Genomic DNA, 56,387 nt, shown 5'->3' with positions numbered 1-56,387 from the left:
TGTTTGCTAGCTGCAGCAGAAGCAGAGCACTTCGCTGCTGACCGGCAGAGCCAAATTTTCTAATATCGTGGCCGTCGAATTTAAGCTCCATATCGTCGCGGTGTGTGCCTATGAGGGCGTGTCCGGCAACGACTTCGGCCTGAACACGCAGCGACAAACGCTCGGAGATCAGGTTTTGGTAATCTGTGATGTCGCCTTTTCCTTCGAGTGATGACTGATAGCGTACAGAAAGCTCTTCGCGGCCAAATAGCTTCTTTTCGAGCACTTCATTGATCCGCTCGATAAAACGGACACGGGCACGGTGTATTTTAGTTGCCAATGGAGCAAGCTGGCTGTTCCACGGATCGATCTTTTCGGCTGTCTTTTCGAATGACTCTTCGTTGTCTCTCGCAGATTGAAGCAAGGCGTTCTTTTGCTTTAGGACACGGTTATAGTCCGCAAAAACCTGAACGAACGGTGGATGGAGCGAAACAATTCCAACATCCAAAAACCGTCTTCTAGCATCGGGCAAGCCGCGAACGATCTCAAGCTCGTCCGAATTGAAAACGACCGCGTGAAGTTGACCCAGATACCCTGAAACCGTTTCTTTTTTTGCATTTACGCTTACTGTTTTTGTATTTCCCGTGATAACGATACGCAGATCGCGTACAATTTCAGGCGACTCGCGCACACTACCGCCGATCATGGCCGTTTGGGCTCCAAAACTTACGGCTTCCTGAAGCCTAGTGGTCCTAAACGACCGCGTAGAGGCAAGCACAGCGATTGCTTCGAGCCAGTTAGTCTTGCCCATGCCGTTTTCACCGCTCAGGATATTAAGGCTATCGCCAAACGTGATCGAACCCTCTAAATTGCGGAAGTTCTTGGCTTCGATGGATTCCAAAAGCATTGCGGCGATTTTATCATAAAGGGCTGAAGCCTCAGGGTTTACGAACTGTTGACAATGTTAGTCATTCAATTGACAATTAAGGCTGGCAGGTTTGTTGGAAACCGTTCCCGATTGGTAATGTGTTTTAAATAGACCGCAACCCGCATTTCTCCTCTCCTCTTTATCACCGATGAAAATTATCCGCATATTTGTACTATCGATATTTGCCCTTTCTTTTTCTGTCGCTGTTTCGGCGCAGGTGGGAAGAAAAGCGGAAAATTTCACGGCAGTTACAATGGACGGCAAGACTGTGGAACTCGCTTCCCTAAAAGGTAAGGTCGTTCTGCTCGTATTCTGGTCGTCTCGCTGCTCTATATGTCAGGCCGAGATCCCGCAATTGAATGAAATTGCCGCCGGATACCGTAAGAAGAACATAGTGTTTCTGGCGGCTACGATGGAAAGCGAAAGTATCGCTGAAAATTTTCTGAGACGCAACCGGTTTGATTTTCAGATACTTCCCGACAGCTTTGGCCTTTTGCTCAAATACGCCGACCGCGACAGGGAAGGCCGCGTCAATATCGGGTTTCCGGCATACTACCTAATTGATCGGTCGGGTTACATTCAGTTCAAGGATAGCGGTTGGGACAAAACGAAACCGCTTGCTGATGCAATAGATAAAACTCTTTCTAACCGCTGATCGGTTTCAATTCTTGACAACCACACTTTTTGTATCTACAAAGGGTTTATGAAGTATCTACTGGTTTGTGCTCTGACCTTGCTGCTTGCCGCATCACTTTCTGCTCAAATACAGAAACCGAACTTTGCCGCGATCACGATGGACGGGAGCAGGATCGATACAGCTAGTCTTAAGGGTAAGGTGATCGTTCTCAATTTGTGGTTTATCAATTGCCCCAATTGCCGAGACGAGATCAAGCAGCTAAATCAGATAGTGGATCAATATAAAGACAACAAAGATGTGGTGTTTGTAGCTCTCGCAGCCAGCAAAAAAGCGGACTTGGAAAAGTTTCTCGTAAAAAATCCATTCAAATACCAAGTTGTACCGAGTGCTGAAATGATAATATTCAGCAAATTCGGCACCGCTAATAAAAACGGCGAGATCGACATGCCGTTCCCGATGCATTATGTGCTGGACCGCTCGGGCAATGTCGTGATGAAGATGCAAGGCACAAAAGGTGTGGATGCAGTAAGGGCTGAGCTTGCGAGACAGTTTGGATCTAGAACCACTGAGCTCAAATAAACTTTTGAGTTGTTTATCGGCTGGGTTTTATTTATAGTTTTAGTTCGCCCGCTCGGTGCGGAGAGGTAGCCTAATTGGTAAGGCAGTAGTCTTGAAAACTACCGCGCGTAAGCGCTTGCAGGTTCGAGTCCTGTCCTCTCCGCCATTTATATTTTGGATCTTTGATTTGCAACTCCAGATACCAGATTCCCTGCCTTCCAACCTCTCTAATTTTTCTTGATTTGAAATTCGCATCTGTTATAGTCTAAAGGCATACTGAATGAAGATTCATTCATAAGTGTTTTTATGCCTAAAGAAGCCACAAAAAATGTCGCAGCCAAGAGTGTTCCCGATAAACGCGAAGCGATTCTTCGTGCCGCGATCAAGGTGTTTGCCCACAACGGTTATTTCAATTCCAAGGTTTCTGATATTGCCGGCCAGGCTGGTATAGCGGACGGCACTGTATATCTATATTTCAAGAGCAAGGACGAGATCCTGCATTCGATCTTTGACCGGGCGATGGCGGAGTTTATTGCTGAAGGGAAAAAGGAATTGGCTGTGATCGATGAGCCAAAGGCAAAGCTGACGCGAATTGCAGAGCTTCATTTGGAAAAGCTCGGAGCTGACCGCGACCTTGCAGTTGTCTTTCAGGTTGAGCTTCGCGGATCGACGAAATTTATGCAAGAGTTTTCGGCCGCTGGTTTTGCCGAATATCTGGACATTATCCGCCAGACAATTGAAAGCGGCCAGCGGTCAGGCGATTTCCGCAGCGACATCAAGCCTATCGTGGCGGCCAAAATATTTTACGGTGGTCTCGATGAGATGGTTACGAATTGGATCCTTTCAAAAAAATCATATCCGCTTGTGTCGATGGCCGATGAGGTCTTGAAACTCTTCTTCGGAGGTGTGCTGGTAAAATGATCGAAGCTCGGGAGCAAAATGACGTGACCAGCGCCGCTACGCGGACGTCTGTTGAGCATCATGCAGAGCCCAAAACTTTGCCCGAACTTTTTCTTCGCTCTGCTTCCGAGTTTGATCTTCCAAACGCCCTCAATTACAAAAAAAGCGGCGAATGGCAAGCAATTTCGTCTGCTGAAATAATCGAGCGAGCTGAAAATATTGCCCTCGGGTTGTATTCACTTGGTTTGCGAAAAGGAGATCGCGTTGCGATTCTTGCCCCAAATTCGCCTGACTGGACGCTTGTCGATGCGGGCTGCCAGTTTGCGGGCGTTATTGATGTTCCGATCTACACAACACTTGCACCAGACTCGGTCCAATTCATCCTTAATGATTCCGAAGCACGGATAATATTCCTACAGGACGAGGAAAGCTGTTCGCGGTTGATGCCGGCGATCCAAAGCTGCAAATCGATCGAGAAAATAGTCCTTTTCACCGAAAATGAAACTGACGATGAGTGTGTTATTTTTTTGGAAAAACTCGAATCAGCTGGCCAACATTTGAGAGTGGAAACCGCAACTCTAGTGAAAGAACTGCGTGATGATGTCGAACCGACAGACATCGCAACGCTTATATATACAAGCGGCACGACCGGCGAGCCAAAAGGCGTGATGCTTACGCACGCGAATCTGATCTCAAATGTTTTAGATGCGAGCGAGAAATATGCCTTTGACGGGCGTGACATTTCGCTTTCGGTTTTACCGTTGTCGCATGTTTTCGAGCGTACCGGAATGTACGTTTACATACGATACGGGATGTGTGTGCATTTTGCAGAATCGATAGAAAAAGTTCCCGACAACCTAAAAGAGGTTCGGCCGACGATCTTTATCGGAGTGCCGCGCATTTTTGAAAAGGTTTTTGAACGCGCCCGTCTAAAAGCTGCTCAGGCAGGCCGTGTCCACGAGATGATCTTCGATTGGGCGATAGAGGTCGCGAAGGAATATGCGACGTTAAAAGAACGTGGCGAACCTATCCCAATGACACTCATGGCCCAGCATGCAGTCGCCGATAAAGTTGTTTACCAAAAACTGCGCGATTTTTTTGGCGGACGTGTGCGGTTTTGCATTACCGGCGGCGCGGCCTTGCCGGATGAGATATTTTTAATATTCACAGGTGCTGGTATTTTGATAATGCAGGGATATGGACTGACCGAGACTTCACCTGTAATTTCATCGAATAATCCAACAGCGGTGCGTGTCGGAACGGTCGGAAAACCGATCCGCAATGTCAAAGTGCGAATTGCCGCCGACGGAGAGATCGAGGTTACGGGACCTGGCGTTATGCTCGGCTATTACCACAGAGACGAAGCTACGAAAGAGGCTTTTACGGACGATGGCTGGTTTCGCACGGGCGACATTGGAAATATCGACGGAGACGGTTATCTGTGTATCACCGATCGTAAAAAAGAGTTGTTCAAAACCTCAGGCGGCAAATATATTGCGCCGTCACACATAGAGCAGATGCTTCGATCGTCGCGGTTTGTGAATCAAGCGGTGCTGGTTGGCAACGAACGAAAATTCCCTGCTGCTCTCATCGTGCCGAATTTTGAAATGCTCGAGAGTTACGCAAAACTAAAGGAACTCGACATAAAGACTCCAAGAGAATTTTGCCAACATCCGCGAATTCTCGATCTTTTTACCCGCCAGATCGAATCTTACACGCCTGGATTGTCGCAGTTTGAAAGGGTAAAAAAATTCGCCCTCCTCGAACACGAATTAACAGTCGAGAACGGCGAATTAACACCAACACTAAAAATAAAACGAAGAGTTATAGATACAAAATATCAATCGATAATTGATGAACTTTACAAGTCTGCAATGGCCGATCAATAAATAACCCTATAGGGTGTAGCATTTGCAAATCCCCCAACGAGCGTTTTTCCGGCATTAGTCGCAACATCTAACAGAATTTTTCCAATTGAGTCTTTTGCCTTATCAACTACAACGACATCGTATGGTTGCAGCATTACGTCAGTTTGTTTTCCTTCACGGATGAGTTTGAGGTTTGCGGAAATAAGGTCACGATTTTGAGATTCCGGGCCAGCTCCCGGTTTTAGCCTATAGATCGCAATATTTTTTATGTTCGCGCCCGGACGGCTTCCGCCGACCATGCCTAAGGCTCCTGCAAGGGAAAGTCCATTTTCCTTAAGAAAGACTGCCTGGCTTCCAACGACCTCTCCGTTTACATACACCGGAGCCGCCCGCTTAACTAAGATCCGGTCGCCTGGATAGATCGTTGGATTAGAATCTTCTTTGCCAAGCAATACTTTAGCGTAGCTATATGTGCGCGAAGGAACGTCCGTTGTGTCGCTTGAAATTGCCTTCCAGTTATCGAGATCGTTTTCCGCCATGCACAGCGGTGTTTTAGGGCGAGAGACCTGGATCTCACCGCTGGCCTCTTCTTTCGGTCCGCCAGCCACCGACAAGATCTCCAACAACGTCGCTTTTCGCGTCAGAATGATCTCAGACGGTTTCATTATTTCGCCGGATATCGATACCGGCGAACGGCTGTGTTTTTCTGTGACGCGGAAATTGAAACTCGGATCGCGAAGGTATTTTTTGACCTCGGTTTCGATCTCGGCCTTGATCTCTCTTTCAGTCCGGCACTGAGCAGCCACCAGCTTCTTCATAAATGGAACCGCGAGCATTCCATCCTCATCGATCGTGCCGACAAAATCGTAGCCGAGTTCGCCATGCACAGTTCCCGCGACCTGATCACCCGGGCCTAATGTATAGCCTCGAGTGACTGTATTTTCCTGAGAGGCCCCGTCTTGCGCATAGACAAAACCAGAAAAAGCGAGAATAGTAAACAGAATTAATGACTTAAATTTCATACACGAACCTCGAAACTATGTGGAATGGCTAAGTTTAACGCACCTCAACCCGCGAAACAATCTTTTTAGTGTTTGCGGCAGTAGCGAAGTTATGATGTGAAGCAAGGAATGAAGGTTGGTTATTCAACAATAAAAACGGCCAAAGAGTGATTTCATTAAAGCAAAATCGTGGTAAAGTAGATGCCCAGATGACTCAAACTAAGATCTCAAAAAAACGAATCTCCCGAAAAGCCGGCTCTTTTACGGAATCGGTCATTCGAGAGATGACGCGCGAAGCCATTAAGTACGGAGCGGTCAATCTCGGCCAGGGCTTTCCTGATTTTGCTGCGCCGGAGGATATAAAACAAAAGGCAATGGAGGCCATAGCGGCCGACCACAATCAATATGCGATCACATGGGGCGTAAAGAGTTTTCGTGATGCGATAGCAAAGAAAACGATGTGGTTTCTGGGGCTCGACCTCGACCCGGAAGCAGAGATCACGGTAACCTGCGGCTCGACCGAGGGAATGATCGCGGCGATGATGGCAACCGTTGATCCGACAGAAGAAGTAATAGTTTTTGAGCCTTTTTATGAGAATTACGCTCCCGACGCGATACTTTCTGACGCTACACCGAGGCATGTTCCGTTATACAGGACCGATAACGGCTTTGTATTTGACCGCGAAGAGCTTCGGGCCGCTTTTAACGAGAAAACAAAAGCGATAATCATCTGCAACCCGAATAATCCAACGGGCAAGGTATTTTCTAAGGACGAACTCGAATTTATCGCTGATCTTTGCAAGGAATTTGACGCTCTTTGCTTCACGGACGAGATTTACGAACACATCATTTACAAAGGAAACGCCGATGATGACCCGTTGACGCATATTTCGATGGCGACGATTCCAGGTATGCGCGAGCGAACGGTGGTTGTTAATTCTTTGTCAAAAACCTACTCGGTCACAGGCTGGCGTGTCGGTTACTGCATCGCTCCGCCCGATATCACGTCGGCGATCCGGAAGGTGCACGACTTTCTGACAGTCGGCGCGGCAAATCCGCTGCAGCACGCAGGTGCCTACGCTCTCAGCCTGCCGCCGAGCTATTACGACGAACTTCATCACGAATACTTGAGAAAACGCGATTTTATTGTGCCTGCACTGCAAAACGCCGGTTTCAAATGCGACTTTCCTGAAGGCGCATACTATGTGATGTGCGATATTTCGGCGTTCGGCTTTGCGAACGACATTGAATTTACAAAACATCTCATTCGCGAGATCGGCGTCGCCGTCGTGCCAGGCTCTTCGTTCTATCACGACCCGCAAATGGGCTCGCAAATGGTGCGCTTCTGCTTCTGCAAGAAGGACGAAACATTGGAAGCGGCAGCGGAAAGACTCGCAAAATTGTCCCGTGGTTAAAGCAACCTTTTCCCAACTTCAACGCAACAAAACCAATATCTTGCGCGTTATACGCTTAGAGACAACTCCCATTTTTTATCGATTTCAACGCAAATATTGGAGGTTATTCTATGCTTATTAGGTCATTTATTTCTGTTTTGATCGTTACTTCTAGCTTTGTCCTCGCTTTTGGCCAGGACGCTCCCGACGCCAAAAAAGACAAGGAAAATGCAAGAACGCCGCGAGCATTCGCATTCTCATTTAGCGGTGACGGCGGCTATCTCGGCGTCAGAACTGAGGAAGTTAACAGAGAGAACTTTGCTACTTTTGGTTTGAAAGAAGTTCGCGGTGTTGCGGTGGAAAAAGTGATGGAAAATTCACCTGCTGCCGCTGCGGGTATTCAGGATAATGACGTTATTGTCCGTCTCAACGGCGAAGAGGTCTCAAGCACCCGTAAACTTACACGCCTGATCTCAGAGATCGCACCCGATCATCAGGTTTCGCTCACGGTCCTTCGTAACGGCAAGGAAAAAGATATCAAAGCAACTCTCGGCAAACGCCAAGGACCGCAATTTGAGAACGGCAATTTTGCGATAACCATTCCGGATATCGACAAGTTCAAATTCGAAAAAGAACTTAAGGATCTGCCTGAACTGAAAGAGCTAAAGAAGCTAAAAGAACTGCAGAAAGGTGACGGACCAATGATTTTTGGGGAAGGCGAAGGTAAGAACTTCGTATGGAAAATGGGCGAGCGTCGTCAGATCGGCATCTCGGTTTATCCTCTGACAAAACAGCTTTCTGAAAATATGGGCGTCGAGAGCGGCGTGATGATAAATAACGTTCGCGAAGATTCGCCAGCCTTTAAGGCTGGCCTCAAAGCAGGCGACATCATCGTCGAAGCCAGCGGCAAGGCCGTTAAAAATAATATGGACCTGATGCGCACCATCAACGACAAAAAAGAAGGCGACATTCAGTTCACCATCATTCGCGATAAAAACCGCCAGACGATCTCGGTCACTCCTGAGGCCGCAAAGGACAGCGGTTTTGTATTTCAGACAGACGGTGACGAAGATGGAATGATGATAGCCCCGTCACCGGGTGAAATGCGTCTCGCAATGCCCTCGACACCGATGGCTCCGATGGTCGCACCGGGCCAGATGATGAAACCAATGCAGCCGATGAACGCACCAATGCCGGCGATGCCTTTCATTGGCGGACCGGTGATTTAATAAGATTTCACCACAGAGACACAGAGAAAAACTCTCGATCTTCTCCGTGTCTCTGTGGTAAATACATCAAATGAGTCGAAAATCAGAATTGTTCTTTCGCCGCCATACAAAACCATCCAGCACATAATGCGTCAATTGCGGCAGTGCTAACAGCGGAACAAGATACACTTTTGCATTTCCCCAATCCCAGTCACTGCCAAAGAGCCACTGCTTTTCATGCCAGACGCCTCGATGCCAGAAAAGCTCTTCGACGTATGCGAGCGCCCAAAGTGTAGCCAAAAAAATCAACCAGTTTTGCGAAAGTGTCCGATAAACTCGACCCGTAGATTCGCGCCGAAATCGTGAATAGACATAGATCAATGCAAAATACGGTACGCCGTGGATGATGACGTTTGTTACTGTGAAGGCATAGTCAGAATTGAAATACACGATGCCGACATACCAGCAAACGGTGGTCGTCGCGACGACAATATCCTTGCCGATGTTGAGAAAACCGGTTGTGATGTAGAGATATATCGATTTTGCAAAATATGCTGTTAAGGCAACGACATAGATCGGAAAGAGAACTGTTTCGACGATCGCGGGCAGCGAAACAAAATCACTCTGAACAAACCACTCAAAATTTCGCGGCAGCCGCGTCATCCAGAACGCCAGCGGGTAAACACTAGCAAGATAGACTGCCGAAGTGTCGATCCACCAAGTCCAGTTCGCCGTTTCATTGAGCTTGCGGCGATAAAGAGCGACCCAGCCGTATTGCTGACGGACAAAATGAAAGACCGCAACTACTGCAAGAGTTTTCCAAAATACAAGCTCACCCTCTGAATACAGAGCTACACCAATTGCGTAACCAAAAACCGGCACGAGTAAATACAACCAAAACCTACGTTTGAATTCTTCTTTGTCGAAATAGACCCTAAAACTCGTTGACCACACATGAGCAACATCGATCAAGAGCACGGCGGAAATCCAAGTCCATTCGGGCGAGTCGCCATTCAAAACGCCAAACTGCCAACCAACCGCGAGCAGTAACAGCGATGCCACCGCGCTTCCCAAGAAGACCGACAGGTCGATTGATCGGGAAAATAGCCAATAGGTTGGTTCGTCTAGTGCTGCTGCCACTTTTTTTGCTTCTCAACTTCGAGCTTTAAATCTGTTATTACTGGGGTCTCGTACCAGTCGAACACTTCCAGAAATTCACGCTCAATCATGGCCTCACCGACCATTGAGCCGAGCCAACTCACAAATCTTGGACGGTTTTCAGGTTCGATGCCCTCAATGATGTATGCAAAACCGTAAGGATGCCGTACGCCCCAAGGCAAGAAGATATATGCAATTTGTTGTCCTATTGCTCCATCGTGTTTCCCAGTAAGCCAACGGCGAATCTCGAATGGGTAGCCCGTTAGCTCATATTTTCGAAGCATCAGGTTCGTAGAATTTCCTGCGTGTTCAATAGTTCCAAGATGCTTCGAAACTAATAATTCAGACGGAATCATGTAAAGAATAAGTACTGAACCCAGAAGAATCGAGACAGTAGCCACAATAATTATTAGCTTTCTTTTCATCTCTGAAGCATCTCCGTAGCCACACGCAGTCCATGATAAAACGCTTCTTCAAAAAGTGCGATACCGCTTAGGTCGGTGTGCGCGAAGTGGATGTTGCGATATGGTTTGATCGCTTTTTCGCGGATGCCGCTCCAGATAAAATTTGGCCGCGGGCTAATCATCGCGTGGCCCCAACGCATGATGTCGATTCGAGTCGTGAGATCGTAAATGTCAGGATGCGCACGTGCAAGATCAGTGAGACAGACATCAGCCAGATCGCGCCATTCGTAGTTAAATAATTTTGTCCGGCCATTTTCCTCGGCACACATTGGGTAGTAATAGGTCAGGATCGTCGGACCGTAGTCAATTCCCTTCTGATGTGTCGCCGTCACGTAGCCGAGCGATGGGCTTTCGTAAAGAACATTGTCCCAGGCGAGCGGGAAATCCTTTGCAAATCGCGGTTTGGGGCGGTCTTTTAGAAAAAGATTTGCGACGAACCAGGCGTTGTGCTGAAACTCACTTGCCGCAAACGGTGCGTCTTCACGAAAACCGCGAATAATATATGGAGCGGTAAACATAGGCGACGCAAAGATCGCTTTTTCGCAATGAATACCACGAACTTCACCACCGTCGAGACAAATTACATCGACACCTTTGTCTGACGGCACGACGGAAACGACGATCTGCGACCTTCGGACATTGTCCTTAACCCTTTCGAAAAAGTGATTGACGAATTGGCCGTTGCCTTCGGGACAAGTGATAAACGGCTGCGACTCGACTCCGCTTTTGCGCACACGCGAACAGAAATAAAATAAACCAGCCCACGCCGATGTTTGTTCGAGTTTTAGTCCATAATCGTCACGACACGCGTAGTCGCAATACCAGTGCAATCGATCAGACGTAAATCCGTTTTGCCGGAGCCAATCGGCAAATGAAATTTTATCAAGCGATGTTACCTCGACATCGTTTGTGCAATTTGCCACAGGTACGACAAACGCCCGTTTGCCGTACTGATCGCGCCAATTGACCCATTGATCTATATGTTTTTGAAACTCCACAAATTGCCGTTTATCTTCTTCGCTCGCACCTACGGTCAGATACAATCCCTCATACCATCGGCCTTTGTAAAAAACACGCTCTTCCGGTTCACGGCATAAGAATTGTTCTTTTACAATGATCTCACCGTTCGCACCTCGGCCGTCGAGCAGAGACATCTCATCGAGAAAATCTATTAACTCAACATTTTCCTGAAACGGCACAGGCAGGTAATGTGCACCCCAAGGATAGCTGACCGGGTGCCCTTTACTGCTACCGGATGTACCGCCTACTTCCTTTTCTAGTTCGAGGAGCACGAAATCACTGAGTTTGTTTTTTTTCAGTTTCCACGCAGCAGTCAACCCGGCGATACCACCGCCGATGATCGCGACCTTTTTGGTTTCCCATTTGTCGGGTGGGACTTCGAACGAGCGGCCTTCTCGCAATATATGTCCCAGCGTTACTGACTGTCCAATGATCTCGCCTTCGGGAAATATTCGCGTTTCGCGTTTCCCACAAGCAGCCATCGCAAACGGCGCCCCGAGAAAAGCGGTTAAGAGTTCGCGTCGTGATAGATTCATCACTGCTCAAACCGCCGCCATTCGGTTTCGTAATAACGTACAAGCGCCTGATTATCTAGCCGGTTTATTTCGATCTCGCCCTCTGGCCGCGACGTATCCGATGGGAATTCAAACATTGAAGCAAAGGAATTATCGTTCAGGAAGTTAAGTTCTATATTTGCGGGCGGTTTTGTTGGCGAATCAAACGGCTGCATCTTTGCAAGAGCATAACCCCAAACGCCAAAGCTCGGAACAGTTGTTTGATAAGGCTTTACCGAAAAGCCAACAGACTCAAGCGTCTTGATGATGCACCAAAACGATTGGCGTGCGATAAGCGGCGAAGTGGTCTGGATCACAACTGACGAATCTGGCCTCAATTTTTGCTTTAAAAGATTGTAAAAGCGCGTCGAGTAAAGTTTCCCCAGCGCAAAATTGTTCGGGTCTGGAAAATCAATAATAACAATATCAAACGGTTCGATCAGCGTGTCATCGAGCCATACAAAAGCATCTGCGTTCGTAACCTGAAGCCGCGGGTCATCAAACGAGTGGCGATTCAATTCGATAAGAGCAGGAAGTGTGGATGAGACTTTTGTCATCTCAGGGTCTAGATCTACAAGTTGAATGAACTCAACAGAACCGTATTTTTCTACTTCACGCAAAGCAAGGCCATCACCGCCGCCTAACACCAATACTCGTTTTGCTTCTCCGTTGTAAGCGGCAAATGCAGGATGTACCAAAGCTTCGTGATAACGGTATTCGTCAAATGAATTGAATTGCAGATTGCCGTTGAGAAATAACGAATGACCGGTCTTTCCTTTTGTTACAACGATGCGTTGATACGGCGAGCTTTTCGCATAGATAATGTTATCGACAAACAGAGCGTCTTCGGCGAAGGTAGTCAATTTGTCTGCCTTTATAAAAGCGATGAGAAGCAGTACGAAAATGACAGAGCCTTTTACTCGCATTATGGTTACGTTTCGCTTGATCAGCGGCAGTAGTAGCCAAGTGCCCCAAATGCCGACAGCAGCATTTAACATACCGAAAAGCAGCGAGGTGCGATTGAGCCCGAGTTTGGGGACCAAGAAGATTGGAAAAAGCAGAGATGCGACTAGAGCGCCGATATAGTCAAACGCCAGAACGCGAGAAACCAGATCCTTGAAATCCATCTCATCTTTCAGGATTCTCATCAGCAACGGTATTTCCAACCCAACGAGAGTGCCGATGATAAAAACCATGCCGTAGAGTACGACGCTGAAATACGAAAGATGGGCAAATGTAAGAAATAGCAGCGGTGCCGAAAAACCTCCAACAACCGCAACCGCAAGTTCGATATCGACAAATTTCTCGGCAATATGTTTTTCGATAAACTGCGACAGCCACGAGCCGACACCCATTGCAAAAAGATAGATACCAATAATTAGTGAAAATTGTGTGACCGAATCGCCGAGAACGTAGCTTGAGAGCGTCCCGGCAAGCAGCTCATAAATTAAGCCGCAGGTGGCGATAACAAAGACGTTTAGAAAAAGTAGCGGAGCACGTTTCATAAAGGATGAAGGATGAAGGATAAGGGATAAAGTAAAGAGCAGGCTTTATCCTTTATCCTTTCGCCTTTACCCTTTTATCAATTTCCTTGTATTGCCGAGGAAATTATCATCGCCACGCCAATGATGAGAGCACCGATAATTACCGCAAGAGCAGTGTTTTGATCTTCCTCGATCTCTTTTTTTACTGAAAATGGCGCGACGAGCACCACGATAAAAAAAGCGACGGCAAAAACTATAAGGCCGATGGCAACGAAGATGACGGTGGTCGCCAAGACCGGCAAAAGGTCATCAAGCTTGACGATCATTCCCAGAGTTGGGGCAAAAGTTAACAGATTGGACATTATTTTCCTCCACGAAATCCTGAATAAAAGAACGGCACTCCCAAACGTGATTTGCTGCCGGAATTAGCGACCTCCCAACCGAACCATGAAGCCGCTGCGTAGAACGCAAGCACCCCGACACCGAAAACCATATACATTTTTTTTAACATAAGCGTTTTACAACTCAATCATCCGAACTGCTGGAACTTGTACTGAACATACTGTCTTTCCAGCGGCTTGTCTCAAATGAAAACTTTCTGATCAGTCCCAAGACGGGAACAATTATTAAAAGCAGGAACGCGCATATGAAATTGACTCCGCGATTTACGCCTTGTTCGACTTTTACAGAAACAGGCATTTGCGCCTGCCAGTTTTGCCACGTTCCTTCTACTCGCAAAGTATATTTCCCTGCCGGTAATGACGAAAGAGTTGCGTCGGTTGACTTTGATCCTTCGGTCCACGCTCCATCACTGTCGCTGCCAGTGTAATATTCGACCGGAATATTTACCGATTCGACTTCCAGGCTTTGATCGTTGACAAGATCTACATCGAGATCTGCCCACGAATTATCAACCGGCGCGCTAGCGGTGATCCTCACATTACTATTTGCTTTTATATCGAACGGCAGGCTAAATGCAGCCTGCGCGGTCGCTGCATTTGTCATCGGCGGAAGCACTACTTCCTGATTGAGCACGATCTTTGTCAGACCGCTAAAAGGGATCATAAATATGGCCACTACAAACAAAAGCAGCAGCGGCAATGCGCCCCAAGTGTAATAAAACTGTCCAGTGAAAGGCTGATTTGGAGCGACGCCCCAAGGGCGCGGCAAACCTGTGATTCCAAAAGCCTTTTCGATCTCGTCGTTGGTCATATACGTGCCCAACGACCAGTTCATTTCGTCCGTACTCGCTTCCATCGACACCATATTTGGAGCCGAGACATAATCTACTGCCCGAACAGACTCGCCTTGTTCAACGCGCCAATAGAACTCACCTTTTACATATTCGACAACTGCCCGAGCATCCTGAAATATCTTGTACTTTTTCCCGTTATGATCGACAGTGGAGCCGGCGCCGAAAACATTGTTCTGAGCCACATCGGCGGGATTTACCGATTCGACAAAATTCCAATGATTGTCCGAATGGACGAGCCAACGGAAGCCGACCATTGGATTATAAAGCAGATATTCGTGCCAGAAATACTGAATTCCTTCGATGGTGACGCTGCGAACAACAGCTCCGATCACCTTGAATTTAACATCACCGGCAAAAGTGCCTTCGGATCCGATCGCGAGTGCAAAATCAGGCTGATTCGGCGGCGGATTGAGCGCTTTGAAAAATGAAAGATTGCCTTGGTTTACATCGAGCAACGAATTGCAGTTGGGACACGTTACGCGCTCGGCTTTGTCGGGAGCGATAAGCGCTAGCGGACCACCGCAATTTGGGCAGCCCATTCCGACGGTTGAAACGCGACGAGCTTCTCGCTGAACCGGTTTTGCATCACCGAGTCCGATCTCGTCGAGCGTTACACTAGTACCGACAAAAACCCACGGCGGATCGATACTGTAGTCGATCGTCGCAAAGGCGTTGTTCTTGCCTGCCAAATCGGCGTACGCAAATCTTTCGCCCGGCGACAGCTTATAAGGGATCTCGCCGTCTGCCGCCAGCGACGTGCCGTGGCCTTTTTCCTGCAGCATCAACGGGGTAGGATTAGGTATCTCGGCAACGACCTGGCCAAGCTGTAGATCGTTGAAAGTTGGAAGTACAGTTCCTGCCGGCAGAGGCTGGTAAAACGTCATGTAAAACCGGCCTTGCGCCTCGGCAAGCCAACCGACCCAACCGTTGGAAAACGTCGCGTACCACTCGTCCCAATAACCGCCTAATTCATGCCTTAGCTGTGCTCGGCCGGTCAATTCAAAACTTGTATCTTTGTACGTTCCCTTTAATCCAAGTTTGAGTGGCGATTCGGAATCGGCAATTTCAGCCACTTTGCCGAGGTCTTCGAGAGCACGGTCGTTTCGCGCTATTGCCGATCGGCAAAACGGGCACACAACAACGATCGTCGAACCCGCCTTAAATTCGATGGGAGCCGCGCACGATGGACAATTTGCCTGAAGAACACTCATCTCTCGCCTCCCGCAATTTCAAATTTGAGATCTGAAATTTGAGAGACGCTATCTCCGCGTTCGATCTTTGTGACCGTCACGTTCGACGCTACGAGATCAGCTTTTAGATTTGTTTCCCAATCCCACTCAGGACGGGTTTGACAGCAGTAGAGATTGAATGTGGCGGTGCCGTATTCGGGATAAGTATGGCAAGCTAGATGAGATTCTGTAAGGGCGATAAGGCCGGTGACGCCGCCTTCGCCGTCGAATTTGTGCCATACTGAACCGACAGACTTGAGGCCCAGATCCGCAATGACGCGGTCCAAGATACGGCGAACTAAATTCTCGTCGCGTAAAGCGGTCTTTTCACAACCGCTCGCCTCGATTAGCCATTCGGTACCAACGATCATCGGTGTAACACTAACTGCTTCTATGTGAATTCGGGCATAATACCCATTGGAACCCAAGGCCGCGCGGCCTGCGTTATACTTTAAACTAAGCGGACTATGTCGAACAAAACTATAGCTAAATTTTGCCTCTTTGTCATTTCACCAGCCATTTTTGCGGCAATTTTTTCTGCGTGTTCCGGCATTTCGTCAAAGGGTGACAAGATCGAACCGGAAATCCACTACGATCCACCCAAGATCATCGGCAATATCAAGTCAGGCGATATTACGGAAAGCAGCGGCATTGCGGCTTCTAGATGTCAGAACGATGTGATTTGGACACACAATGATTCCGACGAGGGAGCATATATTTTTGCATTTAAGCCCACCGGCGAAAGCCTCGGCACATGGAAGGTACAGAATGCGGATAACATCGACTGGGAAGACATAGCTGCCTATAAAGACAAGAGCGGCAAATGTTTTCTTTACATCGGCGATATTGGTGACAACGAACTGCAATTTATAGAACACTCCATCTATCGAATCGCTGAACCGGTCGTCAAAGAATCAGATGCAAGGTCCGATCGAAAAAATTCGATGACGACCGAGCCAGCCGAAATAGTAAAGTACAGATATCCGGACACAAAACAGAACGCAGAGACGTTGGTCGTCCAACCGATGACCGGTAGTATCTACGTTCTGACGAAGCGTCTTGTTGGCCCGTCAGGCGTCTATCGTATCAAACCCGATTTTGGAAAACCTGAAACACAAAAGGCTCAAATAATTGCTGAGATATCACTTCCTGCAATTCCGAACGGTCTGTTGACCGGTGGCGACGTATCGCCGGATGGCAAACGTGTCATCTTATGTGATTATTCACAAGGGTATGAATTTACATTGCCCGAGGGAGCGGTAAATTTTGATGAGATATGGCTGCAGAAACCTGAGGTCGTAGATCTGGGCGAACGCAATCAAGGCGAGAGCATCTGCTACAGCGTTGACGGATCGTCGATATTTGTAACAAGCGAGGGACAGCGATCACCTGTTATTGTAGTCAAACGCAGGTAAAGAAAGCCTCAAGAAAAAGGCTTTAGCCGCATTTCATAAACGTGTATGAAAATATCGCTAAAGCCGTACTGATTCACCGATAACGGCAATAAACTACTGCGTGATCGTAAACTTAGCTTTTAATTTGTCGTCGTTGAGGACCTGTCCACTAACACGATCTTTTATAACGACTTTGAGCTCATAATCGCCGACTGACATCATCGTTGTCGGCAAAAGCCGGGCAATGGTCAATCGCTGGCCTGAATCGCTCAGTCCGCTCCAGTCCTCAGCTTGCTGCAGGATCTCTTTCCCGCCCTTTGTTAAAATATAATTGACGTCCACAGCTGGCCTCAGAGTCGTCTGATCGACACCTGCATTGTAAACCTGTAAATATACACCTACCTCTTGGCCGACCTTATAATTTCCGGAAAGATTTGGAACGACCTTAGCGTTACCGATCACGAACATTTGGCCGATGTCACGTTCGGCGGTCGATCTCAACGTCGACGTGAGTATCATTGACGAAGTCGAAAGTTTCTTCTCGTCGTATTTAGGTACGACAAAACCCATATTTATAAGGCCCTTGTTACCCGTCTCAACATCGCGAACTACGACATCGACTTTATAAGTGCCTGGCGTAAGAGCGATAGCTTTTTGATAGATAGATTTTCGGTCTTTTGCTTCCGATAATTCTTGTGTCGTTGCGCTCGTTGTTACCGAATCTTCAAAGATGCCCGAACGTTTGCCGGAAACAGCAGTGATCTTGCCAAATATGTTCATCGAGGCCTGCTGCAGGCCGCCGACGTCTTTGAACTGCAACTCCTTGTTATTTGTCTGCACTGTAAAGGCTGTAATGATCCGGTCGTCAGACTGGCGGAAAAAATCGATACGAACGTCGAACTTTAGAGGGTCTTTATCAAAAAGCACACCCGAGTCGCCACCTGCTAATTCCTGTAGATCGCTGAACTTGACCGCAGGCGGGCGAGCAAGCCCATTCTGAATTTCCATTCGCCTGAACATCGTATCCTGCTCACGCTGATAACTTGGACGCCCCGAAGAGGTATCTCCTTGTGCTCCTAAACCCAACTGTTCAGAAGTTGAAAACCCTGCTCCGGGTACCATCCTCATTGCATCTTTTTCATTTGCATCGCGGGCGAGGCGATATTCCCCTGTGCTTGTAGGATCGACAAACTCGATCTCAAGTCCGTCACCTACTCCCTCGAGGTGTCTGTAAAACCAGATCTCAAAAGGATAGGTGGTTGTATCGCCGCCGCCCTCATAGCTCGGACGATTATAAGTGCCGCCTGTCGGATGCGACTCAATAGAGTCAGGTTTTCCCCAGGCAATATAAATACGTCCGCGATCGGTTTTCCAGCCCGGAATTCCCGATGTAAAATGTTCATTTGCGTATGCTATGCGTTCGTAATACTGTTCACGAAATTCGTTTTCCTCAGTATCAGGGTTCGGATCGCGCCGCCGCCAAAACTGTTCGATAAAGTTCTCGCGTTCCTCGTCCGTCGCAAGAGCCTTAAACGCTTTCCGTTCCTGATCCGTAATGAGATACGGCACATCATTGTCTAGCCATTTTTTATAGGCGTCTTTAGATTCCTTTTTTACATTGCGAACCTTGTCAGAAACGTCCTGACTCGGCTTATCTTTATCAGGCGGCTGTGCCGACGCGTCGGCATTAAAAGTAACGCCGGTTGCAACAACTATGAAGGCCAAAACAAAATTTCGAATTATGATGCTCTTTGACATACGATAAACTCCTACTCGAAAACCGCAAATCTATGCGGCAATGGGACCGAACCTATAATTCAATAGATTTTAAACAGTAATCGCCACTAATTCAAGATGCAAAACCCCTGCGATTAGGTTGTATGAAGGCTAGGCGTTCGCTTCGGCGTCAGTCTGACGTTTTTTGCCAAAGAACCAGGCGATAAAGATCGAGATGATATAGAGGACGATCATCGGAGCCGCAAACAGCATCATGTTCGGAATGTCACTAGTCGGTGAGACGATGGCTGCGACTATCAGGATGACGATAAGTGCCATCTTCCACGTTCGGATCATCAAACCCGCGGTGACAATGCCGATCCGAGCCAAGACATAGGTAATTGCCGGCATCTGAAAGATCAGGCCCATCGCGAGCATGATGATAATGATGAAATCGAGATAGTCGCTCGCCTTAAGAAGCAGCTTGAAATCCTGCCCTACGCCGAGCAGATAGCTCGCTGCCGGCGGAAACAAAATGTAGTAAGCAAAAGCCGCGCCGATGACAAATGAAACGGTCGAAAGTCCAATAAATGGAGTCACATACGAGCGTTCGTGTTTATATAGTGCGGGCGAAATGAACATCCACAATTGCCAAAGCAGCAGCGGCAAAGCAAATGCGATCGCAGAATAAAGCGAAACAGTTACATACAGCGTAAACGACTCGAGAGCTGTAGTAACGATCATCTTCTCATCAGAATTTGGCTGACCAATAGCGGTTTCCTCAAATTTGAGCGGAAGCCGCACTCCCGAAGGAACTATCGCGTTATTGGTAAAGAGCGCCTCCGTCGTAAAAAGCCCAAGCTTGCCTTCGGAATCACGGGAAACCTTTGCCTTTATTGAAGTTCCGGGCGAAACGACGGTTGGGCCGATGTTAAATGTGTCATCAAAAATATAGCGGCCTTCGTCGTTCTCTTTTAAATTGTTGATGGCGAGGATCTTTTCGTTACCGGTGATGCCGTTAACAGGCAGATCCCGTCGAGCTGCTTCTGACAGCGCCCTGCGAATTGGCACGGAGAGAAAATTGTAGATCTTGTCAGAGACGAACCAACAGGCTAGGAAGAACACAACTATAATGATTACAGAATTTACAAGCCGCTTGCGCAGCTCGTCGAGATGTTCGAGAAACGACATCTGTCCGCCTGCTTCCGGCTCAAGTTCTGTTTTGGTCTCTTCCATCAAACGCTATAGCCAGTTCTTTTTGTCGTTTGGGTCGGCGGTTTCGAGGGGCAACTTTGGCTGCTCTTCGTCGTGAGTGTTGGGCTCTTGTTCACGTTTGGATTTCTGCATAGCGGATGCGTCGCTTCCAACCAAATGTTCAAATTTTGAAGGGTCGATTTGTTTTATCGAGGGCTGGGCCGGTGATTCTGTCGCTTCAGATGTAGAGATGGAATCGACACGCTTCACAGGTTCCGAGTCAAAGGCTTTTATGTCTAAAGCATTTGCCTCTTCCTCAAAGTTCACCTCACGTTGCCATGTTTCCTTGAATTCATTGGCCGTTCCGCGAAATTCGGACATCATCTTACCTGCCTTTCGTGCCAGGTCCGGCAGCTTTCGCGGGCCAAGCAAGATCAAAGCGACAAGCCCGACAAGCAGCAATTCCGGTGTTCCGAAGGATTCTAAGATGAACAAAAACAATCAGTTTACCTCGATAAGATAATTTCCCTTCTCCGCCACAGTGCCAATAATCGCCGCTCCTTCTATTTCACTAAGAAACGCTGCAGCCTTTGCTTCCGGCATCGAGATCAGCAATCCGCCGGCCGTTTGCGGGTCGTATAACGCACTCTGCATCTCGGACGAAACACTTGTTTGTATTCTAACGGTTTCGCCGACATAAACGCGATTGTTTTTGTCGCCGCGTGTCAGCATTCCCTGTGAGATCAATTCAAGTACGTCAGGCAACAGCGGAACTGCTTTAGAATCAATGTTTAACGTCACATCGCTTGCTTTTGCCATTTCAAAAGCATGGCCCATCAAACCAAAACCGGTCACATCGGTGCACGCATTTGCACCAACACTTTGCATAACCTTGGATGCCGCCGCCGCAGATGTTGTCATTGCCTTAATCGCCGCCGCTTCGGTTTCTCCGCTTGCCTTTCCATGCTTTATTGCCGTATTGATGGCTCCGGTTCCAATCGGCTTGGTCAGTATCAAAATATCTCCGGGCTTTGCTCCGGCATTTGTGATGACTTTGTCTGGATGGACTATTCCTGTGACGGAATATCCAAATTTCATCTCTTTATCGTCAACCGAATGTCCGCCGATTACCACAACGCCTGCTGCATTCATTGCTTTTTGACCGCCCGCCAGAATTTGGCCGAGAACATCCCAATCGCCTTTTTGCGGATAACAGACTATAGAAAGTGCGGTCAATGGTGTGCCGCCCATGGCATAAACGTCATTGAGTGAGTTTATCGCGGCAATCTGACCATACATCTCGGGCTCGTCGGCGACTGGAGTAAAAAAGTCGAGCGTTTGCACAAGCGCAGTGTCGTTCGAAAGGCGAAAAACTCCCGCATCGTCAGCATGGTCAAAGCCGACGATCACATTCTCATTATTCTGTGCCGGAAGTTTGCTCAAAACTTGAGCAAGGTCGCTCGGTGCGAGTTTAGCCACTCAACCCGCGCAGTCAACCATTTCCGTCAAACGCTTTTGCATTGCCGTAACTCCTTTTATTTCTTAATGATAACGTCGTAAATGCGGTCAAGATCATCGGTGCTGTAAAACTCGATCTCGATCTTTCCACCCACGCCTTTTTTACCGGGAATGATCTGTACCTTTGTGTTGAGCGCCCTTGTCAGTTTCACTTCAGCTGCTTTTACGTTGGCGTCAATGCTCCGTTCTACGCGCTTGGTTGATGAGTTGATTGCGAAACCGCTTGATATACGCTTGATCGCCTTTTCAATATCACGAACCGACCAGCCGTTGTCGATGGCGTAATTTGCCACTTCACGCCTCACTTTTGGATCGTCGGTCGTCAGCAAAGCGCGGCCGTGTCCGGCGGTAAGTACGCCTTCTTCGATCGAACGCTGTATGTCATTTGCGAGACGCAAAAGCCGTAACGAAGTTGTCACGATCGTGCGGTCCTTGCCAACTCTTTCAGCGATCTGATCCTGCGTAAGTCCAATGTTTTCAATGAGTTTGCGGTAGGCATTGGCTTCTTCGATCGGATTCAACTCTTGTCGTTGGATGTTCTCGACAAGTGCGAGTTCGAGCAGCTTTTCATCCGAAACTTCGCGGATAAATGCCGGTATCCTGCGCAGCTCAGCGATCTGCGAGGCCCGCCAGCGCCGTTCACCGGCGACGATCTGATACCGTCCACCAAACGGGCGAACAACGATCGGCTGGACAACACCGTTGATCCGTATCGATTGAGCAAGCTCCTGAAGCTTTGCGTCGGTAAATCGAGTTCTGGGTTGTTCAGGATTAGGTTCGATTAGATCGATGTCGAGTTCTAAAGTTGCAGACTCTTCGGCCTTTGCTGGCGCAGCCGATGAGGCAGAGGTAACTGTATCTTCTCCAATTAAAGCACTTAGGCCTCTTCCAAGAGTTTGTCTAGGCATGTTTCAATATCTCCTTTGCAAGGTCATCATAACTTTCCGCTCCTTTTGATTTCGGATCGTAAACCATGATCGGCTTTCCGAAACTAGGGGCTTCGGCAAGGCGCACATTTCGCGGGATCACCGTTTCCAGCACCTGAGAACCATAAAAATCTCGCAGATCCTTTGCCACAGCGGTCGATAAATTGGTCCTCTCATCGAACATTGTCAAAAGAAGACCCTCGATCGTCAGAGCAGGGTTCAGTTCCCGTTTCACTCGTGTCAAAGTGTCAAACAGCTCCGTTACACCTTCAAGCGCGTAATATTCACATTGGATCGGCACTAGCAGCGAATCAGCAGCGGTCAGGCCGTTAAGAGTCAGAATTCCAAGTGACGGCGGACAATCGAGAATTATGTAGTGGAAAAAAGCCTTGATCTCCGTGAGGATCTCTTTCAAAGCAAAGTTCCGATTGGGCCTTTCTACTAGTTCAACTTCGGCTCCCGCAAGGTCCTTTCCCGATGGAAGTACCCAAAGTGTTGGTATTTCCGTCGGCAAAACCATATCCCGCACAGATTCACCCATGATGAGAGCGTTATATAAGGTCTTTCTGGCGTTTCCACGTGGAATTCCCGCTCCGGACGTGGCATTTGCCTGCGGATCAGCATCAACAAGCAAAACCTTACGGTCACGCGCCGCCAGCGCTGCTGCGAGATTGATCGCCGTCGTTGTCTTCCCTACACCGCCTTTTTGATTAGCAACAGCTATTATCTTACCCATTTTTACGCTTTTCGTGACGAGATTCTAACTTATCACAGCCGTGAGCCAAATTCTAATCGCGAATGTGGCACGTGCCACATTGCGCACAAAAAAACAAAAAAATGTGGCACGTGCCACATTTTAAGCGCAGAATCGGCGTTTTCGTCAAAATTTGCATAAATATGATATGAGGACAAATGAATGTGGCACGTGCCACATTTAAACCGTAGAACGGGTTTTTTCATTAAATTCATATAAATTTGATAAAGATCAAATCAATGTGGCACGTGCCACATTGCGAACGAAGTGACTGAAATTAAATTATCAGAATAAATGGACACCCTATGTGGCACGTGCCACATAGGGTGATTGTTTAAATGTGGCACGTGCCACATTGAGGATCAAAATACTAATTTATTGAACTTTGCGAAGGTGAATTGGCGGTCAAATGAACCAAAACTGAAGAAAGTGCAGCGGCGGTCAAGCCGTTTACCGTGCGTACTTGGCCAAAATTTTGAGGACGAGCTCGTTCGAGCCGCTCAACCATCTCATTTGAAAGGCCGCCAACTGAATTAAATTGAAAGTCCGTAGGTACTTTCAGGCTGTCGTGATGATTGACACGCTCAGTCGCTAATTTTTGCTTCTCGATATAACCACTGTAAAGGGAATCAGCAAGGGAAGTTTCGAGATCAACGATTTTGGTTTCCTTTTGGATCTCAATTGGCAGAAGCCGACGGATCAACTCAGAATTGACGCCCTGACGCATTGCCAATTGGGAAAGTGTGATGGAATCGCCTAGATCGGCTCCCAAAATTTGTGAGATGCTCGCATACTCGACTGATGAACGTTTGAATCGCGTAAGATCAAGTGCATTGCGGAGATTGGCGATACGGTCGCGCTTCTTGTTAAAACGTTCCCAATCTGAATCACCAACTAGACCTATTTCACGACCTTTTGGCGACAAGCGCTGATCGGCATTATCATGCCGCAGCGTCAGTCGAGCCTCGGCTCTAGATGTAAATAGGCGATACGGCTCATCAACCCCATGCCGAATAAGGTCGTCAGTCAGCACACCAATATACGCCTCATCTCGTTGCAAAATAAAGAGTTTACGGCCTTGAGCACAGAAAGCAGCATTAATCCCAGCCATCAAACCCTGGCAAGCAGCTTCTTCATATCCAGTCGTCCCATTTATCTGTCCGGCAAGAAAAAGGCCAGTCATGCGGGTCGATTCCATCGTTGGACGCATCTCTCGCGGATCAATAAAATCATATTCGATCGCGTAACCAGGCCTAATGATCTGCACCTTCTCAAAACCGTTGACCATACGAAGAAGTTCAAGCTGCAGATCAGACGGCAACGATGTCGAGAAGCCGTTCAGATAAACTTCGTTAGTGTTATGTCCTTCAGGCTCAAGAAATAGCTGATGTCGGTCTTTGTCGGCAAACTTAACAACCTTGTCCTCTATCGATGGACAATAGCGCGGTCCAACCCCTTTGATCTTTCCGGAATAAAGCGGTGAACGGTGCAAATTATCGCGGATAGTCTGATGAAGCCGGTCACTCGTGTAACCAATAAAGCACTGAATTTGATCCTGTTCGATCTTTTCGGTCGCGAACGAGAAAGCCACAGGTTTTTCATCCGGCGGCTGCGGTTCAAAGGCGTCCCAATCGATGGTCCGACCATCGAGACGCGGCGGCGTGCCTGTTTTTAGACGTCCGACAGGGAAGCCGTGTGTTTTAAGACTTTCGGCAAGCTCAATTGAAGCTGGTTCACCGGCGCGTCCTGCCGAGAAGGTCTTTTGGCCCGTGTGGATCGTTCCATTGAGAAAAGTGCCGGTTGCGACTACGACCGCCTTCGCACCAAATCGTCGCGAATCCTGCATTTCAACGCCTATAACCTTATTGTTCTCAACAATTAGATCAATAACCACGCCTTGTCGCAGATGTAGATTTGGCGTTGCTTCGAGCACGCGGCGCATCTCTGTTCGATAAAGACTGCGGTCTGCCTGGGCACGCGGCGATTGAACGGCAGGGCCACGCGATCGATTCAAAAGCCGAAACTGAATGCCCGTACGGTCGATCACTCGGCCCATAATGCCGCCCAAAGCGTCGATCTCACGGACAACATGTCCCTTAGCTATGCCGCCGACCGCAGGATTGCAGGACATTTGTCCGATCAGATCGAGGTTGATAGTGACGAGTGCCGTATCCGCACCAAGACGTGCGGATGCCGAGGCCGCTTCGCAGCCTGCGTGTCCTGCACCGATCACTATCACATCAAAACTTTCGTCAAACATAAGAATAACGCCTGCCGCATGCACTTTGGCGGAATACAGTATTGTAATTAAATAATGCGCATATGCCAATAAAGATGTTCCAGTGTCAGGAAAGGCTCGCATCTCCGTCAGGAAATCAATGACCTGGCTCAGTTACAATATCATTAAATTCAAAAAGAAGTTTGCTAGTGAAAAAACTCACGCGAAGTTGTAAAATATCCTCGAGATCTATTCATGTAGATGACGGCTGTAGCCTTGCAGTTATTTGTGAAAGCGTCTTTTTATTAGGGAGAAACTATGTTCAAGAAAACTTTTCTGTTTTTTTCATTTATGCTATTGATCGCGGTTTCGATCAAAGCTCAGGTGTATAACGATAACTTTGGTGGACAGGGTGCGGTGGTCTATCAAGAAAAAAATTCCCGCGGCCGGTCACAAAGCTTCGGGCCCGGCAGGTACCTTTCTGGAGCGGGTGAGTTCGGAGATCTAGAGAATGATGAAGCATCGTCGGTTACGGTGCGTAGTGGTTACAGGATTCGCCTCTGTGAAAATGAAGGGAATGGACGCGGATCGGGAAAATGTGAGGAATATGGACCAGGCAGCTTCAACCTTAAGTATAACGACAAGGCCTCATTCATCGAAGTACGTCGTAAGGGCGGTTCATGGGGCGGAAACAATGATCCTTGGGGTGGAAACAATGATTCCTGGATCTATGGAACTTGGAACTGGCGTAGGGGAAATGATCGCCGAACAATGACCATTAACCGTAATGGTACCGTCACCGTGTATGCAAATGGCTCGACCACGCGAGGCAGCTATTCGAAAGGTACACTTATCTTGGGCGGCAGCCAGGCAACAATAACGAGACAGGGCAACGAACTAAGAGTTGACATTGCCGGGTCGAACGAGTCGTACATCTGGAAACGGTAGGACCTTAAATTTAGTCCACAGTGTCATGGCCTGGAAAGTCTTATATCTTATAGAGGTGTCAAACCGAATGGTTGGCACCTCTTACTTATTCCACTATAGTTACTTTCCGATGCAAAATGTTGAAAAGATTCGAGTTAGCATATCTTCGGTCGTTGTTTCGCCGGTGATCTCGCCGAGGTAGCGAAGTGCATTGTGCAGGCCGATGAGAACGATCTCTTCGCTCATTTTGCTGTTCATTTGTTCGAGTGATTGCTCGATCTCAGCCTTCGCCCGCGTCAGCAGATCATGATGGCGTGCATCTGTTACCAGAAACCCCGAAGTAGTAATGTCCTGTGGTGAAAATGGCCTGACGATCGCATCGAGCAAATCTTCGAGAGCCTCGCCTGTCTTTGCCGAGATCGGCACGATCTTTGGCCTCAGATATCCTAGCTTTGAGTGTTCACCGGCGATGATGCGGTCGATATCAAACGACGGCACCTTATCGATCTTGTTCAGTACGACAATATAATTGAGATCTTTTACGCTGTCGAGAATTTTGTGATCATCGGCGGTTATCTCTTCGGAAGAATCAAGCATGACGATAACGATGTCAGCATCCGCCATCGTCGCTTTCGAACGCTCAACGCCTATGCTCTCGACAGTGTCGGTAGTTTCGCGCAAACCGGCAGTATCGATAAGTGAAATCGGAATATCCCCAATAGTAAACTGCTCGTGTATCTGGTCACGCGTAGTTCCGGCAATTTCGGTGACAATCGCCCTATCACTGCCGAGTAAAGCATTGAAAAGACTGGATTTACCGACGTTTGGCCGTCCAACCAAAACAACCCGCAAGCCTTCACGAATGAGCCTTCCGGCTTGAAAAGTCGCTGCCAATTTGCCCGTTTCCTCAACAATCTTCGATAGCTTTGTCTTTACACTCTCTGCCTGTAATTCCGGCAGGTCGTCCTCGACAAATTCTAGAGCCGATTCGAGGACGACTATAACGTTCAATAATTCATCTTTTAGAGGCTGTAACTGACTTGAAAACTCACCGCGAAGCTGTCTTATCGCCTGTCTTGCCGACGCTGTCGTCTGGGCATCGATCAGATCGCGTACTGCTTCGGCCTCGGCGAGATTCATTCTGCCGTTAGCAAGAGCACGAAGCGAAAATTCGCCGGCGTCCGCCATTCGAGCATTCAGATTTAGACAAATATCTATCACCTGCCTAAGCAAAACAGGAGAGCCGTGGCAGCTTATCTCGATAACATCTTCGCCCGTAAATGAGTGTGGTGCTTGGAAAAAGGTGACGATAGCTTCGTCAATTACGTCGCCTGTTGTCGGGCTGCAAAGTTGCGCAAGAGTTGCAAATCGAGGTTTGGGATCGAACTCAGGGTTGGCAACCAACTTCTGAGCAATGGTCAGCGACTCGCCGCCACTTAAACGGATCACACCTATACCGCTGCGGCCAGTTGGAGTTGCAAGTGCGGCGATGGTATCCGGCATAAATACATTTACACCACAAAGGCACAAAGAACACAAAGGAAAAACACTTCCTTTACGTTCTTTGTGCCTTTGTAGCTAATTTTATTGAAGACGAACCTGTAGCCGACGATCGCGTCCGTCGCCGACTGATTCGGTGAAGAGGTCTTGCTCCAACTGAAGGGTCATGTGAATGATGCGTCGTTCGGTTGAATTTAAGACGCCGAATGTGAACGGACGGCCGTTCTTGCGGACCTGATCGGCGGCAAAGCGGGCCATGGCATGAAGCTCGGCTTTACGGGTCTGCCTAAAGCCTTCGGCATCGACGATAAAGCGGTGTTCGCGGTCAAGTTGGCGGCCGTAGATCTGAAAAAGTAAAACTTCAAAGGCGTCAAGCAGTTCGCCATTCTCGGCGAGCGCAAAATGAGCATCCTCGCCGCTGAGATTGAGAATACAGCCTTCGTCCGTCCATTCGGAGGAAACGCTGAGATCAAACTTTAGTTCCTTGACGAGGCCCGCGAGGAATTCTGTTGCGTTTTCACAAATTTCGTTCATATGTCGGAACGCAGGCTACAAACCTGCGTTTGGCAGTTTTACTCGCAGGCTGACAGCCTGCGTTCCGTCACGCCATTTTCGGCTTTACCTGCTTAGCATTCTTAGGCACGGAATCCACTATCTTAGCGGTTCCCGGCGGATCACTGTCTTTATTCATCCGGTTGATGACCATTTGCTGAGCAAAACTAACTATATTACCGAAAAACCAATATAGCAAAAGTCCCGACGGAGCCGCCCACATTACCCACAGCATCATTACAGGCATAAAGTAAATCATCATCTTTTGCTGCATCTGCTGCTCGGGCGTTATGGTCGCCGCCTGCGGCGTAAACTTCATAGACAGGATCATCGAGATCGCGAAGGCAAATTCGAGCAAGTGCCACGGATCTGCCGCCGAAAGGTCAGGCAGCCAGATGAAGCTTGCTTGTCGGACTTCCATCGAAACCGTTACTGCCGTGTAAAATGCGATCAGCAGAGGGAATTGCAGCAGCATCGGCAGGCAGCCGCCGATGGGCAGAGCGTCCTTGGTCAGCTTGAGCTGTTCCATTTGGAGGGCGCGCATGCGGGCGTCGTCGTTAGGGACGCCTTTCTTTTGCAGGTCTTTGATCTTGTCCTGGATCTCCTTCATTTTCGGAGCGTTGCCAGATGCCTTTTTGAAGGAACGCGATTGCGCCCATCTGAGAGGGAAGAGCAGCGAATAGAACAAGAATGTAAAGACAATGATCGCGACGCCGTAGTTGTGCGTGAGGGCGTTAAAAAAGTTCAGCGAGTATAGAATGACGGTCGCAAGCGGTTTCGTCATCCAGCGGAGCCACCAGTAACTGCTGTAGTTAATAAGGTTTGTCAGGTCCAGCGGGCGTCCGACGCTTTTGCTGAGATCGGCGTTCAGCGAATCTAGCAGGAAATGGTCCTTAGTACCGGTAAAGATCTTTGTTATAGATCCGTCAGCCGTGATCGGCAGATAAACTGTGACCAAATGCCGCGTTTCCTGCGTGGTCGGGCTACGCATTATCCACTGAAAGATCGAGTAGAAAAATGGCTGCGTCTGGACGTCGTACTTAAATGCACGATACTCAACGCTCTGAGCCTGCGTGGCTGGAATTGCTGCCATCGCAAAATATGCATCACCGACACCTGCCCAATCGACCTTGCCGTTGTCAGTTAGCGTAGCCTGATTGTTGGCGTCGAAGGTAAAAGCGTAATTGCCCTGATGCCGTTTGATATCGCCGTCAACGCCGGCGACGGCTTCGGATTCGATGTGGTAAAAATTGTGATGATTAATGGCGTGATCGCCAATGCTTGCACCGATCGCAAGCTTTGTGTTTGGCACAGGCTGGCCGTTTAGGAGTATTGTAATTGCAAGGTCGCTGAGGTAGCTGTTCGCGGTAAAAGTAAACTTCTTTCGCACCTCGAGAGCCTGAGTCACGCCGCGGAGCATAACATCGCTCTTCATAACAAACTCGAGCATTCGATTCTCAGCACCGTTCAATGAGATGGCGTCTGTGTCCGCACCGCTGACCTCAAAAACGCCTTCGTTGATCATCAGATCAAGGGCGTTGTCACCGGTGATAATGCGAAAAGGGATGTCACGCGGCGATTGCTCAAGTGCTTTGGTCGAAATGAGCTGCAGCGGCTTTTCGTTAGAAGCGTTTGAGCCGTCAGCATAGACGGGGAATTCAGCCTTGGGCGAAATGTTGGCCTTGATGATCCAGCTTGTCGCAAGTCCGCCTTTCGAATCGAGCTTTACTTCATACAGCGGCGAACCGATAGTGATCTCACGTTGCGGTGCGTTTGTGGCCGGCATCGAACCAACTTGAGTGATATCAGGCGTGGTTGCAGGTGCGGCAGGAGCAGAAGTCGAGGTATTGGCCGCAGTATTGGCGGCAACATTGGCGTTTGCGTCAGGGGCAGGCTTTGGCGGCGGAAAAAGATACGACCAGCCAAACAGGACCGCCATCGACAATACTGCCGCGATCAAGAAACGGCTTTGATTACTTTTATTACTACTATCTTCCATCTTAAGTTCAAGGTTCAAGGTTCAAGGTTCAAAGTTAGTCGTCTCGACCTTAAACTTTGAACTTAAAACTTTGAACCCTTATTTCACCGGATCATGCCCGCCTTTGCATAGCGGCTGACATCGTAAGATACGCGTTAGGCCGAGCCATGTTCCGCGAATGGCCCCGTATTTCTCGACCGCTTCGCGTGCATATTCCGAACAGGTCGGTTCAAACCGGCACGCCGGCGGAAAAAAGGGCGACAAAAACGTCTTATAAATGCCCAAAAGATCTAAGACCAAAAACTTCATCGCTTTAAAGCAATTTACCACAGAGGGCACAGAGTTCACTGAGTAGAAAAAAGAACCGCATCGGCTTAGTTTTTCTCTGTGTTTCTCTGTGTTCTCTGTGGTAAAGGATCTTCGCCGGTTGCTATGCGAGATGCGATCTCTCGAAATTCGGCCAGCGGCTTTTCGAGCTTTACCTTTAGAATGCTTCGCCGGGCATTCAAAACCCAATCGTATCTCACCGTAACGGCGTCTAACTCAGCACGGCTCAATCTAAAACTCTCACGCAACAGCCGTTTGGCACGATTGCGGTCGTGCGCCTTGCCAATGGCTTTCTTGGTAGCGGTTATGCCGACGCGGTGAATATCTGCTCTCGCGGGCAAAATGAAAACCGTCATAAAACGGCCTTCGAAACGCTTTCCATGCTCGTAAACCCGAAGGAAATCGGCGCGTTTCAGCAGCCGAGCTTCCTTTGGCAAGCTAAAGCCTAATAATGGTGGACTGTTAATCTCTTGCGTCCTTTCGCGCGGCGGCGTTTGAGCACGGCACGGCCGTTCTTGGTCGCCATCCTCGCCCGAAAGCCATGCTTTTTCGCGCGGCGGCGGTTGTTTGGTTGATATGTTCTCTTCGGCATAATTACTCTCCATCACTTCTAGTGCGAAAGTGAAAACCTTGAGTTTACGCAAAATACGCCCTTGTGTCAAAGCTGAATTCACCACAAAGGCACTAAGAACACAAAGGGCAGGCAGCTAATTACTTTGTGTTCTCGGTGCCTTTGTGATGAAAATTCTTCAAATGGCCATCGGAAAAACCCAAAAAGCCATCGGAACACCCCCAAAAAGCCATCGGGTTTTGACAGTCTGAAAACTTTTCCACCCAGCCCATCATCCTCCAAGAGCACGCGGATCATCCATACCAATCAACACCGTCATCATCTTAAAACATAACTCTAATTGTCCCTGAAAGGGACCAATTCAATAGCGTCGGGAAAATCCTTTCGAGCCATAGCCGAAAAAGTATTTACCACAAACGTGTTGTTTCGTATTTATCGAAAACTTCGTCCACGCTAACCAGCGTCATATTTTCGTCAATAGCTTGTGCTATCAACAACCGGTCAAACGGGTCTCGGTGGTGAAAAGGTAGGGTTAGAACCACAGATGCATGGCCGACTTTGACGGGAAGTAATTCAAAGCCATTAATTTGTAGTTGGTGTGGAAATAAGGCTTCGAAGGGTGCGGACAAAGTCATCTTGCCAATGCTGGTTTTAATTGCCGTTTCCCAAATGCTGGCGATGCTGACAAATTTTTCGTGTTCGGTATCTTCAATTAAGTTTCGAGCATCAGTGCTCAGATTCGAGCTGCCCGCAATAAACCACAGAAGGGTATGTGTATCGAGCAGCAAATTCATTTTCGATAATCGTCAAAATCTTCAAGCGGTTCGCCAAAATCGTCTGCCATTACAAACATTCCCTTAGCGCTCCCAAACTGTGGGCGAACTTTTTTTTGCTGTACAGCAACGAGTTTGGCAACGGGCAAATTATCTTGGGTGAAAATGACTTCGTCGCCGTTAATAACCGAATCGATCAGATCGGGCAACGGAACTCTTGAATTTTTTTCCACACGTACTTGATGCATAAAACTTATGTGTCTCCAGAATGGATTTTATCACATAAGAACGCCATTTTTGGCGGAAACGTTAAATGAATCAGTGGTTAAGTCTTCCCACGTCTGAACGCGTCGGTCAGCGTGTTACCTGCCGCGTCATAATCCCAGCCTGCAGATGTGATCCTGTTGTCGTTCGACCTACTGTACGGTATCGGACAGATAACAGCCTCTAGTTAAGTAGAATCGATCTTCGTAGATATTTAACTATAAATCCCGACCTATCAAGGAGAAAAAATGGCTAAGAAAAAATCAAAAGGAACATTAGAAACAATTTACGATAAAGCGAAAACAGTTGTGGGCGAGGCATTGACGGGAGCCGCGACAGGTGCGATCGAGGGTGTCGCTGACAAAGCGGTTGAAGCTGTTGGCGGAAAGTCGGCTGTTAAGAGTTCGACAAAACAGCATGCCGCAAAAAAAGCGGCTCCAGCGAAAACAAAGAGCCCAACTAAAAAACCTGCCGCCGCGAAGAAACCGGCTGAGGAGAAACCAGTTTTGAAAAAGGCGGTTTCGCCTAAAAAGAAAACGGCAAAAACCGCTAAAAAAACGGCGACTCGCAAATAGTCAGTCGTCAAACTACAGGAGAAATTATGCTTTGGACAATTTTTTTAATTCTATTGATTCTATGGGCTTTAGGCTTTGGCTTTGCCGGTGCAGCTCTTGGTAATTTTGTTCACATTCTGATAGTGATAGCGATCGTTGTATTGGTCGTGCAGCTTGTCACCGGACGAAGAGTTGATTGATTAGTATTTTGTAACTTTAGTAATCGAGGGAGAAAGTATGAAGCGTAACGCAAAAGAACTTCTTTATCAGTGGTACGAAACTGAATTAGGCGGAGTAGAGATCTATACAACTGCTTTAAAATGTGTTCAAAACAAAGATCTAAAGAAAGAGTGGGAAGAATATCTCGATCAGACAAAACATCACGTAGAGATAGTGAATAAAGCTCTCACCGACCTCGGACTGGATCCCGATGCAGAAACGCCGGGCCGCAGCATAGTGCATTTCAAAGGTGCATCGTTAGTCAAGGCAATGGAAATGGCTTTGGCCTCCGCCGATCCTAAGGGTGCCGAGTTAGTTGCCGCTGAATGTGTCATTGAAGGTGAAACAAAAGATCACCAAAATTGGCATCTTATTGGTGAACTCGCAAAAAACGAGACCGGCGACACGGCCAAAATTCTTAAAGCCGCTCACGACGAGGTCGAGGACGAAGAGGACGAGCATCTTTATCACACAAAAGGCTGGTGTCGGGAACTTTGGTTGGATTCGTTAGGCATTCCGGCTGTTCTGCCGCCGCCTGAAGAAGAAAAGAAAGTCAAAACCGCGATCGGTGCGGCTCGTGCGGAACAGGCACGCAGCGAATTGCTTTAGGTTTTAAATCAATTGTATTGGTCCCGCCCCGCGCGGGACCAATTAAATATGATGCCAACTTCACAAAAAACTGCCAAAAGATCTGAGAATTCAAGATCTTCTACCGACAAAAGAAGTGTGGACGCTGAAACTGAGAACAATGTCCTCAAGATAATCAGCATTGAAAACGCGCAAAAAGACAACCGTACCGTTGGTCAAAAGATCTCCGAAGGCATAGCCGCCTTTTGCGGCAGCATGGTCTTCGTCTATGTTCACATCGTTTGGTTTGGCGGTTGGATCACCGTCAACTCAATTGCAAATTTTCAGTTTGATCCTTTTCCTTACACATTTCTTACACTCGTAGTTTCGCTTGAGGCGATTTTTCTTTCCACCTTCATATTGATTAGCCAAAACCACGAGACAAAACTCACCGAACGCCGCAATCATCTAGATCTCCAGATCAACATGCTCGCCGAACAGGAAAATACGAAGACGCTTGAATTATTACAAGCGATCGCCGAGAAGGTCGGCGTTTCCTTTGATGATAAAGCGATGAAAGCCCTCCTCGAACCAATGAAACCCGAGAGGATGATAGAGCAAATAATGGCCGCCACGGGCGAGGATCCGAACGATGCGTAACTTAAAAAATTAGATTAGATAAAGTATTTAGTAGCGTGCAATCCGTGCAACATACATTCTTTCGTGTTACAATTATGGAGAGGTAATATAAGTATGAAACGAGATTGGAAAGAGATACCGCGGGATGGAAGGAAGGCGCAGTGGGCTGGGGTTTATGTGACGCTTAATAGCAAAGGGACGATCGTGATGAACCGGGCCGCGTATGAGCGTTTGGATGAGCCGGCGGCTTTTTTGCTGTTGTATGACGCGCCGAATAACTCGATCGGGTTGAAACCGACGGTGGCTTCGATGAAAAATGCGTATCCTGTTTTGAAGTCCGGGCGGCACGGCGGCAAAAAGATCGCGGCTTACAGGCTTTTGGTGGAGTGTGGACTGCAGATCAAAGACACGCTTAAGTTCACAGACGCCGAGATAGACCTTGACGGAATATTACTGCTCAATCTGCGAACGGCCCAAGTCTCGAAACGCGCGCTTAATCATCCGAGGAGGAGAGGGAATAGTGAATAGTTATCGGCTAACGTTGGCAATGCCTAGTATTAAGAACAAAACCCCCACAACAATAAATCCAGCCCCAACTACCCATGAGAAGAATCGATCTAGCTCCGGAGACAATCCAGCTTTTCGAAAGAACCAATTTCGAGACGATTCTGGATACGGATTCAATCTGGATTCATAGATTGAATAGATTCCAATCCCTATGCCGATCAATCCTACAAATATTTCAGTCATGGAAAATTATGTGCTTGACAGCCTGAACATAGAGCGTATGTTCCCGCTCCAATATCCGCGCTGAAAGCGTTTCAATCGTGTCGTCGTCAAGCCTATTTACTTCGCACTGCAATATCGTTGGGCCGTGGTCTAATAGTTCATCGACGTAATGCACGGTGCAGCCAGTGACTTTGACGCCTGCTTCGAAAGCTTGTTTCTGTGCATCAAGGCCGGGAAACGATGGCAGCAGGCTTGGGTGAATATTGATGATCTTATTTGGAAAGGCACGAACAAAGTTCGGCGATAGCAGCCGCATATAGCCCGCAAGACAAACCAGTTCAACGCCGTGTTTGTTTAACTCATCGATGATAGCGGCATCGTGCTCTTCGCGCGTTCTGCCGTTTTGCTCGATCACGACAGTCTCAACGCCTCGATCACGCGCTTTTTCGAGCCCAGCAGCGTCAGCCTTATTACTGATAACAACCGAAACTTCCGAATCAGGTATCTCGCCGCTCTGAACCGCATCGACAAGAGCGACCATATTCGAACCACGGCCTGATATTAGTATTCCGATTTTCATAGGAACTTCAAAAACTCGCCAGAGTTTACGTCGAAAATGACATCCATATGTTTTGGGTCTTGGACGTAGTTGACTAGCTGGAGGATTTCGGGGCGGTCAACTTTTGAAAGTCCGACTTGAAAGCCTTTGACGGTCGTTTCTGCTACAGCCCATTGACGAGAATTAAACTCAAAATCAACCTTGTTCTCGTTTGGAAAATTACCGATCGGCACCGCTACGGTTATGTGTCGCGGGCAGTAAAGCAGGATGTACTCTTCGCCGATCTGTTCGAGCAGCGAGGCAAACAGGATCGTTTTGTTGCTGCAATCGCCGTTGCGGGTCATCAGCGTTTCGTTGGCGCGTTTTAGAGTTTCGCCGCCGCCGATGGCCTCGGTGAAACTGTATTCAATCTCGTTTGAGACAAAATCAACGAGTCTTTGAACACGGGCCTCACGATCTTGCCCAACGTCTTTTAGCAGATCGTCAGCAAGCCTTCTTAGCGAAGGCTCGTCCGGCTTTGCGACCATGATACCGTGGTTGGCAAAGATGAATGTAGGCCTGTTTGTTCGCTCACCTTGCTGTGCGATAAGCCTGCCGCCGTAAACGCTCTTGTCGTTAAAGAAGTCGTTCATCTCGTCGAGCGTCATTGTGTAGTTGGCCGTCGAGTAAGGAAACGTAAGCGTTTGCTCACGTGGAATTTTAATATTGGCGAGGCTTGTCCTGAAAAATCGCCCGGCGTAATAGGTCGGCATTTTGTAATCGCCGATCTTCAAGTGTTTGCCGTCAAGTTTGCCTAGCTCGATCTTTGCCGCATCGAAAAAGGTCTTTCCAATGAATGCATCAAAATCGCTGTCGTCGGCTTCGGGATAGGTAAAGAATGCTTCGTCGTTTACCTTTACATAGCGTTCGAGTCTGCCCTTTCCAAGTATCTGCTGACGAAATTCCTCGCCGGAAAACGTTCGGTAATCGAGCATTGATACCGTATTGTTGCGTATCTGCTCGGCAATAATGTCCTCTTCAGGACGCGGCACCGGCTTGCTCATCCAAACAACAAAATACGCCGCACCAGACAACACGATCAAAGCAACAAGCCCGATGACTATAGACTTAGAGTTGACGCGGCTCTTTTGATACGAGCCAAAGAGTTCGTCTGACATATTTTCTGCTTGACCGGTCTCAATTCATAACTACATCTCTATCTATTTAGGCAGAGCTGCAATTTTTGCAAGGACATCGCTTGCGAGTTTCTGGTTCGGTGTCAGCTGCAAAACTTTTTCCATATCGGCTTTAGCGAGGTCATATCGTTTCGTATCAAAATAGATCGCTCCACGCATTAGATAGGCACCGGCATATTTTGGATCGAGCTTTATCGCCTGATTTATATCGGAAATGGCCGTGTCGTTCATCTTCTTTTTGTTATAGGCGATGCCTCTGTCAAGGTAAGCCTTGGCGTAATTAGGGTTCCTTTTCATCGCCTCGCTATAATCCGCGATCGCCATATCGTATTGGGCCATGGCGGAATAGATCATTCCCCGATTATTCCAACCCTCGACGTATGTCGGGTCGAGTCTGACCGCAATATTAGTGTCGGCAAGAGCAAGATCGTACTGTTTTTTCTTGTAATACACCGAACCGCGATTAACAAAAGCCTTCATATAGTTTGGATTTAGCTTTATCGCCTGATTGTAATCGGCAAGCGCGAGATCCAGATCACCTTTATCAGAATAGGCGATGCCGCGGTTATACCAGATTTGAGCCTCGTTTGGGGTCAGTTGTATGCCCTTAGAATAGTCCGTGATTGCACCGATGTGATCCTTTTTCCTGTTCCTGGCCAGGCCGCGTTGAAACAGTGCGTCGTTATGGTTTGGCGACAATACCAGCGTCTGCGAATAGTCAGCGATCGCCATATCTATATTGCCGGAGAAAAAATAAGCCTGCCCGCGATTAAACCAAGCTGTCGGAGCCGCAGGAGCCAAGTTGATCGAAGCGGTAAAGCTCGCGATAGCCTGTGGGTATTGTTTGTTTTTATAGTATTGAATCCCCTGATCGAGATGCTGCTGGGCAGTCTGCGCAACCGCTGCTCCGGCAGCAAATAAGATCACAAATATTAACAACTGAATCTTTTTCATAGCTTTAGGCACTGATGATCACTTCTCCTGTTCCGTTTGTAATTTGTCCTATCACAACACTTGTTTGTATTTGATCCCTGATCGTCGGCACATGCTCCTCAGCACACACGACGATCATCCCTACACCCATATTATAAGTCCTGAACATCTCTTGTGTCTCGACATTTCCGAGGCGCTGCATTAGTTTGAAGATCGGCAGTTCCGGCCATGTGCCTCGGTTTATTTCGACGGACACGCCTTCCGGCAAGATACGGGGGATATTTTCGAGAAAGCCGCCGCCGGTGATGTGGACGAGGCCCTTTATGACGCCGCTGTCGAGTAGCGGGCCGATCTGCGGCAAGAAACTTTGGTGCGTGGCGAGTAATGCTTCGCCGACCGTTGAACCGAGTTCGTCTAAATGCGAATCTACAGAATAGCCGCCAACCTCAAAAAACAGTTTGCGAGCAAGCGAGTAGCCGTTTGTTTGCAGGCCGGTCGATGGAATTCCGAGAACAATATCGCCGGACGTGATCGATTTGCCGTCGATGACTTTTGGTTTATCGACGACGCCGACGATAAATCCGGCAAGATCGTATTCGCCGTCAGCATACATCGAGGGCATTTCCGCCGTTTCGCCGCCGAGAAGAACGCAACTATTTTCGCGGCAGGCTCGGGCCATGCCTTCAACGACGGATGCCGTTACATCTGGCTCAAGCTTTCCGGTGGCAAAGTAATCGAGAAAAAACAAAGGCCGCGCGCCTTGGACCAAAATATCATTGACACAATGATTTACAAGATCGGCGCCGACCGTGTTGTGAATTCCTGTCTCGAAAGCAACCTTGAGCTTCGTTCCGACGCCGTCAGCCGATGCAACAAGTATAGGCTCCGACATATCGGGAAATGCTCCGGCAAACATTCCGCCAAAGCTGCCGATCTCGGTCAGCGTCCGCTCATTAAACGTGCTGCGCGCCATATCGCGGATCTTCGCGACGGCAAGATTTGCTTTGTCTATCGAAACGCCCGCGTCGGCGTATGAGATTGGTTTATTCATAACGAGAAAAACCGAATTATATCGCGTTCGCAAACGAAACTCATTGACCAAACAGCGTTTGACAGTTTAGCCTATCTGTAGGGCATCACTGCTTGGTCTGTCCGCAAGTATAAGTCAAAGCAATTTGTTATAAATCAATCTATGAGTTTTACATTGACCGATCTCGGCAGCGAGAGTTTTGAATTTACCGCAAACGTGTGGAACTGGAAAGCCGCGCTTGAGATCATCCGCAGCCTCGACATCCTCGGCGAAGGCGCGATGCGGCAGATGAATTACAACGCGACCGGCGTCAAGGTCTCAATAGAGGACGCACACGCGATCGGCACGCGCATACAAAACGAATTCCTGCCTAAACTAGCACCGAACAAGCGGATCTATTCCGACCTGAGCATCACTGACGAACCCGATGACATGACGCTCCATCGCGATGGCGACGAACAGTGGAAAAACTACAGCGTCACACACGATTGGCTAAAGGAATTTGCCGACTTTTGCCTCAAGTCAAAAGGTTTTCAGATCTTTTAACCAAATAATTTTAAGCTGGATCTTTGAGTAAACGCGAGCTTCTCTAAGAACTCATCGCGGTAGATCTCTTTTGCGCCGAGCGCTTCAAAATGAGGCGTCATTACTTGTGTGTCGAGCCACGTTGAGCCACGTGATCTTAGATGGTCGATCAGGAACAAAAGCGCGATTTTTGAGGCGTTTGGCACCTTGTAAAACATACTCTCGCCGCAAAAAACTCCGCCCGCATCCACGCCGTAAAGCCCGCCGACCAGATTGCTGTCAGCATCCCAAACCTCGACGCTGTGAGCCATGCCCTTGTCGTGAAGCTCGGTAAAAACTCTCTCAAACTCATTAGTGATCCAAGTACCGCGCTGGCCCGGACGATGAGCGAGCGAACATTCGCGGATGACGGCTCGAAAATCTTTGTCGATCGTAAATGTCAGGTCATTTTTTCGGCGGGCACGTTCCAAACTGCGCGGAACATTGAGATCGGCAAATTCCAATATCGCACGTTCCTCGGGACAGTGCCACGGCAAAGGAACTCCTTCGGTGTACCACGGGAAAATGCCTTTCAGATAAGCTTCGCGCACATTTTCGACCGTCAGTTTCGTACCAAACGAAACGACGTCGTGCGAACGGAAAAGATAGTCCCCGATCGAGACCCATTCAGGATATTTAAAGGTTTTCGGATCGGGAAACACGGGCAAAGACATAAGACATTTTTACCACAGAGTCACAGAGAGCACAGAGAAAAAGTAAACGAAATAACTTCTTGCGAAAAATCTGTGTCCTCCGTGTCTCTGTGGTGAATATTCCTAAACCGTCTTGAGTTTCCACTTTCCGCGTTTGAACAGCAGGCCGCTAGCGATTGCAAGGAGCGAGAACGCAAGTGTTATCGCCCAAAACACTCCGTCCGGTCCTAGATCGAATCTATATGCCAGAGCGTAAGCAAGCGGTATTTCAAAGATCCAAAATATCAGCAGATTGAGATATGTCGGCGTCCATGTGTCGCCGGCGCCGTTGAATGCCGTTTCCAGCACCATTCCCAAACCATAGAATGCAAAACCGAAGGCAATGATATGCAGTGCCGACGTGCCGTATCGTAGAACTTCCGCCTCCTGCGTAAAAATGCCGATGATCTGATTTGAAAAGAACAAAAAGACTAGGCCAATGCCAAAATAAACGGCGGCGTTGAACCACGCAGCTTTCCACACAGCGGCCTCAGCGCGTTCTGGTTTTCCGGCACCGAGATTCTGCCCGACCATTGTCGCGGCTGCATTACTCAAACCAAGCGCCGGCAGCAAAGCAAACATCACAACACGCAGAGCAATAACATAACCCGCAATCGCGACCTCGCCAAAACCCGCCATGATCGGCATCAACGCCGTCCAACTCGCCGTCGCGATCAGAAGTTGGAAAACGCCGGTCGAAGACAATCTTGCGAGTTTCCACAGGAGCTTTGGGTCAAACCGCCAGCTTTCTCGATCTATGTGTATCCGGCCGCCTGGCCGCATCAAGTGCCACGCCGCATAAAGCACGCCGATTCCTCTGCCGATCGTAGTGCCAACGGCCGCGCCGGTGACACCGAGCTCGGGAAAGAATGCGACGCCAAAAATAAAACACGGCGCAAGCACCATATTCAAACCATTTGCCAAAACCAGCACACGCATCGCAATTGCGGCGTCGCCCGCTCCGCGAAAGATGGCATTGAGCAGAAAAATGAACACGACGACCGCGTTGCCGCCGAGCATTATCCGCATAAATGTCGTGCCTTCCACGATCACTCTGTCGTGAGCGCCGAGCAGCTTCAATATATCGGGCGCGAAGACAATGCCTATCGCACTGATGATCGCCGAAACGATCACGCCTAGATAGATAACGTGCGCCGCCGACTTTGCCGCGCCGGCTTCGTCCTTTTCGCCCGTCCGACGAGCAACGGTTGCCGTCGCGCCGATAGCCAGTCCAAAAGCGACAGCATAGATCAACGCCATTACAGATTCGGTAAGTCCGACAATAGCGATCGCGTCGGCACCGAGCTTGGCGACAAAGAAAATATCGACGACCGCGAAAAGGCTTTCCATGCTCATTTCGAGTATCATCGGCACCGCCAGCAAAAATATCGCCAGCCCTATCGGCCCCGTTGTAAAATCGCGGTTCGATCCGCGTATCGCCTCGCGCAGCACCGCCAAAGGAGAATTATCGACCGCCTCCACGGGCGTAGATTGATTATTAATAGACATGACCAGTTCCTTAGATTAAGACAGAAAACAAAAATACACGTCGCGTCAACCCGTTGTTCAGACGGGCAACGCCACATAAACGAACAGTAATGTGCGTGATTAAATTAGCGGATGCGGATGGCAAGTTTCATAATTTTTCGAGTATACACAAGGGAAGTCCGCGAGCGCAAGCCTGCACAAGTCAGAACCGGGAGCGATAGCGACTGGGTTCTTTGCAGAAGCTCGCACGTCAGTAAGGGCGATACACTCAACTAGAAAAGTTCGATCTTTCCGTCAGCGATCGTCACTCGCGACAAACCTTCGTTAAAAACAATCCGCTCGAACGAGATCGGCGATACGGAACCAGATGCACCAACTGCCGTAAATCTTAGATTCACCAGAAGGCCGTTTTCTTCTATCGGCATTGCACCGTAAACGGCAACTCTCAAAAGTCCCGGTTCACTGGAATTAACAACGACCGAAAGCCCGCGACTGACTGTTCCGGCGACATCGGCCACGTTAGGCAAAGGCTGTATCACCGCAGGATCGTATCTGAGATCGAACTCATAAGCGATAACGCCTTTGTCCATAATGCCATGAACATTCACCGGCACGACGATTTCCTTATCTATGGCCGATACTGCATTCGGCAATTCAACTAAGATGCCACTTTCCGGCTCAATGTCTTTACTGTCCACTGTCCACTGTTCATTGTTCACTTTTCCCGCCGGCCTCGCGCCTGTATTTGTCCAATTCCCCGAAACCTCGCCCATTAGCAGTGCAGAATAGTCTTCGCCAAGGATGTCGGTAGTGATAGATGGGTATGTTCTGCTCAGCGGGCTAAATCTCCAGCTTCCTGACGAGCCGCCGTCATTTCCGACAGCAAAACTGGCAACAAGCGCCGCGTCGAATGATGAGACACCACCGTTTCCGCTGACATCGGCGACAGTTTGCTGTGCTGGTGAAAACGTAGTGAGACTTGAAACATATTGAGCGATCCGCGCCGCGTCGAATGAACTTACGGATGCATCATGACCGTTCGCCTTTGATGGCGTCACCGTATAAGAACCCGATCCAAATCCGGTTAGTGAATAACTGCCACTAGGAAAATCAGTAGTCGCAGAAACATTCGGCGAACCAACGCCGCTAATCGCCACATTTGAAACAAAACGAGGATTTGGCGCACCTATGGCATTGCCGTAAGTAGCGGTTCCGGTGATCACAGCCGGAGGTGTTGGCGTATTTGTCGGTGTATCCGTCGCAGTACTTGTTGGGGAAAAGGTCGGAGTATTCGTGGCAGCCGGGGGAAAAACCTCGGTAATCGTAGTCGAAGTTGCCGCGCCGCCCAAATATGGCAAGCCAAAAATATCCTCAATTGTGCGCAGAGCGCTGTGGTGATTGTAGAATGTCGAGGAGCTGCCTCCGGGCGTGATCCACGGAGCCCTGGCGGCTGTGTAGATACGGCCGCCGCCATTGATGGCGCTCGTGCCTTCGTCAAAGCTGACGATGACGAGCGTACGTGCCCAGTCCGGGCTATTTGTTACCTGCGGCATAAAGGCCTGAAGAAATGCATCCCCCTGCGCGATAGTTCCGTCGTGCATACTGTTGATGTTGTTTGGCACGACAAACGAAAAATTAACGAGCGGGTCAAAATTTGCCAGCGGCTGAATATTCGAGCACTCGGCGGGATTTAGCCGCGTGCCTTCAAACGGTATCGCCGGATTATGTTTCCGGTCGTAATTTCCCGCAGCCCCCCAACCGTCGACTGGACCGGAAGCGGTAACGACATCGGAACAGGCTCCGGGATAATTCTGTGCATAGACACGCCAAGATCTGCCAGCCGCGGCAAGCTGCTGAGGCAGGCTATCATTCCCGACCGGAAACGTGCAGTAATTGTTTGTTGTTACTCCCAGATTCGAACCCGCAAAAGCATGCAGATAGTTCGGCTGCGACGGATGCGTCATGCCGTAAAACTCCGTGAAGTTGACGCCGTTTGCCGCAAAGTTCGCAAAGAATGGTGCAGACGCCGCAGTGATTTGATTGGCTTCTTTATTTTCAAACCAGATCCAAACTACATGGTCGATGCCGCTCACCGGCGTTGACGTCGGTGTCGCAGTTGCTGTAGAGGTCGGTGTGTTTGTCGGCGTAGGTGTGAACGTCGCCGTGGCGGTCGCCGTGAACGTTGGAGTTGGCCCGGCGAATGTCGTTATAAAGCTCCATATTGGACTAGTCGTGGTCTCAATTCCGTCACTGGTGGTTGCATACCATTCGTACTCAATTCCGCCGGTCAGTCCCGGCCAGTTTATTGAAGTATTTGTACCGGACGGAACACTGTTATTTGTCCCGATCAATTGAAACGGCGCTGAGCCGGACATGTCATAACTCAGGGTGAACTGACTGTCGAAATCGGTCTCAAATTGTGCAAGGCTTGGAGAGTAGGTCTTTACCGAGATCGTGTTGTTGGCTGGTGAAAAGGTCATGATCCGCAGCAAGCCGTTCCCGCCGTTTGGCCGCGCCTGATAGTCAGATAACAGCGACCAAACCGTTCTCCCCTGAAAGGTATCCTGTCTGCGGCCTTCAGCATGCACGTGTCCGCCGAGCTGCATGAAAAGATTTGGCCTATCCTTTAGCTCATTGTAGATCGCCGCTCCCTGAGCACTAAAAGGCGCCGGATGGCCCATGCCGACCATCCAGTGCGTCGTGACGATCGCGCGACGATCGCTGTATGTTTGCAGCAAACCGTCGGCCCATGTCAAAACTTCCGGAAGCGGTGTCGTGTCATATTCGAGATGGATAATAATAAAGTCCATCCCGCCGCCGCTGAACAACTCATAGTGATTGTCATTATTTGTGCCGTGCTGGCCGCCATAATAACCGCGTCCGCTAAAACGAGATGTACCAAAGTACTGGTTATATTTCGTAGTGCTGGCAGTATCGCCACCGCCGTTCGGAGACTGGTCATGATTGCCCACAGCAAGCCCGTATGGAATGCCGTCGACAAGATTGGTCGTCACAGGGTCTTCAATTGTGGTGTACGCCGTATTAGCGATCTGCCATTCCGAGTCAAAGGTATTTCCGTTCTCCGAAATGTCGCCCAAACCGGTCACGAACCTTATGTTAAGTGCGTCCTTGTTTGCGACTATCCACTGTGTCTGAGCATAGAAATTTGCGGCATTTGCCCCGCCGTTATCAACGTAATGCTGCGTGTCCGGCATTGCGATAATTGTAAAATCTTCGCCGGTTGACGGAGGTGTGACAGGACGTCCGTAATAGGTGACCGTCAGGTTATCCACATTCGGATCGGCGACGCTGACTTCCAAATTCGGCGACGTGGAAATATCAGTTGCATTATCCGGCGGTGAGATAACCACGGGCGAAGCTGGCGCGAAATTAGGCGGCGTTTCGTTATAAACGACAGTTAGTTTCGGGCGGTTGGCGATCGTGGCGTGTTCACTTGACCGCAGCTGCACGCCGTCATCAAAGTGTGCCGAGGTCATAAGCCAGCCGTTATTTACCATCACGCCATTCACCCAATCACTGATCTGCGAAGGCGGAACAGAAACCGTGATCGGCCCAACATATCCGTCAACTCCTGACCAAAAAGCACTGACCGCGATCTCAGCGTCAATTCCCTCAGGTATAAAATGCCGGTTGCCTATTGAGGTATAGCTCGCGGTCGCCTCGTTCCAGGGAACCTTCATGCGGTACATATTGAAACCCTGGCCTTCGCTGTCTACATAAAAATCAAGCTGCGCCGAGACGATCGTGGAATTCGCGGGGATCGCGGAAAGGTCGAATTGAAGCAATGAAGTGCGTTCATCCTCAGGAATACTACTCGGATTTCTATCCTGGATTATCAGGTTCTCAGCCCCGCGAACCGTCGCCGGACTGACCTGATAAGTATAGGTATCGCGAGTGCCCGTATAACCGCTCACGCCATCCTGAAAAGTCACCGTCGTATTGCCGAAAGTACGCATCGGCGAGTTTTTGCTGTTCGCGGGATGAACATTATCTACTCGCTCATCAGAACCCGCAACAGCCGAATTTGCGTGAGCCACCGGCTCGCCAATAACCGCAAATAACGTCAAACCAAAGACCAGAATCAACGCAAATAGCCTTGTCATATCTTTATCCCCGCTCGATCTATTGTGACTGCAAATCAGGACTGAAAACTTACTATAAAACCATGTTTGCGGTAATAATACGCCCGAAAGGTATTTTGTTCAAGGCTCGTGACTTTTGATCGGAAAATCACGTCATATGCGGAAACTTACGCCATTTCGAGAAAATTAGGTCAAATCGAGAAAGTTGGTATTCCAATTTGCCGCTAAATGCGCTAGTTTGAGTCGGGGATCGTTTTAGCTATGGCGATCGTGTTATTTGAAAATGAGTCTTGCCTCTCCAGCTTTTAGTTTTCAACTTTTACCTTCTGACCAGGCTCGATCATTCCAGCAAAAAATTGCCGGCTTTAGAACTTAAAAATGCTTTAACGGGAATCATTGCATCGTTTTGCAGATCGTGTAAGACAAAGTCATACACTTTTTAAAAAATCGTGGAATGGCGACTAAAAAACGCCGTAACTCCAATAAAAATGGTGAGTTGCGCGTTCCACTCAAGCACAGAAACGACGATGGAACGTTCCGAAACGGCGAAACAACAATCCGTGATAAAAAAAGGCGGGACACTGGGACAAAAACCAGCTTGCAACTAAAACGGCTTGGCTGTCACAATAGAAGTTTGGTTTTATGAAGATCGCGGTAGCAATGAGCGGCGGCGTCGATAGTTCGGCGGCAGCGGCATTATTAAAAGAGCAGGGGCACGAGTTGGTCGGCTTTACGATGCAGCTCTGGAACCAGCGACGCGGCATCAGCGTCGATGAGAACGGCGACCCTTTGCCGTCGCGTTGCTGCTCGCTCGATGACGTTTATGACGCGCGGCGTGTCGCGGAGGGCTTGGGCTTTCCGTTTTATGTGCTCAATCTCGAAAAGGAGTTTGAAAAATCGGTCGTCGAGCCTTTTATTCAGAGCTACCTCGACGGCGAAACGCCGATCCCTTGTGTCGCTTGTAATTCTCGTTTGAAGTTTGCCTCGCTCGATAAAATGGCCGTTTCACTGGGCTGCGATAAGGTTGCGACCGGTCACTTTGCTCGTGTCGAATACGACGAGGCGGCAGATCGTTACCGGCTGTTTCGAGGCAAAAATCATTGGAAAGATCAGAGCTATTTCTTGTGGGAATTGACGCAGGACCAGCTTTCACGGGCATATTTTCCGCTTGGCGAAATGCAGAAGGAAGAGGTCCGCGACATCGCCCGCGAAGCTGATCTTTACGTTGCGGAGAAGAAAGAATCGCAGGAAATCTGCTTTGTCCCTGACGGCAAGTATTCGGAATTTATTGATCGATACCTCGATCACGAAAACCGCTCCGGCGAACTGCCTGTTGGTGGCGAGATCGTCAACACAGCCGGCGAAACGGTCGGCTCACACACCGGGATTCACCGTTACACAGTCGGCCAACGCCGAGGTTTGGGCATCGCGAACGAAAAACCGCTCTATGTCATCCAGATCGAGCGTGCCAAAAATCAGATCATCGTCGGCGAGGACAACGAACTTGATTCGAGCGAATTCACCGCCAAAGGCGTCAATTGGGTTGCGTTCGACGAGCCTTCAGAGCCTGTTCGCGCCGAGGTAAAAGTCCGTTACCGTCATGAACCGGCTCCGGCGACGATCCATACTTTGCCCGATGATCGCGCCCGCATAGTTTTCGACGAACCGCAACGTGCGATTACACCAGGCCAGGCCACAATATTCTATAATGGAGACGAGGTTGTCGGCGGCGGTTGGATAGTTAAAAATTAAATAAGGAAATATTTATGCCCAAAGCAAAAAAGAGACCAAGTAAAACGGCAAAAGCCGCACAAAAACTGTTGAATGATTCGAAAATGCTCGCGTCCGCCAAAGCCGCGACCAACGCCGGGCAGGAATTCAAATCGTCAGTGGTAACGCCCAGGGCAAACACCACAGCGATCAAACCGCGTCCCGAAAAGAAAAAAGGATAGGACCAACCAAGCTTAATCTTAGTTGATCCTGGGGAAACCATTGTGGAATTGACCGCACTAACGAGCTTTCAACAGATCCCTTATTTCAGCGAGCAAAGCCTCTTGCGGCGGCGGCGGAGTCTGGGCCGCCAACCTAGCAAAATAACTCATGGCCGCTTTTGCGATCATGAACATCACAAATCCGACGATCAGGAATGTCAAAATATCGCTGAACAGTTGGCCGTATCTTAGCAGCGGTGCTCCGCCTTTGACCGCAGCATCGATCTGCTCGGCCGTTGCACCGGCTTTCAAATTGCCACTGAGGTCAATAAATTTGGTCTTAAAATCCGTTCCGCCGGTCACAAGTCCGACGATCGGCATTATTATTCCTTCTGTAAAAGTCGTGACAATTTTGCCAAAGGCCGCGCCCAGAATAACGCCGATAGCCAGATCGAGAACATTGCCTCGTGCAATGAACGCCTTAAAATCGTTCCACATAAGTCTTTCTTCTCCTGTAATTTAGAATAATGCCGGACTGCAATTAATATAATGCGTGCGGACAGATTAAACAACAAAAAAGACGGGGTTGCCCGTCCTTTTTCAAATAAACCGTAGTGTTTAGATCTCAAACGCCAGCGGCTCCAGCCTGTTCTTCCTCATCTTCATCATCGAACAGAGAGGAAGGAGTGTCTTCTTCTACCTCTTCGACAACAATAACTTCTTCTTCCTCATAACCAACCGAAGACGCGCCTTCTTCGATCTCGCGGGCCTTGAGCATGCTGCAGCTTCCTTCGAGGATCGCTCCTTCCTCGATGATCAGGCGAGGGCTTGAAATATTGCCCATTACACGGGCAGTTCGGCCCAGTTGAAGCTTTTCTGTAGCTACAATATCGCCATTTACTGAACCATTTACCATTGCCGCAGCGACAGAAATATTTGCATCGACTTGACCATTATTTCCGATGATTAGAGTACCGGCCTCGGACGAAACGGTGCCTACGAGATGGCCGTCAACACGCAGCATTGCGTGGAATTGCGTCTCGCCGCTCAATGTCGTGCCGTGTCCGACGAAGCCGCTTAGACGGCCTTCTTTAATGTCGCGTGCCATCGAATCGCTCTCTGAAAGGGCGCGAGTCGTTGACGGCTGCGGTTCATTTGCGTATGGATTTGTTGGAGCTACTGGTGTTTGCGGCTGGTAGGTTTCTGGCTCGTCTTTGCGTCCCATTCTGATCATATTTTTATTTTGAACCTCGCTGAAGTAGTTTAATAGAAAAACGCGCGGGATCTGAAAATCCGCCTTTTGGCATCCAGTGTATGTACACATGATCGCCAGCCCACCTTGCCCGTTTGTCTTAACTTATATAATAAATGACATTTCCGTCACGTGTCTAGTTATAATTTAAGGTTGTCAAACCCTGCGGCGCGTGTCAGAATTTAGGGTTTTCGGGATATAGAGGTTAAATATTGAAGGCTGAGACCAAAACAAAGGGAAAACTGCTCAAAAAAATGGGCCGTGCTGTCGAAGATTTTTCGATGATCGAGGACGGCGACAAAGTAATGGTCTGCCTCTCGGGCGGCAAAGACAGCTACACGATGCTCGATCTGTTGCTGGATGTTCAAAAGCGTGCGCCGATCAAATTTGAGATACTCGCCGTCAATCTCGACCAAAAACAGCCTGATTTTCCCGAAGAAGTCCTGCCGAATTACCTAAAAAGGATCGGCGTAAACTACCGCATCGTCGAGGAAGACACATTTTCGATCGTCACAGCTCACATTCCCGAAGGCCAGACGTACTGCTCGCTTTGCAGCCGCCTACGCCGCGGCATTTTGTACAACGTCGCCGTCGAAGAAGGCTGTTCAAAGATCGCGCTCGGCCACCACGCGGACGACATCATCGCGACCTTTCTGATGAATCTCTTTTACGTCGGCCAGCTAAAGGCAATGCCGCCAATACTTAAGAGCGACGACGGCCGCAACACGATCATCCGCCCGCTGGCGTATTGCCAGGAAAAAGAGATCGTCGCCTACACGACAGAGCAAAAGTTCCCGATCATTCCCTGCAATTTGTGCGGTTCGCAGCCAAACCTGAAACGTGCCCGCATCAAACGGCTGATAAACGAGCTTGAAAAGGAAACGCCATACATCCGCCAGACGATGATGACCGCTCTGACAAACGTCACAGGCTCGCACCTGCTCGACAACAAGCTCTACGATTTTCGCAACTTTGAGCCGATGATAAAGGCCATTCCAAAAGGCCACGGCTCGGTGGAAAAGGAACTCGACGACGTTTTCGACCACTCTGATTCACAATTCAAAATTCAGAATCCGGAATTCCAAAGCGTCGCCGCCGAGATCATTCAGTAACCCATTTCGCTCCCAAATTTCACACGGTGGCGCGCCTATTTCCCAATAAATATAAGGGTTTGAAGCGGTTTTCGGGCCGTCATGGACACAAAAAGCCATCGCAGACCTCTATAAAGCCATCGGAGACCCCCCAAAAAGCCATCTTAGAACCCCAAAAAGCCACCGGAAAACTCGTCCTCCCACGACGCTTTATCCCCGCCTTCACCATTTCGCCTACATGCGTTCATCAGAGCGCCTTATCGTACCGTTTATCCTTGTGTTCATTATTTTTTCGTTTCACGACAGTAATCCAGTAAAAAAAGTAAGATAAAGCTCGATTGACTTACTTTTTTGTAAGTGCTACAATATGTGACAGTGGTAAATATGGAAACAACAGCTACAACCAAAGGACAAGTAGTAATACCCTCATCGGTTCGTAGAAAACTCGGCATAAAAACTGGCACGCGCATTCACGTCAAGCTTGACGAAGCGAACGCTCAGATCATACTCACGCCGATCACGCGCGAATACATTCATAGCCTTCGCGGGAAGTTTCGCGGTGCGGGACTGGTTGAGGAACTTGAGGCTTCGCGGGCCCGCGACCGAGAAAGGGAAGATAGAGATCGTTAACTTTCATCGAAGATCATGAAAAAACCAAAATCGATCGTGCTCGATTCGTGGGCAATCCTTGCATACTTCCAAGACGAGCCGTCCGGCGAAAAGGTCGCCGATCTCATAGCCGACTCGCAGGAAGCGGGCATTCCGCTTCTAATGAGCGTTGTAAATGTGGGCGAGGTCTGGTACTCAATCGCCCGTCGGCGTTCTGCAAAAGACGCCGACGAAGCTGTACGTGAGATCCGGGCAATCGGTATCGACTTTGTCGAAGCCGATTGGGAACTAACAAGCACCGCCGCCGCCTACAAAGCAAAAGGCGCCATCTCCTACGCCGACTGCTTCGCCGCCGCCCTCGTTGTCAGAACCGCAAACAGCAGCGACCAGACTTCCTGCACCCTCGTTACCGGCGACCCCGAGTTCAAACAAGTCGAAACAGAGATCGAGATAGTCTGGCTTTAAGTTAAGGCTCGATCTTCGGAACGTCGCCCGACTTTTTGGCTAATCTGCAAATGGTCTATGATCTACAACCAGCGGAAAAGAAAGAATCTGACGAACCATACGCCATGTAAGATCGCTGCAGAGATCGTAGTAGTCTTTTATGATCAGTTTTTCTGACGAATTAAAGCAGTTCATCCGAGATTCAACGTGGATATTTTCCAAGACGTATGCCGCGACTTGGCCTCACGAGTACATTGTTCAGCAGCAAGTTGACCGGGTTATGTTCAACGCATTGGCGGAGCACATTGACAACTTCGGATACGAATCTGACTTTTACGACACGAAACAAATTTATTTCGATTATGACGGGAATACGTATTGGCATATGGGAAACATTATCAATCGCTGTCCTGAAAACGAAACCTACCGCCGCAGAAAAGAGCAAGGGAGATTGCCGAAGAATTTGAGCGAGCCAAAATAAGGGTACCTTTTGTGTAATGCTCTAATTGAGTATAATCAGACATCTCTTTGCTTCTTTAACGGGACCAATTATTTAAGTAATCTGCTATGAAAGTTGTTTCATTTTTTGCGGGCGCGGGTGGGCTTGATCTTGGTTTCGAGAAGGCTGGCTTTGATGTTGTTTGGGGTAACGAGTATGACAAGACAATTTGGGACACTTATCGCGAAAACCATAAACGAACGGAACTCGATACCAGAAGCATACGAGATATAAGCTCAGATGAAGTTCCTGATTGCGACGGAATAATTGGCGGCCCACCTTGCCAAAGCTGGAGTGAAGCAGGAGCGCTTAGGGGAATAAAAGATGCCCGTGGTCAATTGTTCTTTGAGTTTATGCGCATCTTGGCAGATAAGCGTCCGAATCGGAAAAGTATTCAAAAAGTAAAATCAAATTGAATTTTTAGGGATGACGAACGACGCGATTGAATTTAACGGCAAATCCTTTGGCTTGAGGGTTCTCGATTTTGGTGAAGATTGGGGAACTTGTCGAGTTGCGTCACACAATCTCAATCAGCTTCTAATGGATGAGACTGGACAATATATTTCAAGAGAGGCTCAATCCGTGGATGAACATATTTTTTATTTCATTGCTCCCGCCGAGTTTCGATTGTCGGATGAAGCATTGACGACAAAAATACTTAGAGAGGTTCAATGATTCGTTTTCAGTTCTTTCCACGCTCACAGCGCATCACGCAATCGATCCAAGAAGTGATCGATTGTTTTATGACTTGTGATGACCAGATTTCCTCACCAAAACACGAACTTCCGAGCAACGACGTTTTGGCAATTCTTCGTCCTCATCTTGAGAACGTCGGATATAAAGTCGAAGAAGGAAAATCGAAGATTCAAAAGATTGGTGTTCCAGTTCTTTTTGGTCTGGGAAATCAGATTGATAAAGCTTTTAATGCTGATGCAATCAGTGCGGACGGAAAGATAGTCATCGAGGTCGAAGCCGGTCGAGCAATTGACAACAATCAGTTTTTGAAGGATATTTTCCAAGCCTGCATGATGTTTGACGTGGAGTATTTAGTAGTCGCGGTTCGCAACCACTATCGAAAGAAGGATGATTTTACTCATGTTTTCACCTTTCTTGAGACACTATACATTTCCAACCGCTTACATCTGCCGCTAAGGGGAATACTGCTTATAGGTTACTGAGAATGTTAAGCCGAGTCAGAACCGGGAGCGATAGCGACTGGGTTCTTAGACGTGAGGATTGAGTATGTGGAACGACACAGACATCCCGTTAGCGGTTTTCTTTACCTTTAGGTGTTATGGAACGTGGCTTCACGGCGACGAACGCGGCAGCGTTGATCGTAATAACAACAAATACGGCTCTCCAAGAATTCAAGCAAACAGCAACTGGCGAAAACATAGTGAAGAGTTGTTGCTCCATCCTCCGGTGACGCTGAATGCCGCCAGCAGGAAATCCGTCGAAAAGGCAATTAGAGACCTGTGCCTCAAACGCAATTGGACGCTTCTGGCTATAAACGTTCGGACGAACCATATTCATGTAGTTATCTGCATCGGATCGAAAAAGCCTCAAGATGCTTTGATCGCGTTGAAAGCCAACGCTACGCGGCAACTTCGGGAAGACCGATTGTGGATCCACGAACACTCTCCTTGGGCTGACAAAGGCAGCAAGCGAAATCTCTGGAACGAAAAGAGTATCTGGGAAGCCTGCAACTATGTAAATAACGAACAAGGTGACAAATTACCTGACTTCGACTGGTGGTAAAAGAACCCAGTCGCTATCGCTCCCGGTTCTGACCCGCTCCGCCTTCACTCTCAGCCGCGAAGGTTTGCGTCGCAAGACTTGGGCAACGCTTGGCGACTATCACTCGTCAGTATATGTTCCAATCCTCTCCGCATTCCGTGATGAGCTTCGACGAATGGAAAAGGCTCACGGAAATATTGTGGCGGAAAGATTAGTTCAATATCTCATAGGAAATAAGTATTTTTACAAGGTAATCAAAGGAAACAATTCATAGGTAGTGCGGAATGACAGCAGATAAAAGCGAACTTGTCATATATCAAACGGACGACGGTCGGACGCAGATTCAGACGCGGTTGGAGGACGAGACTGTTTGGTTGACTCAGCCGATGATGGCGGAGTTGTTTCAGACTACCCAGCAAAAACATAAGCCAACACATACAGAACATTTACGAAGAAAACGAGTTGACGCCGGAAGCAACTCACAAGGATTTCTTGTTAGTTCGTAAAGAGGGCAATCGTGAGGTTCAGCGTGAGCTTGCTCACTATAACCTCGATATGATCCTCTCAGTCGGATATCGGGTCAAAAGTGGGATAGCTACTCGGTTTCGAATTTGGGCGACGCAGCGGTTGCGGGAGTATATCGTGAAGGGATTTACGATGAACGACGAGCTGTTGAAGCAGGCGGGCGGCGGGAATTATTTTTTGCCTCGGACTTGACAGCGGCATCCTATCTATGAAACAATAGCCCTATTATGAGAGCAGATTGGCAAGAGGTTCCGCGGGGGGATGTGATGCCGCAGTATGCGGGGATACATGTAACGATGAATCCTATGGGCGATATAATGATGAGCCGGGTGACGTATCAGATACTGGAAGAGCCGCCGGCGTTTGTGATCTATTTTGACAAGACCAACAGGCGCATCGGCCTAAAGCCGGCAACGCTCGGGACGAAAAACGCCTATCCGACACGCTCGGTCAACAAGCGCACCGGCTCCAAAATGGTCCGCGGCCACCGCCTGACTCGCGAATACCGCGTTGACCTCCCGCAAACCGTCCGCTTCTACGACGCCGACATCAACGAAGACGGCATCCTCGTCCTCGACCTCCGAACGGCGCGCGTCTCTAAACGCGTCCGAAACCACTACCGCAACCGCGATAAAAGTCAGAACCGGGAGCTGTGACCTACTTAATTGAGGGTAACGAACGCCCTTACTTCGTGCGGGCTTCCGCATTCGGACAGTCACAGCCGCAATTTGCGATTTCCCTTGACAGTAACCCGCGTTGAGAATATTCTCGCCGTAAGATGGATTTTTATTTTTTGTTGTTTTCGCTTTTTGCACCGCGGGTTGTGATGGTGGTGTATTTGTTATTGTTTCCGGGGCTGTTTCCGGCGAATAGTGTGCCGCAGTGGGGCGATCTGCTGCTTGGGATATTTACTCCGCGCATTTTGATACTGATCTACATTTATCAAAACATGGGCTATGAGAACATCTGGTTTGCGGCTCATCTGATCGTGATGATCTTTGTGTACTTTGGCGGAGGCCGCGAGACGCACAAGCGACGCAGGCGTCGCAGTGAATAGGTAGTAACTAATAACTGATAACTGAAGTGGAAAGCAATAAACGATATGGGCCTTGATGACCTGCAAACTGATCTGTCCTTAACGGCGCAGATCGAGCTTTATTACGACCTTTTTATTCCTGAAAATTTATCAAAACCAGCGCCGTTGTTGATCGCGGTGCATGGGTATGGGGCGCATAAGCGGTATATGATGCGTGAGGCTCGAGCGGTTGCGGGCGACGGGTTTGTCGTTGCTTCGATACAGGCTCCGCATCCGCATTATCGGGCTTTGCCGGACGGCGGTTATAGGATCGGTTACGGCTGGCTTTCGGACGAGAGGCCGGAGCAGCACGTCGGGCTGCATCATAAGTTTGTGCTCGATGTGATAGACAAACTCGTAGGCGATGGACTGGTCGACCCCGATAGAGTTTTTATGTACGGATTTTCGCAGGCGTGCGCTTTGAATTTTCGTTTTGCGTTTACCTATCCAGACGTGTTGAGTGGAATCATCGGTGTCTGCGGCGGCATTCCGGGCGACCTCGATACAAATCCTATCTACAAACCTTTCTCGGCAGAGACGTTATATCTTTACGGCGACGATGATGAGTTTTACACGCAGGAACAGTTTGCGGCATTCAACGAAAAGCTGACGGCGATGCTGCCGCATTACCGTTCAAAACACTACTCAGCAAAACACGAAATAACAGACGAGATGCGTGCGGATATTCGGGAGTGGTTGTGAGCGCCGTTAGGGAATCCGGTCGCTGCTGCTCCCGGTTCTGACTTTGACATTTTTCACTTCGACAACATTCTGAAGCTCATCGGGCACGATGATCCGCGGCGTCTCGCCATCGAACTCAACCTTAAAATCATCGACACGAACTTTTGAAAGTGAGGTTCGCGGGCCATAGATCGTGAAGTTGACGGTCTTGCGGGGCGCGTCGGCAACTGGTATTGAAAATGAACGCTCGATGCGTTTCTCGCCGATCTTGAATATAACATCGACAAACGTATTGAGAACGGCAGCCTTTGGATTTGGGGCGACGACGGGCACTTGTTTTGCCGTGAACTCATCTTTTTTACCGGTCAGATTGATCTTGTCGGTCTGGACGTATTCGAGAATGCGGACGATGCTTGCCGGGCCGCGAACTTTAACATTCGGCGGTAACACGGTAGTGCTGTAAACCTCGTAACCTGGGGCTGGTTCGCCGGTAGTGATCGTCTTTACCTCGAGGTCTTTTTCTTCGACGGCCTCGAGATTGACGGCGATGCGGCTCGGGGCGACCTCGACCAATTTGACGCCTTGCGGCAGCGGAACAAAAACGCTCTCAGGCGACAGCAAAATTACTCGGTCACCAGGCTCGACATCGGTCAGGTCCAGTGAAGCGGCGAGTTCCGTGCGATTGATCTGCTCGACCTTGCGTTTGTCGCCGTTGACCTCGATCTCGACCTCTTGCAGCGGAGCATTTACGATCTGCGCGCTGCTGGAAATATTCAAATTGAGCGGGATCGTAAAACGTTTTGTCGTCGGCGTACTCAAACCCGTAACGCCGAACCAAAGCGCGAGCGTGATGACAAGCGCGATCAGCTTAAGCCCCCAATCTTCAAGAAAGACCTTTCTAATGATTTGTTTTGCAAAAACTGAATCCACCACAGAGAACACAGAGGGCACAGAGATACTTGATTTACCAATCGTTTTATTACGTCACGCAACAATCTTACGTTGAAGTCCAGAACCAAGGCAAATTTCTTTCTTTAAACAA

64 protein-coding genes, 1 tRNA gene and 1 pseudogene (2 of these 66 running past the window's edge) are annotated in these 56,387 nt (G+C 48.7%); 30 read left to right on the top strand and 36 right to left on the bottom strand.

What is annotated here, in order from left to right; all coding sequences use genetic code 11:
- Positions 1-886: the 5' portion of a DNA replication and repair protein RecF gene (gene recF, locus IPL32_07955; protein ID MBK8465749.1), read on the bottom strand. 215 nt of this gene lie to the left of the window's left edge; only the first 886 of its 1,101 coding nucleotides appear in the window; the start codon lies at positions 884-886; its stop codon lies beyond the left edge, outside the window.
- A 169-nt stretch (positions 887-1,055) separates the two neighbouring features.
- Here recF and IPL32_07950 point away from each other — a divergent pair, with 169 nt between their 5' ends.
- From IPL32_07950 to IPL32_07930, 5 genes are all read left to right on the top strand, one after another.
- Entirely contained in the window at positions 1,056-1,562 is a 507-nt protein-coding gene (locus tag IPL32_07950; protein ID MBK8465748.1) for a TlpA family protein disulfide reductase, read from the top strand.
- 48 nt (positions 1,563-1,610) lie between these two features.
- Positions 1,611-2,123 carry a TlpA family protein disulfide reductase gene (locus IPL32_07945; protein MBK8465747.1) on the top strand — a complete coding sequence of 171 codons (513 nt, stop codon included), beginning with the start codon at positions 1,611-1,613 and terminating at the stop codon, positions 2,121-2,123.
- Between the two features lie 59 nt (positions 2,124-2,182).
- Positions 2,183-2,268, top strand: a tRNA-Ser gene (locus tag IPL32_07940).
- Between the two features lie 140 nt (positions 2,269-2,408).
- Entirely contained in the window at positions 2,409-3,023 is a 615-nt protein-coding gene (locus IPL32_07935; protein MBK8465746.1) for a TetR/AcrR family transcriptional regulator, read from the top strand.
- On the top strand, positions 3,020-4,891 hold the full coding sequence (locus IPL32_07930) for a long-chain fatty acid--CoA ligase (GenBank protein ID MBK8465745.1): 1,872 nt from the start codon (positions 3,020-3,022) through the stop codon (positions 4,889-4,891). Before IPL32_07935 ends, IPL32_07930 begins: the two co-directional genes overlap by 4 nt.
- Here IPL32_07930 and IPL32_07925 read toward each other — a convergent pair.
- A complete protein-coding gene (locus IPL32_07925; protein ID MBK8465744.1) occupies positions 4,885-5,892 on the bottom strand; it encodes an SLBB domain-containing protein in 1,008 nt (335 codons plus the stop codon). The genes IPL32_07930 and IPL32_07925 overlap by 7 nt on opposite strands.
- A 188-nt stretch (positions 5,893-6,080) precedes the next feature.
- Here IPL32_07925 and IPL32_07920 point away from each other — a divergent pair, with 188 nt between their 5' ends.
- Positions 6,081-7,286, top strand: a complete 1,206-nt coding sequence (locus IPL32_07920) for an aminotransferase class I/II-fold pyridoxal phosphate-dependent enzyme (GenBank protein ID MBK8465743.1) — start codon at positions 6,081-6,083, stop codon at positions 7,284-7,286.
- 110 nt (positions 7,287-7,396) lie between these two features.
- The gene (locus IPL32_07915) at positions 7,397-8,494 is read left to right on the top strand and encodes a PDZ domain-containing protein (protein MBK8465742.1); all 1,098 of its coding nucleotides are present in this window, start codon (positions 7,397-7,399) and stop codon (positions 8,492-8,494) included.
- Between the two features lie 66 nt (positions 8,495-8,560).
- Here IPL32_07915 and IPL32_07910 read toward each other — a convergent pair whose 3' ends face one another.
- From IPL32_07910 to speD, 8 genes are all read right to left on the bottom strand, one after another.
- On the bottom strand, positions 8,561-9,613 hold the full coding sequence (locus IPL32_07910) for a hypothetical protein (GenBank protein ID MBK8465741.1): 1,053 nt from the start codon (positions 9,611-9,613) through the stop codon (positions 8,561-8,563).
- Positions 9,598-10,056, bottom strand: a complete 459-nt coding sequence (locus IPL32_07905) for a hypothetical protein (protein MBK8465740.1) — start codon at positions 10,054-10,056, stop codon at positions 9,598-9,600. The genes IPL32_07910 and IPL32_07905 overlap by 16 nt, the downstream gene beginning before the upstream one ends.
- Complete coding sequence (locus tag IPL32_07900; GenBank protein ID MBK8465739.1) at positions 10,053-11,651, bottom strand: FAD-dependent oxidoreductase; 1,599 nt, start codon at positions 11,649-11,651, stop codon at positions 10,053-10,055. The genes IPL32_07905 and IPL32_07900 overlap by 4 nt, the downstream gene beginning before the upstream one ends.
- Entirely contained in the window at positions 11,651-13,174 is a 1,524-nt protein-coding gene (locus IPL32_07895) for a polyamine aminopropyltransferase (protein ID MBK8465738.1), read from the bottom strand. Before IPL32_07895 ends, IPL32_07900 begins: the two co-directional genes overlap by 1 nt.
- Positions 13,175-13,251: 77 nt before the next feature.
- The gene (locus tag IPL32_07890) at positions 13,252-13,479 is read right to left on the bottom strand and encodes a DUF350 domain-containing protein (GenBank protein ID MBK8465737.1); all 228 of its coding nucleotides are present in this window, start codon (positions 13,477-13,479) and stop codon (positions 13,252-13,254) included.
- A gap of 35 nt (positions 13,480-13,514) precedes the next feature.
- Positions 13,515-13,664 (bottom strand): hypothetical protein, encoded by a 150-nt coding sequence (locus IPL32_07885; GenBank protein MBK8465736.1) that lies wholly within the window; start codon positions 13,662-13,664, stop codon positions 13,515-13,517.
- 14 nt (positions 13,665-13,678) lie between these two features.
- A complete protein-coding gene (locus tag IPL32_07880; GenBank protein MBK8465735.1) occupies positions 13,679-15,619 on the bottom strand; it encodes a DUF4178 domain-containing protein in 1,941 nt (646 codons plus the stop codon).
- Entirely contained in the window at positions 15,616-16,008 is a 393-nt protein-coding gene (gene speD / locus IPL32_07875; GenBank protein MBK8465734.1) for an adenosylmethionine decarboxylase, read from the bottom strand. The genes IPL32_07880 and speD overlap by 4 nt, the downstream gene beginning before the upstream one ends.
- Positions 16,009-16,104: 96 nt before the next feature.
- Between speD and IPL32_07870 the strand changes: the two genes are divergently transcribed.
- The gene (locus IPL32_07870; GenBank protein ID MBK8465733.1) at positions 16,105-17,052 is read left to right on the top strand and encodes a hypothetical protein; all 948 of its coding nucleotides are present in this window, start codon (positions 16,105-16,107) and stop codon (positions 17,050-17,052) included.
- 93 nt (positions 17,053-17,145) lie between these two features.
- Here IPL32_07870 and IPL32_07865 read toward each other — a convergent pair whose 3' ends face one another.
- From IPL32_07865 to mnmG, 7 genes are all read right to left on the bottom strand, one after another.
- Complete coding sequence (locus IPL32_07865; GenBank protein MBK8465732.1) at positions 17,146-18,789, bottom strand: GWxTD domain-containing protein; 1,644 nt, start codon at positions 18,787-18,789, stop codon at positions 17,146-17,148.
- Positions 18,790-18,918: 129 nt separating this feature from the next.
- The gene (tatC, locus tag IPL32_07860) at positions 18,919-19,983 is read right to left on the bottom strand and encodes a twin-arginine translocase subunit TatC (protein MBK8465731.1); all 1,065 of its coding nucleotides are present in this window, start codon (positions 19,981-19,983) and stop codon (positions 18,919-18,921) included.
- Between the two features lie 6 nt (positions 19,984-19,989).
- Complete coding sequence (locus IPL32_07855) at positions 19,990-20,436, bottom strand: twin-arginine translocase TatA/TatE family subunit (GenBank protein MBK8465730.1); 447 nt, start codon at positions 20,434-20,436, stop codon at positions 19,990-19,992.
- 6 nt (positions 20,437-20,442) lie between these two features.
- Positions 20,443-21,420 carry a selenide, water dikinase SelD gene (selD, locus tag IPL32_07850; protein MBK8465729.1) on the bottom strand — a complete coding sequence of 326 codons (978 nt, stop codon included), beginning with the start codon at positions 21,418-21,420 and terminating at the stop codon, positions 20,443-20,445.
- Between the two features lie 56 nt (positions 21,421-21,476).
- Positions 21,477-22,367, bottom strand: coding sequence for a ParB/RepB/Spo0J family partition protein (locus tag IPL32_07845; protein ID MBK8465728.1), 891 nt, complete (start codon positions 22,365-22,367; stop codon positions 21,477-21,479).
- Entirely contained in the window at positions 22,360-23,121 is a 762-nt protein-coding gene (locus IPL32_07840) for a ParA family protein (GenBank protein ID MBK8465727.1), read from the bottom strand. The genes IPL32_07845 and IPL32_07840 overlap by 8 nt, the downstream gene beginning before the upstream one ends.
- 388 nt (positions 23,122-23,509) lie before the next feature.
- Entirely contained in the window at positions 23,510-25,399 is a 1,890-nt protein-coding gene (mnmG, locus tag IPL32_07835; protein ID MBK8465726.1) for a tRNA uridine-5-carboxymethylaminomethyl(34) synthesis enzyme MnmG, read from the bottom strand.
- Between the two features lie 276 nt (positions 25,400-25,675).
- On the opposite strand from mnmG, the gene IPL32_07830 reads away from it, so the two are divergent.
- The gene (locus IPL32_07830; GenBank protein ID MBK8465725.1) at positions 25,676-26,305 is read left to right on the top strand and encodes a hypothetical protein; all 630 of its coding nucleotides are present in this window, start codon (positions 25,676-25,678) and stop codon (positions 26,303-26,305) included.
- A 99-nt stretch (positions 26,306-26,404) separates the two neighbouring features.
- Here IPL32_07830 and mnmE read toward each other — a convergent pair whose 3' ends face one another.
- The 8 genes from mnmE to IPL32_07790 form a co-directional block, all read right to left on the bottom strand.
- Positions 26,405-27,787, bottom strand: a complete 1,383-nt coding sequence (gene mnmE / locus IPL32_07825; GenBank protein MBK8465724.1) for a tRNA uridine-5-carboxymethylaminomethyl(34) synthesis GTPase MnmE — start codon at positions 27,785-27,787, stop codon at positions 26,405-26,407.
- Between the two features lie 81 nt (positions 27,788-27,868).
- Complete coding sequence (locus IPL32_07820) at positions 27,869-28,318, bottom strand: hypothetical protein (GenBank protein MBK8465723.1); 450 nt, start codon at positions 28,316-28,318, stop codon at positions 27,869-27,871.
- A 67-nt stretch (positions 28,319-28,385) separates the two neighbouring features.
- Positions 28,386-30,335, bottom strand: coding sequence for a YidC/Oxa1 family insertase periplasmic-domain containing protein (locus tag IPL32_07815; GenBank protein ID MBK8465722.1), 1,950 nt, complete (start codon positions 30,333-30,335; stop codon positions 28,386-28,388).
- 78 nt (positions 30,336-30,413) lie between these two features.
- Positions 30,414-30,623 carry a membrane protein insertion efficiency factor YidD gene (yidD, locus tag IPL32_07810; protein MBK8465721.1) on the bottom strand — a complete coding sequence of 70 codons (210 nt, stop codon included), beginning with the start codon at positions 30,621-30,623 and terminating at the stop codon, positions 30,414-30,416.
- A gap of 65 nt (positions 30,624-30,688) precedes the next feature.
- On the bottom strand, positions 30,689-31,078 hold the full coding sequence (gene rnpA / locus IPL32_07805; GenBank protein MBK8465720.1) for a ribonuclease P protein component: 390 nt from the start codon (positions 31,076-31,078) through the stop codon (positions 30,689-30,691).
- Positions 31,079-31,086: 8 nt separating this feature from the next.
- Entirely contained in the window at positions 31,087-31,233 is a 147-nt protein-coding gene (rpmH, locus tag IPL32_07800) for a 50S ribosomal protein L34 (protein ID MBK8465719.1), read from the bottom strand.
- A gap of 386 nt (positions 31,234-31,619) precedes the next feature.
- Entirely contained in the window at positions 31,620-32,006 is a 387-nt protein-coding gene (locus IPL32_07795; GenBank protein ID MBK8465718.1) for a type II toxin-antitoxin system VapC family toxin, read from the bottom strand.
- Entirely contained in the window at positions 32,003-32,233 is a 231-nt protein-coding gene (locus IPL32_07790) for a DUF2281 domain-containing protein (GenBank protein ID MBK8465717.1), read from the bottom strand. The genes IPL32_07795 and IPL32_07790 overlap by 4 nt, the downstream gene beginning before the upstream one ends.
- 264 nt (positions 32,234-32,497) lie before the next feature.
- On the opposite strand from IPL32_07790, the gene IPL32_07785 reads away from it, so the two are divergent.
- The 5 genes from IPL32_07785 (at position 32,498) to IPL32_07765 (ending at position 34,756) form a co-directional block, all read left to right on the top strand.
- Complete coding sequence (locus IPL32_07785; protein ID MBK8465716.1) at positions 32,498-32,824, top strand: hypothetical protein; 327 nt, start codon at positions 32,498-32,500, stop codon at positions 32,822-32,824.
- Positions 32,825-32,850: 26 nt separating this feature from the next.
- Positions 32,851-33,003 (top strand): lmo0937 family membrane protein, encoded by a 153-nt coding sequence (locus tag IPL32_07780; GenBank protein ID MBK8465715.1) that lies wholly within the window; start codon positions 32,851-32,853, stop codon positions 33,001-33,003.
- Between the two features lie 37 nt (positions 33,004-33,040).
- Complete coding sequence (locus IPL32_07775) at positions 33,041-33,631, top strand: hypothetical protein (GenBank protein MBK8465714.1); 591 nt, start codon at positions 33,041-33,043, stop codon at positions 33,629-33,631.
- A 51-nt stretch (positions 33,632-33,682) separates the two neighbouring features.
- Positions 33,683-34,249 carry a DUF1003 domain-containing protein gene (locus IPL32_07770; GenBank protein MBK8465713.1) on the top strand — a complete coding sequence of 189 codons (567 nt, stop codon included), beginning with the start codon at positions 33,683-33,685 and terminating at the stop codon, positions 34,247-34,249.
- A gap of 93 nt (positions 34,250-34,342) precedes the next feature.
- Positions 34,343-34,756: a hypothetical protein gene (locus tag IPL32_07765; GenBank protein MBK8465712.1), complete on the top strand. Its 414-nt coding sequence runs from the start codon at positions 34,343-34,345 to the stop codon at positions 34,754-34,756.
- Positions 34,757-34,970: 214 nt separating this feature from the next.
- Here the strand turns inward: IPL32_07765 and IPL32_07760 are convergent, their stop codons facing one another.
- From IPL32_07760 to IPL32_07745, 4 genes are read right to left on the bottom strand one after another with little or no spacing between them, the layout of a single operon-like run.
- Positions 34,971-35,537: a phosphoribosylglycinamide formyltransferase gene (locus IPL32_07760; GenBank protein ID MBK8465711.1), complete on the bottom strand. Its 567-nt coding sequence runs from the start codon at positions 35,535-35,537 to the stop codon at positions 34,971-34,973.
- The gene (locus tag IPL32_07755; GenBank protein MBK8465710.1) at positions 35,534-36,673 is read right to left on the bottom strand and encodes a transglutaminase domain-containing protein; all 1,140 of its coding nucleotides are present in this window, start codon (positions 36,671-36,673) and stop codon (positions 35,534-35,536) included. Before IPL32_07755 ends, IPL32_07760 begins: the two co-directional genes overlap by 4 nt.
- A 42-nt stretch (positions 36,674-36,715) precedes the next feature.
- Entirely contained in the window at positions 36,716-37,645 is a 930-nt protein-coding gene (locus IPL32_07750; protein ID MBK8465709.1) for a tetratricopeptide repeat protein, read from the bottom strand.
- A gap of 4 nt (positions 37,646-37,649) precedes the next feature.
- Positions 37,650-38,675, bottom strand: coding sequence for a phosphoribosylformylglycinamidine cyclo-ligase (locus IPL32_07745; GenBank protein ID MBK8465708.1), 1,026 nt, complete (start codon positions 38,673-38,675; stop codon positions 37,650-37,652).
- Between the two features lie 141 nt (positions 38,676-38,816).
- Between IPL32_07745 and IPL32_07740 the strand changes: the two genes are divergently transcribed.
- On the top strand, positions 38,817-39,200 hold the full coding sequence (locus IPL32_07740; GenBank protein MBK8465707.1) for a hypothetical protein: 384 nt from the start codon (positions 38,817-38,819) through the stop codon (positions 39,198-39,200).
- On the opposite strand, the gene IPL32_07735 is transcribed toward IPL32_07740, so the two are convergent.
- The 3 genes from IPL32_07735 to IPL32_07725 form a co-directional block, all read right to left on the bottom strand.
- Complete coding sequence (locus IPL32_07735) at positions 39,197-39,892, bottom strand: leucyl/phenylalanyl-tRNA--protein transferase (GenBank protein ID MBK8465706.1); 696 nt, start codon at positions 39,890-39,892, stop codon at positions 39,197-39,199. The two genes, IPL32_07740 and IPL32_07735, sit on opposite strands and share 4 nt — an antisense overlap.
- Before the next feature lie 102 nt (positions 39,893-39,994).
- Positions 39,995-41,419 (bottom strand): MATE family efflux transporter, encoded by a 1,425-nt coding sequence (locus IPL32_07730; protein ID MBK8465705.1) that lies wholly within the window; start codon positions 41,417-41,419, stop codon positions 39,995-39,997.
- A 251-nt stretch (positions 41,420-41,670) separates the two neighbouring features.
- Positions 41,671-45,522: a DNRLRE domain-containing protein gene (locus IPL32_07725; GenBank protein ID MBK8465704.1), complete on the bottom strand. Its 3,852-nt coding sequence runs from the start codon at positions 45,520-45,522 to the stop codon at positions 41,671-41,673.
- Positions 45,523-46,143: 621 nt separating this feature from the next.
- Here IPL32_07725 and mnmA point away from each other — a divergent pair.
- Together mnmA and IPL32_07715 are read left to right on the top strand one after the other, a co-directional pair.
- Positions 46,144-47,253: a tRNA 2-thiouridine(34) synthase MnmA gene (gene mnmA / locus IPL32_07720; protein MBK8465703.1), complete on the top strand. Its 1,110-nt coding sequence runs from the start codon at positions 46,144-46,146 to the stop codon at positions 47,251-47,253.
- A gap of 14 nt (positions 47,254-47,267) precedes the next feature.
- Positions 47,268-47,453 carry a hypothetical protein gene (locus tag IPL32_07715; GenBank protein ID MBK8465702.1) on the top strand — a complete coding sequence of 62 codons (186 nt, stop codon included), beginning with the start codon at positions 47,268-47,270 and terminating at the stop codon, positions 47,451-47,453.
- Between the two features lie 57 nt (positions 47,454-47,510).
- On the opposite strand, the gene mscL is transcribed toward IPL32_07715, so the two are convergent.
- Entirely contained in the window at positions 47,511-47,930 is a 420-nt protein-coding gene (gene mscL, locus IPL32_07710) for a large conductance mechanosensitive channel protein MscL (protein MBK8465701.1), read from the bottom strand.
- Positions 47,931-48,057: 127 nt separating this feature from the next.
- Positions 48,058-48,666: a polymer-forming cytoskeletal protein gene (locus IPL32_07705; GenBank protein ID MBK8465700.1), complete on the bottom strand. Its 609-nt coding sequence runs from the start codon at positions 48,664-48,666 to the stop codon at positions 48,058-48,060.
- Between the two features lie 272 nt (positions 48,667-48,938).
- On the opposite strand from IPL32_07705, the gene ttcA reads away from it, so the two are divergent.
- From ttcA to IPL32_07640, 13 genes and pseudogenes are all read left to right on the top strand, one after another.
- The gene (gene ttcA / locus IPL32_07700) at positions 48,939-49,796 is read left to right on the top strand and encodes a tRNA 2-thiocytidine(32) synthetase TtcA (GenBank protein MBK8465699.1); all 858 of its coding nucleotides are present in this window, start codon (positions 48,939-48,941) and stop codon (positions 49,794-49,796) included.
- 363 nt (positions 49,797-50,159) lie between these two features.
- A complete protein-coding gene (locus IPL32_07695; protein ID MBK8465698.1) occupies positions 50,160-50,405 on the top strand; it encodes an AbrB/MazE/SpoVT family DNA-binding domain-containing protein in 246 nt (81 codons plus the stop codon).
- A 15-nt stretch (positions 50,406-50,420) separates the two neighbouring features.
- Positions 50,421-50,849, top strand: a complete 429-nt coding sequence (locus IPL32_07690) for a type II toxin-antitoxin system VapC family toxin (protein MBK8465697.1) — start codon at positions 50,421-50,423, stop codon at positions 50,847-50,849.
- 139 nt (positions 50,850-50,988) lie between these two features.
- The gene (locus IPL32_07685; protein ID MBK8465696.1) at positions 50,989-51,309 is read left to right on the top strand and encodes a hypothetical protein; all 321 of its coding nucleotides are present in this window, start codon (positions 50,989-50,991) and stop codon (positions 51,307-51,309) included.
- Positions 51,310-51,395: 86 nt separating this feature from the next.
- Positions 51,396-51,743 carry a DNA (cytosine-5-)-methyltransferase gene (gene dcm, locus IPL32_07680; GenBank protein MBK8465695.1) on the top strand — a complete coding sequence of 116 codons (348 nt, stop codon included), beginning with the start codon at positions 51,396-51,398 and terminating at the stop codon, positions 51,741-51,743.
- Between the two features lie 10 nt (positions 51,744-51,753).
- Positions 51,754-52,002 (top strand): hypothetical protein, encoded by a 249-nt coding sequence (locus tag IPL32_07675; GenBank protein ID MBK8465694.1) that lies wholly within the window; start codon positions 51,754-51,756, stop codon positions 52,000-52,002.
- Positions 51,999-52,505, top strand: coding sequence for a hypothetical protein (locus IPL32_07670; GenBank protein MBK8465693.1), 507 nt, complete (start codon positions 51,999-52,001; stop codon positions 52,503-52,505). Before IPL32_07675 ends, IPL32_07670 begins: the two co-directional genes overlap by 4 nt.
- A 64-nt stretch (positions 52,506-52,569) precedes the next feature.
- Positions 52,570-53,085 carry a transposase gene (locus IPL32_07665; GenBank protein MBK8465692.1) on the top strand — a complete coding sequence of 172 codons (516 nt, stop codon included), beginning with the start codon at positions 52,570-52,572 and terminating at the stop codon, positions 53,083-53,085.
- Complete coding sequence (locus tag IPL32_07660; protein ID MBK8465691.1) at positions 53,042-53,338, top strand: HaeIII family restriction endonuclease; 297 nt, start codon at positions 53,042-53,044, stop codon at positions 53,336-53,338. The genes IPL32_07665 and IPL32_07660 overlap by 44 nt, the downstream gene beginning before the upstream one ends.
- A gap of 10 nt (positions 53,339-53,348) precedes the next feature.
- Positions 53,349-53,781: pseudogene (locus IPL32_07655) on the top strand (virulence RhuM family protein).
- A gap of 35 nt (positions 53,782-53,816) precedes the next feature.
- Positions 53,817-54,245 (top strand): hypothetical protein, encoded by a 429-nt coding sequence (locus IPL32_07650; GenBank protein MBK8465690.1) that lies wholly within the window; start codon positions 53,817-53,819, stop codon positions 54,243-54,245.
- A 122-nt stretch (positions 54,246-54,367) separates the two neighbouring features.
- Positions 54,368-54,646, top strand: coding sequence for a hypothetical protein (locus tag IPL32_07645; protein ID MBK8465689.1), 279 nt, complete (start codon positions 54,368-54,370; stop codon positions 54,644-54,646).
- Between the two features lie 45 nt (positions 54,647-54,691).
- Entirely contained in the window at positions 54,692-55,366 is a 675-nt protein-coding gene (locus IPL32_07640) for a hypothetical protein (protein ID MBK8465688.1), read from the top strand.
- A 6-nt stretch (positions 55,367-55,372) separates the two neighbouring features.
- Here the strand turns inward: IPL32_07640 and IPL32_07635 are convergent, their stop codons facing one another.
- On the bottom strand, positions 55,373-56,278 hold the full coding sequence (locus tag IPL32_07635; GenBank protein ID MBK8465687.1) for a YbbR-like domain-containing protein: 906 nt from the start codon (positions 56,276-56,278) through the stop codon (positions 55,373-55,375).
- 101 nt (positions 56,279-56,379) lie between these two features.
- Positions 56,380-56,387, bottom strand: partial view of a TIGR00159 family protein gene (locus tag IPL32_07630; protein ID MBK8465686.1) — the 3' portion only. 829 nt of this gene lie beyond the right edge of the window; only the last 8 of its 837 coding nucleotides appear in the window; its start codon lies beyond the right edge, outside the window; the stop codon is at positions 56,380-56,382.

This window comes from Chloracidobacterium sp. (genome assembly GCA_016711345.1).
Taxonomy (GTDB): domain Bacteria; phylum Acidobacteriota; class Blastocatellia; order Pyrinomonadales; family Pyrinomonadaceae; genus OLB17.
The sequence above is the reverse complement of the archived record's forward strand: the minus strand, read 5'-3'. Positions and strand labels throughout refer to the sequence as shown.

Coding starts and splice junctions, on each gene's coding strand:
- IPL32_07675 (MBK8465694.1), top strand. CDS start 51,754: ATGACGAACGACGCGATTGAATTTAACGGCAAATCCTTTGGCTTGAGG.
- IPL32_07750 (MBK8465709.1), bottom strand. CDS start 37,645: ATGAAAAAGATTCAGTTGTTAATATTTGTGATCTTATTTGCTGCCGGA.
- IPL32_07645 (MBK8465689.1), top strand. CDS start 54,368: ATGGATTTTTATTTTTTGTTGTTTTCGCTTTTTGCACCGCGGGTTGTG.
- IPL32_07880 (MBK8465735.1), bottom strand. CDS start 15,619: ATGAGTGTTCTTCAGGCAAATTGTCCATCGTGCGCGGCTCCCATCGAA.
- speD (MBK8465734.1), bottom strand. CDS start 16,008: ATGATCGTTGGTACCGAATGGCTAATCGAGGCGAGCGGTTGTGAAAAG.
- ttcA (MBK8465699.1), top strand. CDS start 48,939: ATGGGCCGTGCTGTCGAAGATTTTTCGATGATCGAGGACGGCGACAAA.
- IPL32_07925 (MBK8465744.1), bottom strand. CDS start 5,892: ATGAAATTTAAGTCATTAATTCTGTTTACTATTCTCGCTTTTTCTGGT.
- IPL32_07915 (MBK8465742.1), top strand. CDS start 7,397: ATGCTTATTAGGTCATTTATTTCTGTTTTGATCGTTACTTCTAGCTTT.
- mnmE (MBK8465724.1), bottom strand. CDS start 27,787: ATGCCGGATACCATCGCCGCACTTGCAACTCCAACTGGCCGCAGCGGT.
- IPL32_07780 (MBK8465715.1), top strand. CDS start 32,851: ATGCTTTGGACAATTTTTTTAATTCTATTGATTCTATGGGCTTTAGGC.
- IPL32_07740 (MBK8465707.1), top strand. CDS start 38,817: ATGAGTTTTACATTGACCGATCTCGGCAGCGAGAGTTTTGAATTTACC.
- IPL32_07640 (MBK8465688.1), top strand. CDS start 54,692: ATGGGCCTTGATGACCTGCAAACTGATCTGTCCTTAACGGCGCAGATC.
- tatC (MBK8465731.1), bottom strand. CDS start 19,983: ATGGAAGAGACCAAAACAGAACTTGAGCCGGAAGCAGGCGGACAGATG.
- IPL32_07890 (MBK8465737.1), bottom strand. CDS start 13,479: ATGATCGTCAAGCTTGATGACCTTTTGCCGGTCTTGGCGACCACCGTC.
- IPL32_07920 (MBK8465743.1), top strand. CDS start 6,081: ATGACTCAAACTAAGATCTCAAAAAAACGAATCTCCCGAAAAGCCGGC.
- IPL32_07945 (MBK8465747.1), top strand. CDS start 1,611: ATGAAGTATCTACTGGTTTGTGCTCTGACCTTGCTGCTTGCCGCATCA.
- IPL32_07695 (MBK8465698.1), top strand. CDS start 50,160: ATGGAAACAACAGCTACAACCAAAGGACAAGTAGTAATACCCTCATCG.
- IPL32_07950 (MBK8465748.1), top strand. CDS start 1,056: ATGAAAATTATCCGCATATTTGTACTATCGATATTTGCCCTTTCTTTT.
- IPL32_07790 (MBK8465717.1), bottom strand. CDS start 32,233: ATGCATCAAGTACGTGTGGAAAAAAATTCAAGAGTTCCGTTGCCCGAT.
- IPL32_07730 (MBK8465705.1), bottom strand. CDS start 41,419: ATGTCTATTAATAATCAATCTACGCCCGTGGAGGCGGTCGATAATTCT.
- IPL32_07840 (MBK8465727.1), bottom strand. CDS start 23,121: ATGGGTAAGATAATAGCTGTTGCTAATCAAAAAGGCGGTGTAGGGAAG.
- IPL32_07770 (MBK8465713.1), top strand. CDS start 33,683: ATGCCAACTTCACAAAAAACTGCCAAAAGATCTGAGAATTCAAGATCT.
- IPL32_07885 (MBK8465736.1), bottom strand. CDS start 13,664: ATGTTAAAAAAAATGTATATGGTTTTCGGTGTCGGGGTGCTTGCGTTC.
- dcm (MBK8465695.1), top strand. CDS start 51,396: ATGAAAGTTGTTTCATTTTTTGCGGGCGCGGGTGGGCTTGATCTTGGT.
- IPL32_07735 (MBK8465706.1), bottom strand. CDS start 39,892: ATGTCTTTGCCCGTGTTTCCCGATCCGAAAACCTTTAAATATCCTGAA.
- mscL (MBK8465701.1), bottom strand. CDS start 47,930: ATGTGGAACGATTTTAAGGCGTTCATTGCACGAGGCAATGTTCTCGAT.
- mnmG (MBK8465726.1), bottom strand. CDS start 25,399: ATGTTTGACGAAAGTTTTGATGTGATAGTGATCGGTGCAGGACACGCA.
- IPL32_07760 (MBK8465711.1), bottom strand. CDS start 35,537: ATGAAAATCGGAATACTAATATCAGGCCGTGGTTCGAATATGGTCGCT.
- rpmH (MBK8465719.1), bottom strand. CDS start 31,233: ATGCCGAAGAGAACATATCAACCAAACAACCGCCGCCGCGCGAAAAAG.
- IPL32_07665 (MBK8465692.1), top strand. CDS start 52,570: ATGTGGAACGACACAGACATCCCGTTAGCGGTTTTCTTTACCTTTAGG.
- IPL32_07865 (MBK8465732.1), bottom strand. CDS start 18,789: ATGTCAAAGAGCATCATAATTCGAAATTTTGTTTTGGCCTTCATAGTT.
- IPL32_07845 (MBK8465728.1), bottom strand. CDS start 22,367: ATGCCTAGACAAACTCTTGGAAGAGGCCTAAGTGCTTTAATTGGAGAA.
- IPL32_07785 (MBK8465716.1), top strand. CDS start 32,498: ATGGCTAAGAAAAAATCAAAAGGAACATTAGAAACAATTTACGATAAA.
- IPL32_07715 (MBK8465702.1), top strand. CDS start 47,268: ATGCCCAAAGCAAAAAAGAGACCAAGTAAAACGGCAAAAGCCGCACAA.
- IPL32_07870 (MBK8465733.1), top strand. CDS start 16,105: ATGTCGAACAAAACTATAGCTAAATTTTGCCTCTTTGTCATTTCACCA.
- IPL32_07905 (MBK8465740.1), bottom strand. CDS start 10,056: ATGAAAAGAAAGCTAATAATTATTGTGGCTACTGTCTCGATTCTTCTG.
- IPL32_07755 (MBK8465710.1), bottom strand. CDS start 36,673: ATGTCAGACGAACTCTTTGGCTCGTATCAAAAGAGCCGCGTCAACTCT.
- IPL32_07745 (MBK8465708.1), bottom strand. CDS start 38,675: ATGAATAAACCAATCTCATACGCCGACGCGGGCGTTTCGATAGACAAA.
- IPL32_07935 (MBK8465746.1), top strand. CDS start 2,409: ATGCCTAAAGAAGCCACAAAAAATGTCGCAGCCAAGAGTGTTCCCGAT.
- IPL32_07765 (MBK8465712.1), top strand. CDS start 34,343: ATGAAACGAGATTGGAAAGAGATACCGCGGGATGGAAGGAAGGCGCAG.
- IPL32_07900 (MBK8465739.1), bottom strand. CDS start 11,651: ATGAATCTATCACGACGCGAACTCTTAACCGCTTTTCTCGGGGCGCCG.
- IPL32_07820 (MBK8465723.1), bottom strand. CDS start 28,318: ATGAACGAAATTTGTGAAAACGCAACAGAATTCCTCGCGGGCCTCGTC.
- IPL32_07930 (MBK8465745.1), top strand. CDS start 3,020: ATGATCGAAGCTCGGGAGCAAAATGACGTGACCAGCGCCGCTACGCGG.
- IPL32_07725 (MBK8465704.1), bottom strand. CDS start 45,522: ATGACAAGGCTATTTGCGTTGATTCTGGTCTTTGGTTTGACGTTATTT.
- IPL32_07830 (MBK8465725.1), top strand. CDS start 25,676: ATGTTCAAGAAAACTTTTCTGTTTTTTTCATTTATGCTATTGATCGCG.
- IPL32_07775 (MBK8465714.1), top strand. CDS start 33,041: ATGAAGCGTAACGCAAAAGAACTTCTTTATCAGTGGTACGAAACTGAA.
- IPL32_07795 (MBK8465718.1), bottom strand. CDS start 32,006: ATGAATTTGCTGCTCGATACACATACCCTTCTGTGGTTTATTGCGGGC.
- IPL32_07670 (MBK8465693.1), top strand. CDS start 51,999: ATGATTCGTTTTCAGTTCTTTCCACGCTCACAGCGCATCACGCAATCG.
- IPL32_07815 (MBK8465722.1), bottom strand. CDS start 30,335: ATGGAAGATAGTAGTAATAAAAGTAATCAAAGCCGTTTCTTGATCGCG.
- IPL32_07895 (MBK8465738.1), bottom strand. CDS start 13,174: ATGAAACGTGCTCCGCTACTTTTTCTAAACGTCTTTGTTATCGCCACC.
- IPL32_07705 (MBK8465700.1), bottom strand. CDS start 48,666: ATGATCAGAATGGGACGCAAAGACGAGCCAGAAACCTACCAGCCGCAA.
- IPL32_07650 (MBK8465690.1), top strand. CDS start 53,817: ATGAGAGCAGATTGGCAAGAGGTTCCGCGGGGGGATGTGATGCCGCAG.
- yidD (MBK8465721.1), bottom strand. CDS start 30,623: ATGAAGTTTTTGGTCTTAGATCTTTTGGGCATTTATAAGACGTTTTTG.
- IPL32_07685 (MBK8465696.1), top strand. CDS start 50,989: ATGATCAGTTTTTCTGACGAATTAAAGCAGTTCATCCGAGATTCAACG.
- IPL32_07690 (MBK8465697.1), top strand. CDS start 50,421: ATGAAAAAACCAAAATCGATCGTGCTCGATTCGTGGGCAATCCTTGCA.
- mnmA (MBK8465703.1), top strand. CDS start 46,144: ATGAAGATCGCGGTAGCAATGAGCGGCGGCGTCGATAGTTCGGCGGCA.